The sequence below is a fragment of the Parabacteroides sp. Y3-G-102 genome (genome assembly GCF_023656845.1).
GTDB lineage: Bacteria > Bacteroidota > Bacteroidia > Bacteroidales > Tannerellaceae > Parabacteroides > Parabacteroides distasonis.
The window spans coordinates 1-54,643 of record NZ_JAMOKU010000036.1; the positions used below are offsets into that span (position 1 = coordinate 1).

Consider the following 54,643-nt stretch of genomic DNA (forward strand, 5'->3'; position numbering starts at 1 on the left):
TGTGAACCGGTTCAGGAAACAACTTTCAACCCTGTGAAGTTTTTCAGGAGAAGCTTCTCTAAGATGTGAAGTACCTTAGAAAATAACAGTAAAATCTGTGAAGTAAATTTAGGCATAGTCAGATGGCTCTTGTTAGTAAAAAAGTAAGTATGCTTCAATAGCCAATGAAGTTAACTTACTTGACGAAGTCAGTTAACTTCGATGCCAAGGTAAGTTAACTTACTTTGAGAGTGCTTACCGGACACAGGATTCTAAGTCATCTGCGCCCGGTTTAATTAGAATGGACTATTTCCCGAGTCGTTTTTCTATATCACCGACCAGACTGCTCGCTCCTATACGGAACAAATCCTTGTTCAGCCATTCGTTGCCCAGTATTTCCTTTACGATCGTATAATATCGAACTGCGTCTTCCGCCGTGCGTACGCCTCCGGAGATCTTGATGCCAACCTTGTTTCCGGTGATGGAATGGTAGGTTTTGATGGCTTTGCACATGGTATAGGCGGCCTCGAAAGTGGCTCCCGGGTATCCTTTACCCGTGGAGGTCTTGATGAAGTCCGCACCGGAATACATGGCTAGGATGGATGCCTTTTGGATGTTCTCCGCTGTGACTAAAGCTCCGGTCTCTAGGATTACCTTTAAATGGGCGTGGCGACAGCTCTCTTTGATCTCTTGTAATTCTTCCGTCAGTTCCTCGAAATTGTCTTCCATGAAATAGCCTAGGTTCATGACAACGTCGATTTCATCGGCTCCTTGCATGACGGCCATGGCCGTTTCGGCGATCTTGACTTCCGTAAATGTCTGTGAGGATGGAAAACCTCCGGCAACCGACGCGATCTTAACCTCTTGTGCAGTAAGTGCCTGCTTAACCGTTTCCACGAATAGGGGATAGACGCAAATAGCGGCTACGTTCGGGACATCCGGACGAGTTCCCTCGAAATCATTTACCGTGTCTACCATCTTCCAGATACTTTCTTTGGTATCCAGGCTGGTTAATGAGGTCAAGTCGATGCAACCATGAATCGTTTTCAATACTTCCGGTGTAAAGTTCTCTTGGAAATGTTTCTCTAAAAGAGCGTTTACAGCCTCGGTGGTCTGGGTATCCGGCAGGGCCGGCTCAAACTTATTGAAAGCTTCATGATAACGGTCTATCTGTACGGAATTTGATTCGTGTTCATGTTCATGATGATGATCATGTCCACATTCGCAATCGTGATGATGTGCCATATGCTTATAGTTTTTGATTGTTTATATGTCGTTCTTTATCTCGGTCTGTTTTCTTTTGGAGATTCTTCTCGAAAGCGGCGGTAAGATCTACTCCGGTCTGGTTGGCCAGACAGAGCAATACCCATAACACATCCGCCATTTCATCGCCTAAATCCCGGTGTTTGTCACTTTCCTTGAAAGACTGCTCACCGTAGGTACGTGCCATGATCCGGGCTAGCTCGCCCACTTCCTCGGTGAGGATGGTCATATTGGTAAGCTCATTGAAATAACGGACCCCATAGGTCTTGATCCAAGAGTCTACCATTTGCTGGGCTTGTTGTAAGGTTATATCTGCCATACTTATTCTTTATTTTGAGAGTCGATAATAATAGTAACCGGCCCGTCGTTTAAAAGTTCAATTTTCATATCAGCTCCGAATGTTCCGGTTTGTACAGGTTTTCCGAGTTGAAGCCCTACCTCTTCGCAAAAAGCTTTATACATCGGAATGGCGATATCCGGTTTAGACGCTTTTAAGTAGGAGGGGCGGTTCCCTTTTTTCGTAGAGGCGTGTAAGGTAAATTGGCTGACAACCATGATCTCGCCTCCCGCTTCGATAACCGAGCGGTTCATGACCCCGTTTTCATCGTCAAATATGCGTAGGTTGGTGATCTTTTTTGCCAACCATTCAATGTCTTCTTGCGTATCCTTGTCCTCGATACCGACTAATACCAATAGCCCCTTTCCAATTTTGGACTTAAGCTGTCCGTCTATCGTGACGGAAGCGTGCTGCACACGTTGTGTAACTGTTCTCATCTTGTTCGCTTTTTGTTCGCTTTTGCTCTATTTTTGTTCGCTTTCTGTTCGCTTTCCATCCAGTCCCTCTTGTAGTGCCTTGGCTTTCGCCTCGCCAATCACGGATTTCAGTTCCTCGAAGCTTGCTTCCTTGATTCGTTTTACGCTTTTAAAGTGACGTAAAAGTAATACTTTTGTCTTTTCACCGATACCCTTAATGGTGTCTAATTCGGATTTTGTCTGGGTCTTACTTCGTTTATCCTTGTGGAAAGTGATGGCGAAACGGTGTACCTCGTCTTGTATCCGGGTAAGCAGATGGAATAGCGGACTGTCCAAACGCATGCCAACGGTTACGGGTGGGAACCCGAATAATAACTCCGAGGTCCGGTGCTTACCATCTTTCGCTAGTCCGGCGATTGGAATGGACAAGCCTAATTCATCTTCTACCACCGAGCGAACCACTTCCATTTGCCCCTTTCCACCGTCTGTTATAATCAAGTCGGGTAGGGGAGATCGCTCCTCGATCGCCCGCCCGTAACGCCTACGGACGACTTCTTTCATGGAGGCGTAATCATCCGGACCGACTACGGTCTTTATATTGTATTTACGATACTCCTGCTTGGACGGTTTCCCCATCTTGAATACCACGCAAGCCGCTACCGCATCGCTCCCCTGTATGTTTGAATTATCGAAACATTCGATATGAGCAGGCAATTTCTCCAAATGCAAGGCTTCTTGGATCTCTTTCAAGATACGGGTATTCCGCTGTTCCGGATTCAACTTTTCCGCTTGTTTCAAGCGGTCAACCTTAAACTGCTTGACGTTCATCTCGGATAAATCGAGCAGTTTCTTTTTATCCCCTCTTTGGGGAATGGTGAAAGTGACATTCTCTAGCTGCATGTCCAGCTTGAAGGGTACGATAATCTCCCGGGCGGTGCTTTTAAAACGATTCCGCATCTCGATAATACCGAGGCTTAACAATTCCTCCTTGGTCTCGTCCAATCGTTTTTTATACTCGAATGTATAGGCTTGTACGATCGCCCCGTTTCCGATATGCATAAAGTTCACATAAGCGGAATGGTCATTCTCTATGATCGTGAATACATCTATATTATGTAGCATCGGGGTTACGACCGTAGATTTAGAACGGTAGTTCTCGATGACTTCGTATTTTTCCTTGATCTTTTGCGCTTCCTCGAACTTGAGCTCGGCAGCGAGCGATTGCATCTCCTCATAGAGGTGTTTGCTAATTTGCGAGATGTTGCCTCGCAGAATCTCTTTGATCTCGGAAATATTTTGCTGGTATTCTTCCAATGATTGCAAGCCTTCACAAGGCCCTTTACAACGCTTGATATGGTATTCCAGACAAACCTTATAGCGTCCTTGTGCGATGGATTCGGGAGTGAGGGGATATTTGCAAGTGCGTAAAGGGTAAAGTTCCTTTAGCATCTGTAGCATCACTTTCGCCGTGAACAAAGAGGGATAAGGACCGTAATATTGCGATCCGTCCCGAACGATGTTCCGGGTTTGGAAAACCCGGGGAAAGTACTCGTTCTTTACCACGATGGAAGGGTAGGTTTTGTCGTCCTTCAATAATACGTTATAGCGGGGACGATACTGTTTGATGAGGTTGTTTTCCAGTAGTAACGCGTCTTCTTCCGTATCGACGACTATATATTTGATATCCCGGATTTGTTTGACTAACACACGTGTCTTATTGCTGTCATGTACCTTGTTGAAATAAGAGGATACCCGTCGTTTTAGGTTCTTCGCCTTGCCGACGTATATAATCGTTCCGTTTTCATCGAAATACTGGTAGCATCCCGGCTTTTCCGGAATGACCGATAGGATCGTCTTGATATGTTCGTCTTTATCGGCTATCATACGAATAGGGGAGTAAATTGGAATGTCTCGCTATTGAACAAACCTTTGTTGCTAAGTTTCAAGGATGGGATCACCAGCAATCCCATAAAAGAAAGCGTCATTTGTAATGAATCCATCGGGGTCTTTAACCGTTTGATCTTTTCCTCGATCTCTTCGTAACGGCGGCTCGTCTCTTCCAATGATTCGTCGCTCATCAATCCCGCTACCGGCAAGGGCAGGAGAGTGACTTCGTCCATACTGCTTACTGCGATTCCACCTTTAGCCTTTATTACCGCATTGATCGCTTGCATAAGCTCGAAATCGGTTACGCCTATAGCGATGATGTTATGGCTATCGTGGGAAATACTTTGAGCGATGGCACCGAGCTTGAGCCCTGTTCCTTTTATAAAGGCAATAGCCGGAGGAGCCGTTTGATAGCGATTTAGAATGACGAGTTTTAAAATGTCTCGTTCTGTATCCGATTCTACAAATCCATCGAATGTATGTACAGGATATAGTTCTTCTTTCGTGATTAATTCGCAGTCTTCGCAAACAATGACACGCATCTGTTTTCCTTTCGCTTTTACCGTTAGCTTTTCTAATGGGATCGGTTTCGTGTGGAAATTATTGCGGAGTATAGGTTTGTGGAAAGGAAGCGTGCATTTCTCTCCATCGTATACACAGGTTCCTTGTATATAGGTTGCCTGTATGGTTAGATTCTTTAAATTGTTTACTTGGATAAAATCGGCGGAGTCTCCCTCTCGTAAGAAACCTGCGGGAATTTTATAGTGCATGGCCGGATTATAGGAAGCGGCCCGTAATACATCATATAGATCATATCCTAAATCCAGCGATTTTTTTACCATCCTATTTATGTGTCCTTTGTTTAAAAAGGAAGGATGTGCGTCATCCGTACAGAACATGATTTGTTCGGGATACTCTTTCAATAGCGGATGAAGTGAGTCAAAGTTTTTTGCCGCGCTTCCTTCCCGAATAAGGACATGCATCCCAAGCTCACATTTCTCACGGCCTTTTTCTAGATAGATGGTTTCATGATCGGTGGAAATGCCAGACTCGATATATGCCTTTAGCTTGGGGCCTGTTGCTAGGGGATAATGTCCGTCGATGGGTTTCCCTGCTTTTTTTGCGGCTTCTATTTTGCGCATAACTTCCGGATCTTTATTTAAGACTCCGGGGTAATTCATCATCTCTGCCAAGAAGTGTAGATCCTCTCGTTCCAACAAACGAGCGGTTTCGTCTGCGTCTATGATCGCACCGGAGGTTTCCATAATCGTAGCCGGTACGCAAGATGGGACACCGAACCATGTGTAGAAAGGAATCCCTTTCGCGTTGTCGAGCATATATTCGACTCCTTCGGTACCCATTACATTCGCTATCTCATGAGGGTCCGCCACGGCACCGATACTGCCATGGCGTACGGCTGCGTGAATGAATGCCGCAGGGGTTACCATGCTACTCTCTATATGGACATGCGCGTCAATAAAGCCGGGGAGGAGGTAAGATCCCTCATCTTGTCCGGTAGGGATTACCTTTCCGATATGCCCGTTTAGGATTGAAATCTCTGCCCCGAAGGTGCGCCTGTTGATTATATCTACCAGATTTCCTCGTATAACCAGTGTTTTAGCTTCATTCATTTGAATATCTCCTTTAATATGTTTCACGTGGAACATTTCGTGTTTTATCTTCCGAGCAGTACCAAAAGGATGTTGATGTCGCTAGGGGAAATACCCGGGATGCGGCTCGCTTGAGCGATCGTGTCGGGGTCTATCCGGGTCAATTTCTGGCGGGCTTCCGTAGATAAAGACTGGATAGAATTGTAATCGAATTTACCCTTGATCCGGATATTCTCTAAGCGGTTTATCTTGTCCGCTATGATTTGCTCTCGTTTGATGTAGCCGCTATACTTAATCAATATCTCGGCGGCCTCGATGATCTCTTCCTTACGAGAGGCCGGGACTTTGTCCAGCTCCGCACGAAGGGCCGGAACTAGATCCGCTAGGTTCTCCAAGGTAGTCTGCGGACGGAGTACGACATCGAATAATTTGCAACCATGGGATAGGGGGGCTGTGCCCAGTTTCTCCAAACCGCTATTTATATATTGAGGCTTTACGGAGTAGGTCTCCGCAAAACGGATGATAGCGTCACGGCTCTCTTTTTTCTCTCGCAGTAAATCGTAGCGGTCTTGTTTGGCCAATCCCATTTGGTAGGATTTCTCGGTGAGTCGCATATCCGCGTCGTCTTGGCGCAGTAAGATGCGGTACTCCGCACGAGAGGTAAACATACGGTAAGGCTCGTCTACGCCTTTTGTTACCAAATCATCGATAAGGACACCGATATAAGCCTCATCCCTTCCGAGGATAAAAGGTTGTCCGCCGTGGCAATTGATGTGGGCGTTGATACCCGCTACCAAACCTTGTCCGCCGGCTTCCTCGTATCCGGTAGTCCCGTTGATCTGTCCGGCGAAGAAAAGATTTCGGATTTGTTTGGTCTCCAAATTGTGTCTTAGCTGAGTCGGGTCGAAGAAATCGTATTCAATCGCATATCCGGGACGATAGATTTGCACGTCACGGAAAGCGGGGATCGCTTGGAGCGCACGAAGCTGGATATCCAAGGGTAGGGAAGAGGAGAAGCCATTTAGGTAGTATTCCTGCGTGGTCTCGCCTTCCGGCTCTAGGAATAGTTGATGCTGCGTCTTGTCGGCGAACGTCACGATTTTCGTTTCGATACTAGGACAATAACGGGGACCGATACTTTTGATCTGTCCATTATAAAGAGGAGAGTCGGGGAGACCTTCCCGTAATATATCGTGGCAAGTCTCGTTCGTAAAGGTAGTCCAGCAACTCAATTGTTTTAATTTACGATGACTGGTATCCATGTAGGAGAACTTATGGAAATCGTTCTCCCCCGGTTGTTCCTCCATTTCATCGAAGTGAACGCTCCGGCCATCGATACGGACCGGTGTTCCGGTTTTCATGCGATCTGTTTGGATACCTAAAGAGATAAGTTGCTCGGTAAGTCCGGTCGCCGCAGGCTCGGCGATACGTCCGCCCCGTATCTGGGTTCTTCCGATATGAAGCAGGCCGTTTAGGAAGGTCCCGTTCGTAAGCACCACCGCTCCGGCACGGAATACGACATTCATTCCCGTACGAACGCCGCAGACTTGTCCATGCTCGATAATCAGTTCTTGAACCATGTCCTGCCAGATGGATAGATTCGGCATATTCTCCAGTATGCCCCGCCAGCAATCGATAAAACGGGCACGGTCGCTTTGGGCACGCGGGCTCCACATGGCCGGTCCTTTGCTACGGTTTAACATACGGAATTGGATAGCGGTCTGGTCGGTCACGATTCCCATATATCCGCCTAGCGCGTCGATCTCTCGTACGATCTGTCCTTTGGCGATTCCCCCGACTGCCGGGTTACAACTCATCTGGGCGATCTTGTTCATGTCCATCGTGATCAAAAGCGTCTTTGATCCTAGATTCGCCGCGGCGGCGGCGGCTTCACAGCCGGCATGTCCTGCGCCTACTACTATTACGTCGTAATTGAAAGTCATTTTTATTCCCTTTTATTTTACGCGAAGATAGTGAGTGTTCGTGAAAGAATTCGTTTATATTTGTATAATAAATACATACATTGTTTTCAGGTTTAACGAACTAAAGATTTAAGCTGCTATGAATTCTATTCAATGCCGTATCCTTGTTTTCTTTGTTTTACTGACCTCTTGCTTCAGTCCGGTTTGTGGGAAAGATAAGAAACCTCGTCAAGCGATCGAGAAGTTATCGATCGATGGTCCCTATCTATTGAAAGCGGATGATGGTAGTATGCGTGCGATATTTGTAGATGGGAAGGGCCGGTTATTGGATAAGCATTATAAAAGTATACCTACCACCTTTTCATTCGAGGTGTTTTCCGATAACGGAGAGAGATTGTTTCCGGTAACCATACACTCCGTCTCTCGTCCGAAATGGAAAGATGTGCAACCAGAGAAGACGTTTGTTCTTTCAGATCCACATGCGAACTGGTCTTGTTTCGCCTCCTTGTTAAAGGCGGGAAAAGTGATCGATGCGGACTATAATTGGATTTTCGGGACTAACCAATTGGTAATAATCGGTGACGTCTTTGACCGGGGCGTGGATGTACTCCCTATCTATTGGTTGATCTACAAATTGGAGAAAGAAGCGGAGGATGCCGGTGGAAAAGTGACTTTCTTAATCGGAAATCATGAGACCATGGTTCTGGGAAATGATTTGCGATATACGAAGAAGAAATATACTCAATTGGCGGATACTTTAGGAATGACCTATCCGGAGCTTTGGCAGAAAAGCGAGTTGGGACATTGGTTGAAAACTCGTAACTCTATACAAGTGGTCGGAGATAACCTGTTTGTCCATGCTGGGTTGAGCAAGGAGTTTTTAGACCGGAATTACGATATCCCTACCGTGAATGAGATCGTGAGCGATGGTCTCTTCTTGACGAAAAAAGAACGTAATATAGATAAAGGCTCCGATCTTTCTTTTATGTTCGCTACGTATGGACCGATCTGGTATCGGGGTATGGTACGTAGCGCGGATAAGTATCATCCGCTAGACCGGGATGATTTGCGGAAAATATTAGAGAAATATAATGTGAACCGCATCTTTGTAGGTCATACCATTTTCGATGATATCACGACTTTCTATCATTATAAAGTGATTGCCGTGAATGTCGATAATCAAGAAAACAAGGAGAAGGAACGAGGCCGTGGCGTCATGATCGAGAAAGACGGCTCTATGTTTGTCGTATATGATTCGGGAAAACAGGAACCGTTGTTGATCGAGTAATATTTGGTGCTTGAGCTGTCAAGGCTGCTACCATCATGGTGGAGGAAGAAGTGCCTCCCCTAATGTGAAGTAATGAGATAGGGAGTGCAACTTTTATGTATCTTAAATCATCTATAAATATAGATATGTTTTAAATGTAGGAGTTATGAAAAAAGTTGTATTACTGTTTATCTTGTTTGTTTTCTCTTTGTCGCGAGCCGATGCTCAAGAGTTCCATTTTATTCCTAGGATTGGCTTGAATTTGGCAAATACTTATCCCGAAAGTTTTGCGGACATGCGTCCGGGGTTAAATATTGGTGTGGCGGAGGAAATACGTTTTAGTAAACTGTTTGCTTTAGAACCGGGTGTTTATTATTCTATGCAAGGTTATCAAAAAGAAAACGCTAAAGGCGAGACAGCCCGGCTAAAGGCAGATTATTTAAATATTCCTATTTACGCTAAATTTTATTTGTATCGAGGATTCCATCTTTTCGCGGGCCCACAAGTTGGCTTTAATGTAAGGGCGAAAGCTTCGAATTATATTTTCGTCTCGGGTCCTACTCCGGTGCACCAGAGCGAGTACGATTTCTCCGGTGATAAAAAAGAAGAGATCCGGAATTGTGATTTCTCCGTTTCAATGGGGTTTGGCTATACCTTTGACATGGGATTAGTCATCTCCGCCAATTATAATTTAGGATGTACTCATTTCTTTAAGGAGCCGGAATACTCATTAGGTGGAAGCAATCATTTTAGGGGAAAAGATCATAATGGGGTTATTCAATTCAATCTAGGATGGCGTTTCTGATCTCCAGTAAATCGTGAATTAAGAGAGATCGCTTGTTCCTCGTTCAGCCTTGCGGCATGGCTACGTAGGCAATGAACTGCTTTCGGGCATTGCTCGTCCGTGGCGTAGCAATACGTGTAATCGTAAGGTATGTCTTCTGTTTTCATATTTGTGTTTTTGGGATTGATCGATGTTTTATCCCCGACATTCCTCCGGCAAGATCGCTAACGCTCTGTTCTCGTTCTCCTCCATGATCTCCCGCTCGCCGGGGCCTTTGTCGTTGATACCGCAAAGATGCAGGATGCCGTGGATGATGGTACGGTGGAGTTCCTCGTTATAATCCGTGTGGAATGTCTCGGCGTTTGTCCTGACCGTATCGAGGCTGATAAACAGGTCACCCGAGATCTTATTTCCTTCCGTATAATCGAAGGTGATGATATCCGTGTAATAATCGTGTTGGAGATATTGGCGGTTTACCTCCAATATCTTCTCGTCGGAACAGAAGATATAGCTGATATCTCCCGTTTTCTTTCCGTATGTCTCGGCCACTGCCTTGACCCAGCCGCTAACCGCTCTTTTCTTGATTGCCGGAAGCTCGATATCTTCGGCGTAATATGCTATTGCCATAAGGTCTATTTATCGTATTGAAATTTCGTTACAAATGTAATCATTCGATTTTAAATAGATTCATTTCAAATCTATTGATTGCATAGAATGTTAAAAGAACAGATAAGCCATCGCTATCGCCGCTATCGCCCCGGCCAGATCCGCTAACAAGGCGCATTGTACTGTATAGCGGGTATTACGGATACCTACGCTACCGTAGTAAAGAGCAACTACATAGAATGTCGTATCGCAAGAGCCCTGAACGATGGATGACAGGCGACCGACGAAAGAGTCCGCTCCATACGTGTTCATGGCGTCCAGCATCATGCCCCTAGCCCCGCTCCCGCTTAACGGTTTCATCAACATGGTAGGCAGCGCTTCCACGAAATCCGTGTTGAGCCCTATCGAAGCAATGCCGAAACGAACGCCTTGTATGATGAAATCCATCGCTCCGGAAGCCCGGAAGACACCGATACCTACTAGGATAGCTACCAGATAAGGAATAATCGTTATAGCAGTCTGGAAACCTTCTTTCGCCCCTTCTATAAAAGCATCATATACATTGATCTTTTTACGCATGCCGCTGATGATAAATCCGCAGATAATGGTAAAAAGAAGCGTGTTGGCGAATAAAGTCGAATACAAGGAAACTTGCTCCTGTTCCATCGAGTTGAATAACCATACCAGGCCTCCGATAAATAACCCCAGTCCCCCGAAAAACAGGATTAGGTTCCGTTGGAGGATATTGATCTTCTGCCGTACGCAAACCGCTAAAATAGCGACTAGGGTTGATGTGAATGTAGCAAGCATGATCGGCAGGAATACGTCTGATGGATTCGCCGCTCCTAACTGCGCCCGGTACATCATGATGGTGATCGGGATCAAGGTCAGTCCCGAGGCATTGATGCATAAGAACATCACCATGGAGTTGCTGGCGGATTCTTTATTCGGGTTTAATTCCTGTAACTGTTGCATGGCTTTCAATCCCATTGGCGTGGCGGCATTATCCAGTCCCAGTAAATTTGCCGATAGGTTCATGAAGATAGAACCGGTCACGGGATGGTCTCTTGGGATATCCGGGAAAAGCTTGCTGAATACGGGAGCCGCCAATCGTGCGAACGCTTGTATCACCCCCCCCTTCTCTCCGATCTTCATGATGCCCAGCCAAAGCGACAAGATCCCCGTTAATCCTAACGAAATCTCGAAACCCGTCTTGGCCGAGGCGAAAGAAGCGTTGATAATCTCGGTAAAAACAGCGGTATCCCCACCTATGACCAATTTACCGATAGCCACTACAAAAGCGATTAAGAAAAAAGCGATCCAAATATAGTTTAGTACCATAATAAATATATATTGGTCACAAATTTAGGAATTAATTGCCAATTGATTTGTATTTTTGCTTTTTGAATAACAAATAGATCCAAGATGAAGATATTAGTGACATACGACATGTTCCGCGAGGGATTTACCGAGTTGGAAAGTAAGTACGAGGTAACCTTTCCCGAAGGAAGAGATTTTACGTATGAGGAGGTTTTCGAGATGATACCGGAGTACGATGTGCTCTGCTCCATGTTCGATTTCCCGGTAAACAAAGAGTTGATCGACCATGCGTCGAAATTGCGGCTGATCGCTAACTACGCCGTTGGTTATAATAATATCGATGTGGCCTACGCCCTCGAGAAAGGCTTGACGGTGGCGAATACGCCTGATCCTGTCACGGCCCCTACCGCCAATATCGCTTTAGGCTTGATGCTGGATACCGCCCGGCGTATCACGGAATGTGATCGTAAGCTGCGTACGCTTGGTAAGGATATGAAGGTCGGTGTACTGGAGAACCTCGGTATGCCGGTTACCGGACAGACCTTGGGCATTATCGGTATGGGACGTATCGGCAAGGCCTTGGCGAAACGGGCGAATGCTTTGGGCATGGATGTGATCTACCACAATCGCCGTCAGCTTTGCATCGAGGACGAGACCAAATTGAATGTTACCTACGTCTCCAAGGAAGAGCTTCTGGCGAAAGCCGATTTCGTATCCTTGAACGCCCCTTACACCCCCGATACCTATCACATCATCGGCGAGGAGGAGTTCAAGCAGATGAAACCTTCCGCTATCTTGATCAACACGGCCCGCGGTCCGTTGGTAGACGAGCATGCCTTGGTAAAAGCCTTGCGGGAAGGTACGATTCATGGTGCCGGTCTGGATGTATTCGAGTTTGGAGACTATCCTCTCCCCGAGTTATTGGAAATGGACAACGTGGTATTAACCCCTCATATCGGCACCCAGACGATGGAAACCCGTATCATTATGGCACGCACGGTATGCAACAACGTGATCGGGTTCTTGGAGGGCGATCGTCCCGTATCACGGGTACTCCGGCCATGACGGCGGCGTTTATCCTATCCGAGCTACAGTCGGTCGGTACACCCGAGAAGGCGGTTCATTTGAGCCGTTTTTTCAAGACTGGTCCCGGTCAATATGGCGAGGGCGATCAGTTTCTCGGGGTGGTTGTCCCGCAAACCCGCAGCATAGCGAAGGCTAATAAGGCGACTCCTTTCGATGAGCTGCAGCTGTTGCTGGATAGTCCGTGGCATGAGGCACGTCTATGTGCCTTGCTGATTTTGGTCTATCGTTTCCAGGATCGGAAAGTGATGCCGGAAGAGCGGGAAGCCATCTTCCGATTCTATCTGAAGAATATGCGGCGTTGCAATAACTGGGATTTGGTAGACTTGACCTGTCGGGATATCGTCGGCGAGTATTTGGTGGACAAAGATCGTTCCCTCCTCTACCGTTTGGCGGAAAGCGAGAATTTATGGGAACAACGGATCTCGATCGTCTCTACGTGGGCATTTATCCGTCGGAATGATTTTGGGGATACCTTGGAGTTATCCGAACGGTTGATCGGTCATAAACACGATTTGATGCATAAGGCGGTTGGGTGGATGCTGCGTGAGGTCGGCAAAAAGGAGCGGCAGACGCTTACCGATTTCTTGGAACGCAACGCTACTCGTCTTCCTCGTACGGCGCTTCGTTACGCTATCGAGCATTATCCGGAACCCGAGCGGCAATATTTTCTAAAGAAGAAATAACATGGATACAAAGACCATCTCTTTACTTCGTGAATGGGCGAAAACGTACAATACGGAATCGTTTATCAAGGATGATCCGGTTCGATTCCCCCATCGGTTTACGGAGAAACGGGATATTGAGATATCGGCTTTCCTGACGGCGTGGATCTCTTACGGTCGCAGGGCGCATATTCTCCAAAAAGCGGAAGAGCTACACCGGCTGATGGGCGAAAGTCCTTACGAGTTTATCCGTACCGGAGAGACTTCTTTCGCTCCCCTACGGAACCGCCCGGTTCGCGGGCGGGATACCTTTTACCGTTTTTATACCTATCATGATCTGCATCTCCTTTGTTGTCGCCTAAAGGATATATACGATACCTACGACTGTATGGAAGACGCTATGGCCGCCGCCGGTCCTTGCGAAGATCCTATCTTGCGGTTGCGACAACTTTTTGCTGATCTCAATGGCATTCCGGTCTTGCACGGGACTTCCGCTTGTAAGCGTCTGGCGATGTTCTTGCGTTGGATGGTGCGTACGGATGGTACCGTCGATCTCGGTATCTGGAGAACAGCCGTGCATCCCCGCCAATTAATCATCCCGTTGGATACGCATGTGCACCAGATCTCCTTGCGCTTGGGCTTGACAGGCCAAAAAACCGCTACCCTTCGTACGGCCCGTGAGATAACGGACGCATTGGCGAAAGTCTTCCCCGATGATCCTTGTCTGGGGGATTTCGCCTTATTTGGCTACGATATAAATCAAGAATAAAAAGATATGGAAGAAAAGAAGATAAATAACATCTCGTCTGTTTGCGTGTATTGCGCGTCCAGCACGAAGATTCCCTTGGTTTATTTTGACGCCGCCAAGGAATTGGGGCGTCTTTTGGGGGAGCGAAAACTACGGGTAGTCAATGGTGCTGGGAATATCGGTTTGATGTGCGCTGTCTCCGACGCTGCGTTAGCGGCTGGTGGAACGGTAACGGGCGTTATCCCCCATTTTATGGTGGAGCAGGATTGGTATCATAAAGGCTTGACCGAGTTGATTGAGGTCGAGACGATGCACGAGCGTAAACAGCTCATGGCAAACCTCTCGGATGCGGTGATCGCCCTTCCCGGTGGATGCGGTACATTAGAGGAACTTCTGGAGATCATCACTTGGAAACAACTCGGTCTCTACCTCAATCCGATCGTAATCCTCAATATTAATCATTACTATGATCCCTTGTTGGAACTTTTGAGGAACGCCATGAACGAGAATTTCATGCGTCCCCAGCACGCCAAGATGTGGGCGGTAGCCGACACGCCGGAAGAAGCTATCCGTCTCATCCACGCCGAGCCGAAATGGGACGCAAGCCTTCGGAAGATCGCGGCGATTTAATACTATTAGGCGAAAGGAGACGCAGCACGCTACGTCTCTACAATTAAAAATGAATATGATAATGAAAAAACTAGGTTTATTAATGATGTTGTTGCTCCTGTCAAGGATCGCTTTGTTCTGCCAGGCACAGACGGCGGGTATCGAGGAGAAGGAAGTGCTTAGGAATGAAGATGTGATTTTCCATCAGATTGATGAGCATACATGGTTTGGAACAGGTCATTTAATGGCGAACGAGAGCCTGTATCTGGTCGAGGGAGAAACGAAAGCGATCTTGATTGATGCCGGAACAAAGATCAAGGATTTGGATAAGCTCGTGGCTTCCATCACGGATAAGCCGGTTACGCTGGTCGCCACGCATGTGCATCCGGACCATACAGGCTCGGCTATCGATTATTTCCCGGAGATTTATATCAATCCGGCTGATACAATAGGTATACCGGAATTTATGCCGAATTATAAAGGCAAAGTTTGTTTCCTTGAAGACGGTGAAATCCTAGATTTAGGTGGGCGTATCCTAGAGATAGTCTTTACTCCCGGGCATACTCCCGGCTCAACCACTTTTGTGGATAAGGATGCCGCTTATGGTTTTAGCGGCGATTCGTTCGGCTCCGGTAATCTATTGCTGGGAGTTGACTTCTCTACGCTCATATCTACTTGTAAGAAGATGAGTGCGGTGATCGAGAAATATGATATCAAATACCTCTACCCCGGACATTATTTCGGAATGAGCAAGGAAACCCCTCAACGGGTAAAGGATCTAATCACGATGAGCGAGGAGATCTTATCCGGTAAAGCGCAAAGCGAGCCTAACCCCAGCGGCCTGATGGGGTTAGACCGAATATACACGAAGTATGGTGTCCGTATAAATTATAAAGAAGAAAGTATGAAATGAGGGGACCTTTAGATTCTGAACCCGATTTCACTGATAATCTTCAATTCAAGCAATTTCTCCAATATTAATCTATCCATATGAGAGTAAGCGGTTTTTCCGTGTGCTAACTTATATACACGGAAGCCGCTGACATTGAATTCTTTCCCTAATTGATCATACAAGCTTTTCTTGTTTGTCTTAAACCAGTAATTAAATAAGTTCTTCATAATCCGACTTTTGTAATTATCTTTCATTGTACGTTGTTAAAGAGCGTATTTTTACCTACCAGAATTGTAAGTGATGAAAACGAATAGCTAAAACGATCGTTTATATTAGCCAAAAAGTTTGTTTGATGAAGTATTGGTAAAAGATGAATCTCTTATTTTGTGAAAGTGCTGAATAACTTTTAGTTGAATCGCATTTTTGGTCTCAAAAGAATTTCATATATTTGCGGCATGAAAGGGTAAAAAAACGACTAGTTGAAACGATGGTTTAAGCTAGTCGTTTTAAAGAAGCACTTAGGAATGAAGATGTGCTTTTCCATCAGATTGATGAGCGTACATGATTTGGAACAGGAAATTTAATAGCAAACGAGAGCCCGTATCTAGCCGAGGGAGAAACGAAAACGATCTTGACTGATGCAGGCCAATAGTAGCCTATATATTTATTATAGGTAAAGGTGGAATAGCCCCCTCCTTCATGCATGCATCCCCACTGTCACCCTCTTGGCATTCGTAATCGGTTTGGGTAAGCCCTTTATAGAGAGGAGTGCATATCTATGATTGCGATATCTTCTTTTCCCATCATGGCCAATAATGTGCTGCAATTTGAGGCGTATCCGGATGTGTAGGTTATCGTATACTTATTTTTAAGGTAGGCTTATTGTATATTTCCATATACGCTCTTGTTTCCTGTCGTGTGATTCAGTAAAAACATGTACGTGTTTCCCGAAAAACATGTACGACTTTTTCCAAAAACACGTACGTGTTTTTGGAAAGTATAATTGTCTTTTTAAGGTGTTTATGTTCAATGATTTATATAAGAACATTATTTACGTGCTTATTGTCTAGGATTTGCCTTGGGATACGTATGCTCTAAATAGACTCCGGATACTGAAAATCGGGTGGGAAAAGTAAACAGGGATCGTTGGCAAACTTACCAGCGATCCCACTAAATCCCTATTATAATTTCGCTTGATTCACTTGCGGCGTGCGGATACCCGGTTTCAATTCTCCGTTGATGATAGTTAACCGGCCATCTTGGATAACCGCTCCCGCTCCGGCACGGGCCAACTGCTCATATTCGCCCAGATCGCTCCATGCTTTCGTGGATAGGTCGTATTGAAGTAAGGTGGTATTGAATTGGTACCATTCTACCGGATGGTGCATATAGGCCTTGGCTTCCGCTTGCAGGCGGGTAATGGCCGCTGAATCTCGCATCGCCTCCGCTTTCGCTAAATGGATCGGGCGGGCGATGGCGGCTAGGAAACAATCGTAGTTCACACCTCCCATAAATAAGATTTTATCCGTTTGGAAAGTCACGGCACAGCCTCCTGTTAGGGTACGGTTCGTTCCGTCCTTAAACGGGGGAAGAACGGTCTCTTGTTGCCAGGTAAAAGTTGCCGGGTCGAATACCAATACATCCGTTGGGACGATCGGTTCCTCTTCGTTTAGGATGGGCTGGAAGCCTCCGGCTAGATAGATACGTGTGCCGTTGGGACTTTCTCCGGTCGCTAATACCGGCTGTACACGGGCTGCTCCCGGGAAGTCCGGTAGTTGTTCCCATCCCTTTTCGATATTCGCTAGGTTGAGGCGTAAGAAGGTATGGCAGGGCTGTCCGTTCTCATTTCCCCCTGCTACGTAAATCTCCTGTCCGGTAAAAGCGGCCGAGAGATTATCCATTGGAGACGGTAAGGAGGGTAAGGCGCAAACCGCTACCTCTCCTTTCGTGGGGTTATAGGAGATGCGGGAGACCTCTACCAAGGAAGAATCACTGTTGTTTCCTCCGATGCAAACGATACCTTCCGGGGTGGAAACCGTAGCGCCGTAGGCGACGGGACGAGGCAGTCGGCCGATCTCTTTCCAGCCTTCAGGAAGAAGGACGAATATCTCGCTATAATATCGCTTGGCTCCTCCCTCGGTGACGGGTTTGTCCGGAAAGTTGCAACCTCCGGCAACGATCAATACGCCGTTATGGATGCCGGCGAACGGGGCGGAAACGCCAAGGGAAGCCGTATCGGCTGCTCCCGGTAGATCCGGTAATTTTGTCCAGTTTATCATGGTGTTCTGTTTTTTAGATACAGGCTGGCCGCATCCCGCTACGCAGAGTAGCAGGAGGAACAGCCAACCGGTGATTTGTTGTTTATTATGCATAGCTTATTCTTTTATTGCCCGGAACGTAGAGGCCGGCATGCCCGCCTCGTTTACAAGATTCGCTCTCGTGAAGGGTTGCCAGCCGTAGCGTACCAGCTTCGGGTGAGTCACTTGATCGTTCCACACCTTTACTTTCCCGTTCTCTACCACGGCTTGCGCCGGATAGTAAAGTCCTTCCTGCTCGGCGATCTCGAATGTACGGATGGGGTCCCCATCGGAAGTTCTCAAGCCCTTTGCGTAATCGAAAGTGATATAGGCGGCGTTATCGGTAAACGTTGCGTTGCGGAACAAAGGGCCGGATGGGATTACGTTATGTCCGTAAGTCTTGTTCAAGGCCCAATGTGCCAGTCGTTCGCCAATCTCTTTTTTTCGGGTAGGGTGAACGTTTAAAGAATCCCCGCGATCGCTACTAACAGCCATACCCGTATTCGATATGGTTTGCGCTAGGCGGCGTTGGCTGTCCCTGAACCAAGTCCAACTCGGGCGGTCTATGCTGGATAGTTGGACATAGTAGAAAGGCAGGTCTGCGTTCCAATTCTGGCGCCAGCTGTTCACCAATAACGGGAATAATCGTTCGTGTACTTCCATATTATGGGCGTTCGATTCTCCTTGGTACCAAATAATCCCTTTGATGGGATATCGATGAAGGGGTTGGATACCCGCCTCGAACAGATAACAAGGCTCATACGGATGGCGTTGGAGCGGGTTGGACGCTTGTTTGATGTTTAAGGCCGCCCGTTCACGTACCCAATCTTGGATAAAGTCGTTCTTCGTCCAATCCTGTAAGATATCCGGAAACTCGAATTCCAGTGTTTTCCGGTCGATCCATGCCTCCGTAGGCGAGCCGCCAACAGCGTTCAATATCAATCCTACGGGTACTTGTAAGCTATCGGCCAGCATACGCCCGAAGGCAAATCCTATGGCCGAGAAGCGTGCGGTATTCTGCGTGTCGCATACTTCCCATTGGGCGTCGTGGTAATATTGCAGGCGGTTCAATGAATCCAGTACGGAAGCGTCCCATTCCACGGCGTAGGTCTCCCAGCGGGGCTTTAGGTCGAATAAACGGATTTGCGAGTGTTGTTTCGCGTAATCCAATTGTTGCTGTTGTTCTTCCTTTACGCTCTCGTTTACCCGGAACGCCATGTTGGATTGTCCGGAGCATAGCCAGACTTCCCCGGCTACTACATCCCGATAGTTCAGCGTGCGGCTGGGGGTAGAAACCGTTAAGGTATAGGATTTCCCGCTTACCCGCAAGGGATCGAGCGTGACAGTCCATTTCCCGTTCGTACCGGCTACGGTCTCCTTCCTTTGTCCGGCGAGGGTAACGGTTACTTTCTCCCCTTGGTTGGCGATGCCAGATATAGGAAGCGGTTGATCCCGTTGCAAGACCATCCGGTCCGAATAGATGGCAGGAAGCTGTAATCCTCCGTAATCGCCGGTTAGCGCCCCATAAACGGTGCGGGCCAAGATACCGGCACCTTCAGCGTTGGGATGCAATGCGTCGGGCAATAGATCCGGACGGTCATATAATCCTTCCTGCAAATCGACCAAGGTCGCGCCGGCTATCCGGGCGATTTCTTCGATAAGCGCTTGCTCCATCCAGTACCAGTCTCTTGTACCGGATTTAAAACGAGGATGGCGGTGAGATATCGGAGTCATACGGCAAACCCATACCTTGCATTTCGGATTGGCTTTCCGGAAGGATTCGATCAAGGAAAGATAATCCCGAACGAAGTCGTCCCGGTAATTCGGCCATGCCCGAGGGTCCGTATCGTTCAATCCCAGATGGATGATCACGTAATCCCCGGCAAACCTCAGTGCCTTTTGATACGCCTCTTGTTGGGTATAAGGACGATATCCCTTGTTTAATAAAGTAGCCCCGCTATGCCCGAAGTTCTCCACTTCGTAGGCATCTCCAAGCATCTGTTGCAATTGGGCCGGGTAGCAGTTTGTTTCCCTGTTCTCGATTCCGTAGCCGTAGGTCACGCTATTACCTACGCAAGCCACCTTGATTCTTTGCGCTTGCCCCATGAGAGCGAAAGCGAGGAAGATGGATAAGATTCCTATTATTTTTCTCATTTCATTCAACCGAATTAGACGTTATTTAAGTTGTTTATCCGGAGAGTAAACCAGTCCTTCCACCGCTTTCTCTCCATCCGGGGTGACGCAAACGAACGTAAACATCCATTTCACCAGACGGACCTCGGGGGTATTGAACGTACCGACCGGAAGCTTCATGAACACCTTGTTCCAGCCTTTTCCCAGATGGACCGGGGTTGGTTTACGGCTTACGCAGTTCTCGTTCCCCAGTGGGATCTCATTGGACTTCTCCCGGTGGGTAGCGGTCCATACGGGGGGCGTTATCTCTTGATCATTTACCCAGATACGGCTCTCTTTATAATCCCATTTCCCTTGTGAGGGAGGAAGATCCATCTCCGAGCGCCCGTAATTCTGGAATTCGATCCACGCCCCTACGTCTTGCGTCTTGGGCGAATAGATCCAAGTCCATGCGTAAGCGGTATGATTCGGCTGCGGGTCCTTATAGACACCGGGAACCAGCGGTCCCCAGACATGGCGCAGGTAGATTCCGGCACCGATGGCGTCGTGCGTACCGTAATTTTTCCCTTCATAGGTATATTGCGCTTGAAGCGACTTTTCCGGAGGGAAAGAACGGGTCAGTTCCCCATCATTCGGGAAAGGGTCGGTGATACGCCATCTCACGTTGGTTTGCTTGACGTAGGCGAACGGGTATCCTTGGAAATGATGTTCTTTATGCCATAACATCCGCCGCTCAAAATCGACAAATGCCTTATGCTCCTCGTTATCGGGATCGATAGGCAGCATCGTTCCGTTCTTATCGAAATATTGATAGCCGCCGCCCAACCAAGAACGTTCGGCGATCGCTAATAGATTCGGATACAAATTATTCTCCCGGATCAATTTGTCCTCCGGCTGTACGACCCGGTCGTGCCATACGGCAAGGATCGTACCCGCCAAATCATGGCTTCCTTGCGGTTCATTGTAAATACGGCTGGTGTATAAGCCGATCAAGTCGGCGAACGTATCAAAATGGTTGATATAATGGAAACGGGAGTCGATCGCAGGAATGCCCGGTCGCGCTTTTCCCCGGTAACTCCACATTTGCTCCATGTCGATCTCACCCGGTTTGTACTTCCATCCCGGGTTCCAAGAGATCACTTGTTTCCCTTTCGCACGGATATAAGCGACCATCTCGGGTACGAACTTCGGATTGGTAAACTTTACCTCGTCCGTACCGATATGTAAGTAAGGAACCTCCTCGAATACCTCGCAAACCTCATCCATCAATAGTTTTAAGATCGCCATACCCTCCTTGCTCTGCATATCATGACGGAACGCCCGGATGAAAGCGTCGCTATGCCCCGGCATATCGATCTCCGGGATCAATAGTACGTTATGCTCCTTGCAAAAGCGAACCAGCTCCTTTGCCTCCTCGATCGTGTAATATTTTCCGGGCATACGGCTCATATTGCAGCTGTCGTTCAGCATCGGAAAGATCTTGCTCTCCAGACGCCAAGCTTGGTTCTCCGTGAGATGCCAATGAAATACGTTCATCTTGTAGCGGGAAAGTACCTCGATCTCCCGTTTCAGTTCTTCCATGGAGATATAGCTCCGCCCCACGTCTTGCATGAATCCTCGTGTGCGGAAAGCGGGCCAGTCGGTGATCTCGCAGCCTTGGATGGAATATCGCTTCCCTTGCCGCTCGGTCAGTTGGCGCAAGGTTTGTATCGCCCAATAAGCTCCTTGCTCGGATACCGCCCGGATGGTTATCCCCCGGGAAGAGACGCTTAGTTGATAAGCCTCCTCGGAGTTGAGGGGGATTCCGTCCAATTTGTCAACCAAGGAAACCTCTATCTTGTATCGGCTGTCCGGTTGGACGCTTACCGGCAGCTCCTCCAAGAATTCCATTAGGATGGAACGGAGTTTCCCTTCGGAAGAAACCGCGATTTCCTTCGGATGGAACGAAGCGTTTGTCCGGACGTATTTTTGGGGCAAGGGCAATAAAACAGGATTCCGGGCCTGTAAAGACCCGGAAATGCCTATATATACAATAAGAATAAGATTCAGTATTGATCTCATAGATTGTTTCTCTAAGGAATAAGATCTGTTAGCTTAATGGCTTGGAAGGTCATATGCGCCACGCTTGACTCGTAGAAGATTCCAACCGTTTCCTTATCGATCATGGAGAGACAGGAATATCCCCAGCCTTCGGCCTCGTCTAATAAGACTTGATGCTCCGTAGGCCAAGTAAGTCCGCCGTCCAGACTCGCCTTGATCGTGATATGATTACGCCCTTTTGTCGTATTCGGGTTGGAGAAGAGTAAAAGGTCTTTGCCGGTGATGTTGTCTTTGGCGTTTACCTTGATCAAGCTGGCCATACAAACGGGTTCCTGCAAGGCACTGCGGCTGGAAGGATGCTCTGTCCATGTCTTGCCTAAATCTTTTGTCGTGGCTACGGCACGGCTACCGCCCCGGTTATCGCGCATATTTAGCATCAATACGCCCGGCTCTACCTCGGCAACTTGTGCCTCCGTGGTATTCGTGCGGGCTAAGTTATGCAGGTGCCATGTTTTCCCGCGGTCTTTGCTATACATAATGCCGGCGTTGGGCACACGGGTAGCGTCGATAAACTGGATCGGGAAGACCAAGGTACCGTCTTGCATCGTGATGCCTCGTCCCGGGCCTTGCAATAGGAAATACCAAGACGGGTCTTTTACTTGAGACGTGATGTTGATCGGTTCGCTCCACGTCTTACCATCGTCTTCGCTTTTCACGAGCATAAGTTGGGCGGTCTCGTCCGGTGTCATTCCCGGCATGGAGTTCCACCAAGCCCGTTCGTTACCCATACCATGCGTCCATGCGGCTACTACCCAGATCGTATTGGTCTTTTCGTCTACCAAGATCGATGGGTCTCCCACGCCGTTTTGTCCGTGGGGCAGGCCATCCGTTTGTTTGAAAGTCATGGCTACTCGCATCGGTTCCCAAGTTTGTCCCTTATCGGTACTGCGGCTTACTCCGATATCGATTTTCTCTTGCAGGTCCACGCTGCTATTATAGCGAATATCGTAGACTCCGAGTAATGTTCCGTTATTCGTCGTCACTAATCCCGGGATGCGGAAGGCCGCCGATCCGTCATCCCCGGCTTGGCGTACGCCGATACCTACATGGCGTTCGTCCACCTTTCCTTTCCAAGTGATGTCGATCGGTTTGTTGTTGATCTGGGCGTTAGGTATCGTGGTCGCTACTTTTGCCAATAAGGAAGTCTCAGGCTTCATCTGGATACTTACCCAGAAATAGTTGATGCCTTTAAGCATCGGTTGCTTAGAGGTTAGTTTTACCGTGCGCGACAAGGGGGCGGTAACCTCATCTTGCCGTACGGAATAAGATTCAAGAGCCTTACGGGTATTTCCCGGTATATGGCTGGATATGTACGTAACGGGACTGAAATGTTCCCCTTTACGGGATGGAGCTTCCACTCCGCTATAAAATAGACGTATCGCTTGGATGTCCGACAGATTGACATTGTCTCCGATCTGTATCGTGATCTCGTTTAATACATCCCCTTTTTGGGCCGGTATCCGCATCTCGTAAAGTACATTGTCGATCCGGTCTATCAAGATGGGGATTTGTTGCTCTCGCACATAAAGACTGTCTGCCGCAAAAGCCGTTTGTACGATGAAAAGAAGGCAGAAATACAGGAAAGTTTTTTTCATGATGTTTTTTGTTTGTAGGTTGAAATTAATAGATATGTGAATTCCAAAGGTAGCGATATTCATTCATATGAACAAAGCCCCTTTGGAATTCGTGCCAAAAACCTAGTTATATCCAATCGCCTTAAACCTATGTACGATTAGTATCCGGGAGTCTGTTTCAATGCGGGATTGTTTGTCAATGCATCCTCGTTGATCGGCCACAAAAGACGAGACTCTTGTGCGGTCGTGTATTTCAAGACATATTGATTACCGAAACGTCTCAAGTCATACCAACGCTTGCCCTCGAAGAAGAACTCGCGCAGCCGTTCTTTCAATATAGCTTCCATCACGTTCTCATCGCCCCCCTCAAATGGGTTATCGTTATAGAAACTTCCCTTGTCATTCGGATAAGCGACCTCGTTTTTATGTGCGTTGAAATATTCAGAACCGTAAGCACGCTCGCGTACGGCATTGATCTCCGTGGAAGGATCTTCTCCTAAGAGAGCTTTAGCCTCGGCTAGTAGTAACAGGGCATCGGCATAACGGTAAATAGGATAATCATCCAGCCAGTTACGTTCGTTGCTACCCTCCAATGTTGTTCCTTGGAATTTGTATGCGAATGGAGCGATGTACTTTATGCTTCCGTCTTCCTGTTTTTGATAAACAGCTTTCAAGGTTCCTGTCAGACGGGAATCATTTTCGCGGAAAGTTTTCCAGTAATGATCTTTCTTAACTTGGTAACGCATTAAACCGTGGAAATTATAACCCGGAATTTCCATGAATGGGGTTCCTGATTCATCGCAATAGTTTGCCATGTATTCACGTTGCGGAACCATGTTGTTTCGCCAATTATAATCTTTCCACATGGTGAATTCATCTTTGATACTCTTGAAAGCGAAGATGATCTCGCTATTCTCCTTATTCCCATAGGCGAATACATCAGTAAACTTATCCTGTAGCTTTAGGTTGCCGTTTTGTTGAAGATCTTGCAAAGCAGCCTTGGCGGTAGAATAATCTCCTGTACCTCCACCCATTTGGCGACCACTCCATAAATAAACTTCACCTTTTAGTATCAATGTGGCTGATTTAGACCAGTAGCCTTTTCCATATTTGTAAGAATAATCACTACCGAAAGCATTGACGGAAGCGTCAATGTCTTTCTTGATCTGGTCCATGACCTCACTTGCTGGAGATGCCGCTTTTTCCAAATGAGAGATATCCAGTTCGTTACCTAGAGTAGGTTCGGTTACCAAAATTACATCTCCCCATGAACGTAATAGATGGAAATAAATATACGCACGCATACCATATGCTTCACCTAAGAAGTAGTTCTTCTCATTTTCATCTAATAAGGTAGTCTCGTTGGTCTTACGGATCATGAGGTTTAATTGGTTGATTGTCTCATAGAAATCTCCAAAATTGCTGATGCCCGTAAATTCAGCGTTGATCGTATTATACGGATATCGTTCTACGCCTTGAGTGGCTTCACCTCCGAAAGGCTGGTCGCCATAAATATCGGCACGTGGTTCACCCAGTACGAATATATTATAGCTACGTAAGCGAAGCAAGGAATGCAGACCTGTATTGAATGCCTTGAATTGGTCCGATGATTTCCAATAGTTAGCATCGGAAATACTGCTGACTGGCTCCATGTCCAACGAGGTGCATCGATTGAATGTCAACAAGGACACAGCCACCATAAAGGTTATAAATATCTTTTTCATATGATGTTTAATTTTTATGCGTTAATTAGAAAGTTACAGATACACCCATAAGGACAGTCTTAGGAGTCGGATATCTACCATTGTCGATGCCTTGACCATAATAGGTATCTACGGCTGGTTCTGGTGATACTCCGGAATAACCGGTAAAGTAGCACAGATTTTGTCCGGTGACATAAACAGAGGCGTTTGACATAAACGCTTTATTGATCCATCTTTTCGGTAAGTTCCATGTCAATGTGATCTCGCGAAGTGCCAAGTAATCACCCTTTTCATAGAATCGTGAGCTGTTGTTATCTACAGCCGTAAGTCCGTTGTTGGAGCGGGTGATATTCTTTTTGCTCAATTGATCCGCATAGTAGAATTTCGGGATATCCGTATTCGTGTTCTCTTCAGACCAGCTTTGTTTAACCATGTCGATGATGTTAAATGAACCTTGGTATTGTCCGATAGAGCGTGCGGCCAAGTCGTTATACAATGTATGGCCTAATGCGTAGTCGAAACGGGCGTATAAAGAGAAATCCTTGTAAGAAACGGTGGTAGAGAAACCTCCTGTTACGTTCGGGAAGATATTGCCTACCTTCACACGGTCTAGATTGTTGATGACACCGTCACCATTCAAATCGGCCCAACATACGTCACCCGGCTCGATTTGTTGTTTTCCGGTTTTGTCTTTCAGGGCTTCCCATGCCGCTGGACCATATAATTCACCAATGGCGTCATAACGATTATTTGCGTTTGCTTTTACGTCATCCCAATCTTTGAAAATGTGATCTTGCTTGAATGCGAACAAGTCACCCAGCTTTCCTCCTTCTTGTTTTCCGCCAACCCAAACGACTTCGCCTTTTTTCGGATCCCATACTTGGTATCCACCTTGGCGGTTGTTCTCGTTTCCGTTTGCCGGAAGCTTGATGATCTTGTTGGCTACCGTAGATAAGTTAGCTGTTACGTCCCAACTGAAACCTCCTACATTATTTAAGATGTTAGCTTTTACCTCCATCTCAAAACCTTGGTTACGCAGTGTTCCTAAGTTGGTTTTGATACTTTTGAATCCCGTGTAATTAGGCAAATCCAGATCAGTCAACAAATCGGAAGTCGTACGGTTATAATAGTCTAAGATAAAGCTTAAGCGGTTATTGAAGAAACCTATATCCAGACCTACTTCGAAAGACTTACTTTGCTCCCAACGTAAACCGCTATTAACCAATTGGTCATTGTAAAAACCAACGGAATTGTTGTAGTTTGTTATGATGTTTCCGTCTTTGTCCTTCTGTCCGTAACTACCGTATACGTCATAATAGCCTAATCCGTTTACATTACCGTTTACACCATAGCTGACACGTGGTTTCAGGTTCGAGATAATATCCGCTAATTTGGAGTCCTTGAAGAAATCTTCCTCCATGATGTTCCAACCTGCGGAGACACCCGGGAAGAAACCCCAACGGTGGTCGCTCAGTTTGGAGATACCATCATAACGAGCTACAACAGACAACAGATATTTGAGGTTGTAGTTATAGTTTACACGAGCGAAGCCGGAAAGGATACGATAGCCTTGTTTGTAACTGTATGAATACGTACGGTTACTTCCTGCGTTCAAGGTTGGGATATCATCCGAAGGTGAATTTTGAGTCTTGGCGTTTAACGTATATTGATGCCAATTGAAATACTCACCGCCGACCATGGCTTCCAAATTGTGCTTGTCCTTGAAACTATCAGAATATGTCAAGGTCACACTATGTTGCTGTTGATTTTCCTTTACATATTTCGCTTCAGCCTGGCGCGTTAGGTTCGGTGTGCTAGAGTTCTGTTGTTGATAGGCTTTATCAAATTTATCCGTTTGATTATCTACGTGATACAAAGCGCTATTAGCCTTTAATACTAATTTCTCGGGAATGATTTGCAAATCGAAACCTATGTTGTATGTTGAACGACGGATTCCATTTGTATTCGTTAGCTTGTCCTTGTAGTAAAGAGGATTACCATCACCGGTACCGAAACCGGAAGCGGGAGATCCATCTTCCATATAGGGGTTCCAAGTTGGGCGTTGGCTCATCGTACGATAGAAGAACTCGTATTGACCGATCCATAATCCCGGCGTACGAGACCAAGTGTAAGTCGCCCCGCCGTTTACAGTTAAGATCGGGAATATTTTATAGGAACCGTTTAACGTTCCGGAGAAGCGTTCGTAACTAGTACCTTTGATCAAACCATCTTCTTTGTAATAACCTAAACTAGCAGCGAAAGTACCCTTATCGTTACCGCCTGTAATGTTCAAATAATGATCTTGCGTGAATGAGGGGTCTTTGAAAGCTGCATCTTTCAATTGGCCTGAATAATCCTTAAATAAAAGTTGCTTTGTAGGATCATTGGGATCTGTCATTTGTTGCCAACCTTCGTTTAACAGACCTTTCGTCGTGTCATCTAGATAGCGAATGTCGAATAAATCGTTACCAACTCCATAGCCCATTTGGTTATCGATACCCGAACGTCCGGTTCGCTTGTATCCTAAGCGATTATAATAGATATAGTCCTCTGCGTTCAAGTAATCATATCCTGTACGGGCGAAGTTTGCTCCTCCTTTAAATTTATAGGAAACGGAAGCTACGCCTTCTTTTCCCCGTTTGGTCGTGACAAGGATTACACCGCCATTCGCACGTGCTCCATAAATGGCCGTTGAGGCAGCATCTTTTAATACTTGGATGGACTCGATATCTGAAGGGTTGATATCTGCCAAAGAGTTACGAACGATACCGTCTACCACTACCAAAGCTCCATTGTCTTTTCCGGTCATGGTAGCTCCACCACGAAGTACGATATTGGGGTCTTTACCCGGCTGGCCACTTATGTTTACTACGCGTAAACCGGAAACCGTACCTTGTAAAGATTGTCCGGCATTGGCCATAGCTGCATTTTCCAGTACGGCGTTATCCAATTTAGAGATAGAGGTTGTCAAGGTCGCTCTCTTTTGTGAGCCACCGTAACCGGTTACCACTACTTCGTCTAGCTGTTCGGCGTTTTCTTGTAGGATCACGTCTACTTTGGCCTTTCCGGCTACTGGAACTTCTTGTGTCTTGTACCCAATGAAAGAAAATACTAATGTGGCGTTCTTGTTGGATACGGTGAGAGTGTAATTACCGTCGAAATCGGTAATCGTTCCATTTGTCGTGCCTTTTTCAACGATAGACGCACCGGGGACACCCATTTTATAGGTATCCAGCACTGTTCCGGAGACTGTCTGCTCTTGTCCGTACATAAATGCCGGAAGTAGGAGCGCAAGCATTAAGAGCAGTAGATTCTTCTTCATAATGAATTACTTTTTTGTTGTTTATTTAGTTTATTGGATGAGATTAATTAGCATTCGTCGGTCATATTAGCGACTTTCGGACGTAAGAAGATCACTTGGATTAAAAGTGCGATGAGTACCAATCCGGCTAGCATGGCGAAGTCATGGCCAAGGTTACCAGCATCGGTAGATTTTCCTAGTATATCCGTGATGGCGGCTCCGGCGAATACACCGGTCATATTCATAATTCCATAGGCTGTAGCCCGATAACGGGGGGAGATGAATTGGCAAAGGATAGGCATATTATTGGCGTCGAATATACCATAACCGATACCGAAGCAAAGACCACCGCCGATAATCATCGGGAAGTTGTGCCCAAATCCTAGTAATAGGAGAGAGGGTATCGTTAATGCCAAACCAATGGCGCCTGTGTATACACGTCCCCGGACATTCCGCTGGATCCATTTATCGGATAAAATACCTCCGGCGATTACCCCTATAAAGGAAGAGATAGCGATCGTGAATGTAGATAACGGACCGGCCTCGGACATATCCAACGAGAGATTTTCAGCGAATAGGGTAGGGAGCCAGTTCTTTGTCGCCCAACCCGGTAAGCTCGGCGTGGCGAAATAAAGAAGAATGATCCAAAAAGCGATGTTCGTGAATAACATCCCTAATCCTTTAAACGCACCGGAAATCGGATTCTCTTTCGGATAATTTTCCAGTTTTACGGCTTGTTCCACATGATCTTTCTTATCGTGTAAGAAGATGATCAAGACCACGCTATAAGCGATGCCGATGATACCAAACCAATGGAAAGTCGTTTCCCACGTATAAGCGCTGGCCACCGTAGCTCCGAATCCTCCCAAGGCTTGGCCTACGTATAGACCTGTCATATGGATACCTACGGCTAATGACCGTGTTTTCTCTTGGTGATAATCTGTGATAAGCGATAATCCGGCAGGAATATACAGGGCCTCACTAACCCCCATCAAGGCACGTAGGTAATAGATCTGATTGAAATCCGTGCAATACCCCATCATCAAAGTCACGAAGGACCAGACAAATAAGCTACCCACGATTAGCCACTTCCTGTTTACCCTGTCTGCCACCATACCGGCTACAGGGCTCATGAATCCGTAGATCCAGAGGAAGACCGCCATCAAACGTCCGAAGTTCGCCGCAGACTCTAGTTCCACGATATCCACCATCATAGCTGATTTCATGGTTGATAGCATCTGGCGATCCATATAGTTCAGTAAGGCGACAACCCATAGTAAACCGACTACGATCCAAGGATATAATTTCTTATTTTTCATTTGATTGAGGAAAATAAAAAGGAAAACAAAGCCTTAGAAACATCAGGAGCCACGGTTGTGACCCCTGATGTCAATTGACCAATTTTCAGTATTTTAGATAAAGTTATTTAGAAAGAATTTCGTCGCAGAGTAAACTACATTTGAGAAGCATTCTAGGAATGTGGAACGGACCTTTGAATAGATTGCCTTTGGCAGATTGAGAGACACTACCATCGAAGTGTAGGTAGCCATACCATTCCCCATATTCTTTGTCGGGGAGATGATTAAATGTGTAATCGTTTATTAGTTTGTGCATTTCGAGATATTTGGCGTCGCCAGTCGCTTGGTAGGCGTAAAGCGTAGCGATAACCGCCTCGCATTGTGGCCACCAAAACTTCATGTCGTGCCAATACTCTTGGGGAGGGAAGTTTTTGCAATCCTTGAAATAGTTGATTCCGCCGTACGTCTTATCCCAGCCCCAGTCCCAAGACCAGTTGAGGATTTGTAAACCCATCTCTTTCAGTTGGGGGTCCCATCCTCGGTATTTGGCCTCTTCCAAGATAAACCATGCGGTCTCGATGGAGTGGCCGGGATTGATGGTACGCCCGGCGATAGAGTCGATAAACTCACCGTTGGGTCCTACTGTCTCCAAGATAGCCTTGAATTCGGGATGCATGAAATCACGGCGTAACTCGGCTATGGAATCATCGATTTGTTGTGTAAGTATGGGATCGTTTATGGCCTCACGGATGCGTGCCGCCGTATCGATCAGTATCATGCAGAAAGAATGGCCTTTCGCCACGAGACCTTCACGAAATTTAGGCTCCAATAATCCCGGGGTATTCTTATAGTGCAATACTTGCTTGAATAAGTTCACGGCCTTCTCGGCATAGCCTTTGTCACCTGATGCCAATGCATAGTGGGCCATAGCGATCGCCGCGAAAGTCTCGGAGAATACGTAACGGCGTTTACGTACAGGGATGCCTGTCGCTGTCACCTCGAAGAACATACGTCCGTCCGTATCAAAACAATGTTTCTCGATGAAATCGATACCGTTTTTACAGGCTCTCAGCCATTCTTCGTTCTTCTCAATGTGATTATAGGCATATGCCAAGATAAAGGCGAATCGTCCTTGGAACCAAACGGATTTAGTGGAGTCCATCAGAGTACCATCCCGGTCTACGCAAGTAAAGTAACCGCCGTTCTCTTTGTCCAGTCCGTATTTCATCCAAAAAGGAAGAATATTGGAAAGAAGCTCATTCCGATAGGTCTTGCCCCAATAAGCTAGATATTCCGATGGATTAGATAAATTGTCAAACGCTGCCATACCTTAGAATTTATTACATCTTTCAAAGAAATTGATAGCCTCTAATTCCGCTTTCATCGCGGCCTCTTCTTCGTCCGTCATATTCCGGAACGGGGTACGGTTCTTGCCGAGATCTAATCCGATCAATTTCATGATGCGTTTTCCTCCGACGATATTACCACGGTAATTGCAGATAACGTTAATAACCTCCTGAGAGAAGTTTTGTCTCTCGCGAGCTGTCTCTAAGTCACCGGCTGCCCAAGCCTCTAGGATACCGGTTAATTCTTTTCCGTTATAGTTTGTGGTACCACCGATACCTCCTTGCGCTCCACCCATCGCAAGGCAAGGAAGAATCGTTTCATCCTGTCCGTGCAACATGTCGAATTTACCATCCTTGTATAAACGACATTGATTGTATTCGTATAAGCTCTCGTATGTATATTTGATACCGGCGAAATTAGGGATATGCCCGTCTACTGCTTTTAAGAAATCCAGCATAGGGAGGAAAGCGTTGTTAAACGCAGGGATATGATAGTAGTAAAACGGTAAGGCAGGAGCGCCGCAAGCGATCTCCTCGCAGTACTTTACCAATTCCTCAATTCGACCGATACGAGGGAAAGGAGTAGCCATAGCGCCAATACCCCAAGCGCCGATCTTTTGAGCATGTTCCGCCAAATTACGACTAGACTTAACGCATGTGCTACCTACGTGCACAATTACCTTAAAGCCTTCCGGAGCTGCTTCCATCCATTTCTCGGCCAATTTCATGCGTTCTTCCTCTGTCAGCATATAACCTTCTCCGGAAGAACCATTGATGAACACGCCTTTCAGTCCGTTTTTCACAAGAAGTTTCGCATAAGCTTCAATTGGCTCGTAATTAACTTCCCCGTTCTCATGGAACGGAGTGAAGGGAGCATCGATCAGTCCTTTAATTTTATCCATACCTGCGTTATTTTTATGAGTTTTAACCTCTGATTTTAATTACGATGCAAATATAAATAAAATATTTTAATAATAAACCAATATTTTATCAAGAAAATGAAATAATTATTTGATTTTTATTTAATTCCTTTGAAATGGTTGTTAAATCATACCTAGAATTTTAGATCGAGATAGCAGGCAGGCCCCTAATATGCCCGCTCTTTCACCTAATTTGGATACTTTGATCTGTGTATCACGGGTTACCAAGTTTAAAGAGTACTTCCTAACGGCACTTTTAATAGGTAGACTTAAATATTCTCCCGTTTGCGACAAGGGCCCACCCAGTACGACCAGTTCTGGATTGAAAATGTTCATCAATCCTGCTATTCCTTTACCTAGATTAAAACCGATCTCCTCCAGTATCTCAATAGATAGCATATCCTCTTTGTGAATAGCGTCGATCAAGTCAGAGAGTCCGATGTATTCCCCGGCATCGATTTTACTGGCCAATATGGTGTTGCTACCCTCTTTATACCGCTCAAGGAGGGTACGGTACAGGGCAGAACCGGAAGCTCCAGTCTCGAGGCATCCTTTTTTACCGCAATGGCAAAGAATCTCATTCTCGAAGAAGCTGAAGTGCCCAAATTCTCCGGAGAAGCCTGATTTCCCGAAATAAACCTTGCCGTCTATGATGATACCGATACCTAATCCCCAAGATATATTGATGAATAGGATATTTTTCTCTCCTTTTACGACTCCTTGAAGATATTCGCCGTAAGCCATGGAACGGGTGTCATTCTCTATATAGATCTTTATATGTAGTTTTTCCTCAAGGATTTGAGACAAGGGCTTCTCCTCAAAGTAAAAAATGCTATAGCTATATCCGGCGAAAGGATTTACCCGTCCGGATATATTAATGCCAATGCTTAATATCTTTTCCCTTGGGATCGGCAACGAGTTTATAAATTCATTGATACATTCGCAAAGATGGTCTAAAGCGGCTGGTGTGTTTTCGAGTGTATAAGGGATATTCTGCTCAATGCGGATCTTATCTCCTTTAAAATCTAATATGGCTAGATTCAGTTGATCTTTCAGTATATCTACGCCCACAAAATAGCCGGATACGGGATTGAGCCCGTAAATACTAGGTTTACGCCCTCCGCTAGTCTCTTGTTTTCCAAAGTCGAGTATATAACCGTCCTCTTGTAATTCGCTAATTAGCTTAGTGACGGTGGGGATACTGAGATTCATTTCTTTACATACCTCCGCTATAGTAGCGTCTCCATTGGCCATATAATAATGTATGATCTTCTTTTTCAGAAGGCCACTGCGAGTATTGTCATCGGACGAGAGCAAGAACTTAGTTGTCATGGTTATACCTTTATTGAGTGATTAGGGCAAAGGTACAATAAGTTTTTTCAAAAACTAAGCGTAATAAAATAAAATTTTTTCATAAGGAGCTATCTTAATTGTAAGAATTTGTAATAGAAGTTGAATGACATAGTCTGCGGCGAACTCTGTCACTCGTGACATCTGTGATAAACGCATAGGAAAGAAAGGATAATATTACACTAAAATCCTTCTTTCACGATCCGTTTGATCGGGAGGAAGAATCGTTCGATCAGGCGTAATTCTTCCGTTACGATCTCTGCGGAGGCTTGCGTCTCGGGCGAGACGGGCAGGTCGATACCGTAATTGGTTCTCAGACCCTCTGGAAAATCGATATCCGCCGTATAGTACTCGTCGGTGGGGACCAATGAGATATTCGATACCACGCCGTTTACCACTCCAAACTCCTGATCCGGGAAATTGGAGAAACGGACGATCGCCCGCTGGCCTCTCCGGACTTTTCCCGAGCGTGCTATCGGTATGCGCACCTTCCCCACCAGCCGGCCCTCGCCTTGCGGCACGACGGTGAAAGCCACCTCTCCGGATGGGATATACTGGTTCTCATTCCAGTACTTAGTGAAAGTCACGACACCCCCTACCGGAGCGATGAGGCAATAACGTAACCTCCACTCGTTCATGCTGTTCAGCAATTGTTCCCGGGCGGTCTGTAATTCCTGCCGTAGCGTAAATTCTTTCTCGCTCCGCTCCAGCGTCAGATCCAGCAAGGATTGCTCTTGCTCCCCGATCTGTATCCGGAGATTCTCGGCCGAGGCTGCCGCCCCTTCCAGCGAATAACGGCTTTGCAGCAGGGAAGCCCGTGCGGTCTCATGCTCGTAGGAGGAAATCACGGACCGGCTATACAATAATGAATCCCGGGCGTATTGCCGCCTTGTCAAGGCGAATTGCTCCGAGAGGGTCTTCCGCTGCCGTTCGGTCTCGTTATAGTAAGCCTTATACAACGCTATCTGTTTGCGGATGGAGGTCATTTTTTGCGGATAATAATCGATCTCCCTGTAATTGATGCAGGCATGGAGCGCCGAGAGTAGTCCCGAGTAAGCCGCTTGCATATCACCCAGCGATAGCTCCTTGTACTTTGATAATGCCTTGTCCAGGCTATCCACGTCGCTTCCGGATCGTTCCAACGCCTTATCCAGATAGATGGCATCGTCCGTGTCGGCGTGATTCTCTATGACCGCCAGCCAATCCCCCTGCCTTACCGGGCGATTATCCCTGACGAGCAGCTCCTGTATCTTTCCCGCTGCCCGTGTCACTACCGCCGTCGCGGGATGTTGCCCCGTCAATGTCATGTCTGCCGTGATCACGTCAGGATATTTGAAGAAACAGCTTCCCACCAGCAATGTCACGACCACGAGGAATAACAGCGTTATCCCCCACCGTACGATCCAGGCCGGCACTTGCCCCATCACCTCCTGTACCTCCTCGCTCCTCAGTTCTATGTCCTTATTTCTCTTCTCCAACTAATTTTCAATTTTCAATTCTCAATTCCCAAGCTCCAACTGATTCTTCACCAACTTATAATAAGTCCCCCGCAAGGCCGTGAGTTCCTGATGCGTCCCTTCCTCCACGATGCGTCCCTTGTCCAGCACCACGATCTTGTCCGCGTCACGTACCGTGCTTAGTCGATGCGCCACGACCACCACCGTCCGTCCTTTGTAGAAGGCGTGCAACTGCTCCATGATCTCCCGCTCGTTGTTTGCGTCCAAGGCGTTCGTGGCCTCGTCCAGGAAGATGAAGTCGGGATTCTTGTACACCGCCCGGGCGATCAGGATCCGTTGCCTCTGCCCTTGGCTCACTCCGTTTCCCTCCATGCCGATCTTCGTATTATAGCCCAACGGGAGAGAATCGATGAAATCCCGGATATTCGCCACCGTCACGGCATGCAGCAGGCGTTCCTTGTCCACCACCTCTTCGCCGGGGGCGATGTTGTTGGCGATCGTATCCGAGAAGATAAAACCATCCTGCATGACCGAACCGGTCTTGCTACGCCATACGTGGGGATTCAAGTTCCTGAGGGAGGTATCGCCGATCCTCACATCCCCCTTGTTGGGGTTGTAAAAACCGAGCAGAAGTTTCACGATCGTCGTCTTCCCGCTTCCGCTGGCCCCCACGATGGCGGTCACCCTGTTATGGGGTATCGACAGGTTGATATCCTCCAGCACGTAATCCCGGTCCGCCCCGTCATAGCTGAAGCTGAGGTTTTCCAGCCGTAGCGTCCTGTCATCGGGAAGAACATTCAGCCTTATCCCGCCTGCCTGTTCCTCGTCCTCCTTCCCGTGTATCTCGCCGAGCCGCTCCAAACTGATCTTCGCATCCTGCAAGGACCGTGAGAAATCGATCAATTGCTCGATCGGTGAGGAGAGCTGCCCCACGATGTAGGTCACCGACATCATCATACCCAGCGTCATATCCCCTTGCACGACGGCCCGTGCGGCGATGAAGGAGATGAGTATGTTCGTGGTCTGGTTGAAAAAGACCGCCCCGAGTTGCTGATATTGTTGTAACGCCAATCCCTTGATCCCTATCTTGAAAAGTTTTACCTGTATCCGTTCCCATTTCCAGCGCATCTTGGTCTCGCAATTATTGAGCTTGATCTCCTGCATTCCGGTGATAAGCTGGAATAGGTTGCTCTGCTCCCCGGCCGCCTGCGAGAAACGCTTTACGTCCAGCTCCCTCCTCCATCTCATGAAGGCGAGTACCCACGCCACGTATAACCCGTTACCTACCAAGAAGAGTCCCAGTATCGTCCAGTCGTAATAGGCCAGTACGAACCCGAACACGATGAAGTTAACGAAAGAGAAGAGCGTATTGATGGATGTCCCCGTCATGAAAGCCTCGATGCGGTCATGGTCTCCGATGCGCTGCATGATATCGCCCACCATCTTGGTATCGAAGAAATGCAGGGGCAGGCGCATCAGCTTGGCGAGGAAATCGGAGATCAAGGCGATATTGATCCTCGTGTTTACGTGCAGCAATATCCAGCTCCGTATGAAGTCCACGGATAGCTTGGCGATAAAGATCACCAATTGCGATATAAGGATCAAGGTTATGAAACCTAGGTTGTTGTCCCGTATACCGGTATCTACCAAGCTCTGCGTGAGGAAAGGCAGGATGAGTTGCAGTACGCTGGCTGTCACCATGCCCAGCACGAGCTGTGCCATCTCCCTTCTGTAGGGCGATATATATCGGAAAAAGAATCCGAGGTTACGTTTCCTGTCTCTCTCCTCGTCCTCCATCCCGTAGAACTCCGGCCCCGGTTCCAGCAAGAGCGCCGTCCCGGTATCCTGCCCGTCCACCTTGGTACTGACCCAGCACCGCTTGAACTCCTCCCTCGTATAGGTGATAAGTCCCGCCGCCGGGTCCGCTATGTAGAACTTCCCTTTCTTTATCTTGTTGCAAACCACGAAATGCCATTGGTTCCAGTGCAGTATGCAGGGTAGGGGACATTCCTTTTCCAATTCCTCCACCGTGATCCGCACGCCCTGTGTTCGGAACCCGATCGCTTCCGCCGCCTCGCTGATACCCAGCATGGAGACTCCTTCCCGGGTGATGAAGGCTTTCTCCCGTAAGTTCTGGATCGAGTACACACGACCATAGAACTTGGCGATCATACGGAGGCAGCTAGGACCACAGTCCATAGAATCCAATTGCTGATAATGTGGAAACGATCTTAGCATAAATTAAAACATTAGGATATAGACATGATTTAGTTCTTATTTCTTATACTTGATCAGCATTATGACGGGATTGGAATCCTCATTCAATTTCGCTGCGATTTCGTTTAGCCTGCCTTTGAGCTTCCCTTCTTTATAAGCCTCAATCAGTTCAGACGCATCAAAGGGATACCAGTTCGCAATATCTTGATTAATAGATGAAATCCAATAGATCGGTCTTTGATATAAAAAATCAGTATTATATATTTGATATTTGAATATAGAATCTTCCTGTTTGTCGTATACCAACTTACTCACCGGTATTTTTCTCGTTTTAATATCGAGTTTTTTTTCTACGGTTCTCATAAAATAATAACGGCTTGTCACCCCCTCTACAAAAAGAAATATTTCTGTATCCATGGAATATATAGAGGGTGTCCTCACGATAAAAGGCTTAATATGACCGTTTGGCGAATAGAAATATAGGGTATCGGATGAGAGATTCATAAGTATCCAATTATCGGAAGTGGCGGTTGTAGCAAAAAAAGTAGGAATTACTTTTTGATCATTATCTCCGAATATAACCAGTGTTTTCTGTTCTTTAGAAGGAATTGTAATTTTCTGGATAATACTTCCGTCATACTTTGAGATAATCAAATGATAAGGCTGTTGGTCTGCCACCATTCCATAGCCTTTGTTATCATAAGTGATCAGATTATCCTTGTCATAATTAAAAACCTTAAGGTAGTCACTCTCGGGGTCTAGGAAATTAAAGCTTCTTTTAAAGTCCCCGTTTAAATCATATACTGATATTTTCCCTGTATGTGTAACAAATAGCTCATTGTTTTCCTCATCTAGTGTAATTCCTGCAATCCCCGGATATTCCTCGACACCTTGTCCTAAACGGTTTATTTTCCGTATAGCTTTTCCCGTTTTCCGGTCAAAAATGAATATGTTCCCGTCGTTTGTGTTGTTTTTTACTATTATAAATTTTTTGCCGATATCCATGACATTACCATGTGTGATAAATTCGTCAGTCGTTTCCAGCGCAATATATTCCACATCCATAATATCCTGAAGGATTAGCTCCTTTTCTGGGTAATCTTTGTTAACATTGATCGTGACAAGCTCGTCTGTCGATTGCTTATCTTTTCCACATCCCGCTAAGGCAAAGAGGAGGACTGCTGAAATTAAATTTACTTTCATGCTAGTATTTATTTTTCTTATGTTTTATCAGCATAATCACCGGATTGGACTCTTCATCCAATGTAGTTGCGATCTCTTTCAGTTTGCCTTTCAATCGTCCTTTCCCGTAAGCCTCGACAAGTTCGTGGGCTTGCAATGACTGTCCGATTACGAACTCCTCATCTAAAGGTCTCGACGTCATATCCACTTCTCTTTTGCTGGTATAATCACCATTGTATATTTTAGGTATGAATAAAGAATTTTCCAGTCTATCGTACATCAATCCGGAAATTGGAAACCCTCTCCCTGTTTCAAAATTAAATTCCGCTTTCAACAGGCTCATGAAATAATAACGGTCGGTAAAAACGGTTGGCATAAGAAATACTTCAGGAGGATCCATGGTGTGTATGGAGGGGGTTCTTACGATAAGGGGGATTGTCGTATTAGCATCCGGCAAATAGTGGTATATGGTATCGGATGATGTCTCCATAAGTACCCAATTAGTATGATCTGGAACTATTTGGTACACAGCGGTTGGAACTGGAACAGCCCAAGCTTCCCCATTTCTTGCGACCGGGCTTTTAACTTCATCAAAAGGAATTGATATTTTCCGGGTGATACTTCCATCCTGCTTGGAAAAGATTAAATAATATGGAGGTATGGCGTTTGACGGGTTTTCCAGACTATTATCCGGTACATAAGAGATCAAATTATCCCGGTCGTAATTAAATGTATTTATATGAGATTCCGTACCTACGGCTTTGAAACTCCTTTTAAAATTTCCGTCTAGATCATATACTGAGATTTTACTTCCGGTATAGGCTATGACAAATATTTCCTTGTTTGCTTCATCCAGAACAACCTCCGTAATACCTACATATTCCTCGCCACCTTGCCCTTTCCTGTTTATCTTCTTCAAGGCTTTGCCGGTTTTTCTGTCAAAAACAAACAAATTCCCGTCGTTGGCCCAGTTGGTTATTAATATAACTTCTGCACCAATGGCCATTACTTTGCCTTGGGTAACAAACTCATCATTTGTTTCCAACGGGATGTATTCCACATCCATGAAATCCTGTAGTGTCAATTCCTTTTCAGGATAATTCTTTGTAACATCAACTGTGATGAGTTCATTTGTTGATTGTTTATCTTTTCCACATCCCGCTAACGTAAAGAGAAGGATCGCTGAAATTGTGATTATCCATTTCATTATTTTTACGATTTAAGGTTAAACACTTAGGGCGATACGTTCGCTCAATCATGCCTAATTACAAAAATAGGTTATTTTTTCTCGATATCTCTTCTTTTTGCTCAAAACTTATAGCGGTGAATGGAATTCTATCCGTTATTTACATAATTTAGGCAAAGGCTTAGCAATGGATGTTGTTTCCTCTCGCTATCTTGCTATCTTGTGGGTCACTTATCAAAAGGTCGAATAGTTCGTTTATTTCTGGGTCGTTGATTCCCGAATCATCCTTTTCGAACTCCAGATGCCAGCTGACCCATGTTTGTCCTTCCAACTTATCCAGTCTTCGCTATCTAAAAAAGCGATATACTCACCTTGGGCAATCTCCAAACCTGCGTTACGGGCAGCGGACGCTCCCTCGTTCTCTTGATGAATCACCTTGATACGATCCTCTTTCTTAGCGTATTCGTCAGCGATCTTTCTGGATAAGTCGGTCGAGCCATCATCCACCAAGACAATCTCCAAGTGCAGATCGCCTTGGTACATCAAGGAATCTATGCATGTGGTCAAATATTTTTTGCTTCTTGGAAGGCCCTTGTATAATCACCGTTACCGGCTATCAGCAAACGACTATTAGGATGAGCTTCTAAGACCATATGGAACGCTTTGATCAAAGAACTCACACCCTTTATTTCGTCAATCCGACCGGCAAAAAGAATAATTGTTTCTCAATTTTTGTATTATAAGAGACAGCCTCCATTGGATTCATAACCATTAGGGATTGGTTAGTTTTTTGTGTTTTATTAACATGATTACCGGATTGGATTCTTCATCTAAACTTGCGGCAATTTCTTTTAATCGTCCCTTCAACTTCCCTTTTTCATAATCCTCAATGAGCTGGGAAGCCTCGATACTTTGCCAAGATGCGATTTTATCGTCTACAGGAAGTGATTTCATATTCACCGCTCTTTTCTCAGAATAATCGTTGTTATATACAATATATTCAAAAATAGCCTTTTCTTGTTTGTCATATAATAAGTCTGTAGTGGGAAATCCCTCATGTGTCTCGAAGTTATATTCTTTTTTAACCGTTTCCATAAAATAATAGCGGTTAGTAAGAATCCCTAGGAAGAGGAATACTTCCGGATTCATGGATTGTACGGATGGGGTCCTTGCTATAATCGGTATCATTTTATGGTCTGATTGGTACTTATATACTGTATCGGATGATTGTTCTACAAGTACCCAACAATCAAAATAGGGAATTATAGGATTATAGTTATCAGGGATCACGTTGTAATATATATCCTTTGCTTTATCAGAATAGTTTACAGCCATTGATATTTTTTCTTTAAATGGAATCTGGATTTGTTTGGTTGTTCCATCCTGTTTAGATATAATAGTGAAAGCAGGCTTGTCTGTTACCCAATAATTATTAGTTATTAAACTTGTTTGGTTGAAATTGTATAAATGAAAGAAATAGAGTTCATCATCTCGTTTAAGGCTTCTTTTAAAATTCCCATCTAAATCATATACTGATATTTTCCTTGAAAAATGATCGAGTACAAATATTTCATTTTGTTTTTCATCAAGCACAATTCTTTGGATGAACGTATATTCTTCTCCACCTTGCCCTTCTCTATTTATTTTTTTTAATCCTTTTCCCGTTTTTCTGTCATAGATAAAGATATCTCCATCTCTGATTCGGTTTCTGGCAAGAATAATATCCTTTCCGATTGCTAGGACAAGACCTTGGCAAATAAAATCGTCCTTTGTTTCCAAAGGAATATATTCGACATCCATAAAATCTTGAAGAATTAGTTCTTTTTTAGGGTAACTTGCCGTAACATCAACAGTGATAAGCTCATTTGTCGATTGCTTATCTTTTCCACATCCCGCTAACGCAAAGAGGAGGATCGCTGGTATTGTGATTATCCATTTCATTATTCTTCCGATTTAAGGTTAAACACTTAGGGCGATACGTTCGCTCAATTATGCCTAATCACAAAAATAGGTTATTTTTTCTCGTGATCCCTTCTTTTTGCTCAAAACTTATAGCGGTGAATGGAATTCTATCCGTTATTTACATAATTTTGGCACAGTCTTAGCAATGGATGTTGTTCACCCTCGCTATCTTGTGGGTCACTTATCAAAAGGTCGAATAGTTCGCTTATTTCCGGGTCGTTGATTCCCGGATCATCCTTTTCGGACTCCAGATGCCAGCTGACCCATGTTTGTCCTTCCAGCTTATCCAGATCATTCTCTAGCTCATAATGCAATGTGGGAAGGTGGAAAACGACTGTATTCGCCTGTTGGAAATATTTCCTGTCGGTGGTTATCACCCAATCAACGGGTACATCCTCTATGTTCAACTGCAGATCTTCCCCATTTATCGTGTTGAATACGAGCATCACTTTTTTACCAGCTTTTATTTGGCAATCTACGCCTGCTACCCAATCAGAAACACGCCAATCCGTATATTCTTTCAGCCCGGCTTCTGCCTTGTAGTAATAATTTCTGCATCTTTGTATAGATTCCGGAATCATTTGCCCACAATTCCTCCAAAATCGATCCAGATGATGTTTGGGTAGGATGTATGAGGAATCTTTCACATTCGGGAGTAAGCTAAAAGCCAAGGTATAAAGTCTGAAAGTATTAACGTACCACCAGCTTCTCAAGTCATTGTCCGTATCGGGGGAAATGAATCGATCGGAGAAGTTCATCAACCCCTCAGTAACTTGAAATAATGATTTCAGCCTTCGGGCTAGGCTTGTCGTATGCATGACCGATTCTTCGTTCTGGCGGTAATAATAAAACTCAATGTTGGTGATAACCATCCTCTTCGCTTGGCAAAGGACGATGGGACACCATAACTCATCCTCATGCATGATGCCTTCCTCAAAACGAACCTGTATTTTATGCAGATATTTCCTATTGTATATGTATCTGACGGGTGTAGGCAAATAGAAACACGTTTTGACTAATTCTATGAAACCTTCTTTACCGGAAAGCAATTCTTTTATAGATCCGTTGGAAATACATTTAAAAGGTTTATCTATACTTCCGTCTTGATGACATAGCCACATATTTCCCATCACGACATCGGCATAATATTGGATCGCCTTATTATATAATAGGGGTAATGTCCCTTCTCTTATCCAGTCATCGCTATCCAGAAGAACGATATACTCACCTTGGGCGATATCCAATCCTGCGTTACGGGCGGCAGAAGCTCCCCCGTTTTCTTGATGGATCACCTTAATCCGTTTCTCTTTCTTTGCGTATTCATCGGCGATCTTTCCGGACAAATCGGTCGAACCGTCATCTACCAAGATGATTTCCATGCGCTGATCGCCTTGGCACATCACGGACTCTACGCAGACGGCCAGATATTTCTCCGAGTTATGTACAGGGATGATGACCGACACATCTATGTTATGTTCCAGCTTGCTCATGACCACAAAGAGTTATAGAACGCCAGCATATTCTTCCTGAATACCTCAGAGGAATATTTTTCCAAGTATCGCTTGCGCCCGTTTTTGCCGAGTCGTTTCGCTTCCTCCGGGTTTTGCAGCAGGTACACGATCTTTTCCGCCAACAAGGAGGTGTCTATCTCCACGCTATCAGAAGATACGATAAGTGGTATTTTTAATGCGCAAGATTCGTCTACTACCTCGTTTAATCCGGAGGTAGCGGTTGCTACGATGGGTAACTCATGCATCATCATCTCAACCGGAACATAACCGAATGGCTCGAACAAGGAGGGTACGACACCGACATCGGCTAAATGGTATAGCTCGAGTAACGAGGTTTGATCTAGGAAACCTGTGAAGGTTATCTGGGAAAAGATGAAATTAGCTTCAGAGAAAGAGTTCTGGTAGTCCCCATCGCCGACTATCCATAAGCGGCTATACGGAATTTTCCGTAAAACCGCATGAAAAGCCCGAATCAAGAAACGAACTCCCTTAATCCCGTCTAATCGCCCGACAAAGAGGATCATTCGCTCTTCCGGCCGTAGTTGCCATTTCTTTCGTAGGAGGTTCTGATCTATCCCTTTTTCAGCTTTATCGTTCATACCGTTTGGAATGACCACAATCCGATTGGGATTTAGTCCGTAATCTTGGCACAATAATTCCCGCATAAAGTTTGATAGGCTGATCACCCGATCCATTGCCGCATAACATGTCCGCTCTTCGTTGAACGATTCTCGAATCAGATCTTCCCACTCGTCTGTTTTCTTTTTTTGCAGGGTAGCCCGAAGTCGTTCCGGATTATCATGGATGACTGAACTCCAGTCTGAGAAATGGGAGACTGTGATCACTTTGCAATCAAATGCACCTTTCAGCTCTAATGCGAGCGATTCATCTTTGTATGAATTTAAATGGAAAACGATATCTTCTTGGTCTTTAATATAATACCGGAGCAGATAGACGATATTTCGAGAATAGACCTTCCGTTGTTCTTGATCCAAGGGGTGCCACTCTTTTGAAACCGGTTCTGGGAAATACCAATAGGAAATACCTTCTATTTCCTTTCTCTCTATTTGAGATTGGTTACATAGTAAGTGGACTACGTGGATACAGATTCCGCTACCTCGCAAGGCCGTGACCAATTCACGTACATAGGTGCCCACTCCATACAACCCACCTCGGCTTTTGTTATTAAAGATATACAGATTCATCTTTCCTTATATGCTTAAATGAGACTTATTCCTTACTTATAAAAGTCGCCGCCACGAATCGCTAATTGCCCCTATGGCTGTCAACATCGACAGGCCATTGCCCGCATAACCACTTGACAAGCCCATGCTGTCTGATATCAATTTTGGTTCTGAATCCGGTAATGGTAGGCTTGATTCTAGTTCTCCGGCATACGCTTGCAAAAAAAAGTATGTATCCCGTTCTTCATTCGCTGACAAATTCCGATTATTACTTTCGATTTGTTCTACGATCAACGATAAGCACTCTCCAGCCATCTGGCTTGCGGTACGATGGAGCCAATACCATCCATATCCGCTCAATCCCTCATCTCTACTGTAATTAGCGAAAGGATCGTACATCACCGCCCGATACATCCGCTCGTCGAAATCTTCAAATAGATCCTTCTCTGCCTCGATAAATCCGTGTCGAACTAGGTAGTCGATTCCTACTCCAATGCCCGCTATGCCTTTCTCATAGTCTGGACGATAATTAGCATGGATCTGCTCTTGGATTGCAGCAATTAGGTCCCAAGCGTATTCCTCAAACAAAACTTCTCCCGCATAACGGGCGTACTCGAAAAAAAAAATAGCTATCCCCAACTTGCCATGCATTAAGCCGGGACATTTCGTCAATGTCCCGTTCAATAGGAGCCTATCGACGATTTGAGATAACTCAATATGGGTGCTATTATAGATAATGATCTCTTTCATTTCTTATATTTTGCGATCATGATTACAGGGTTAGATTCTTCATGTAATCCTGCTGCAATCTCTTTTAACTTACCTTTTAATTTATTTTTTTGATAGGCCTCTACCAACTCGAATGCTTCTATTTTTTCAACAAAGGCGATTTCGTCATTATTTATCACAGTTAGTTCAAATGGTGCATCTGTCAAGTTTTTAAGAGGTCTTCTATATATATAATCATCATTATATACGATATATTCAAAGATTTTTTTCTTCTGCCTATCATATACCAAATTGTTTTTTTTCAACCCGCTTTGAGGATCCGTTGCGTCGTATTCTTTCTTAACGGTTTGGAGAAAATAGTAATGATTTGTAATGACACCAGGAAATATGAAAACCTCTGGATTTATAAGTTGAACAGACGGGGTTCGCACGATAAATGGTTCCATATCATGATTTGTTGAATAATTGTATATTGTATCAGAAGAAGGTTCTACAAGTAACCAATGGTTTTTATAAGGTATTAATCCAGGATTTAAAACAACGCCTATACCTGCATTTGAAAACAAGACTTGCAATATTTTTTTCTCAAAAGGAATTTTTATTTCTCTCGTAATTCTTCCATCTTGTTTAGAAATAATCCAAAATATATTTCTTGGTTCCACATCTACTTGTAAATTAGAGCCTTTTCCAACAAAGTTTCGCCCATTACTATTGTCATGGCAAATTAAATTATTCTGATCAAAATTGTATATGGGATCATAGAAAATCTCTGTTTTCCACCTACTAGAACTATCTTCACCTTCTATATATTTAAAACTCCGTCTAAAATTCCCATACAGATCATACACAAATACTCTTCTTAAATCAATACAACTGACAAATAATTCGTCATTATCTTCGTCTAGAACAATTCGTCCCGTGATATTTGTATATTCTTCATTACCTGGTCCTCTTCGATTTATTCTTCTTAATCCTTTTCCTTCTCTATCAAATATAAATATGTCACCGGAACCAGCTCGATTGGTATTTCTAATTAATATAATTTTTTTACCAATAGCTTGCACAATACCTGAAGTAAGAAATTCGTCTTTCGTTTCCAGAGGTATATATTCTACATCTAGGAAATCTTGAAGGATTAGTGCTTTCTTAGGATAGTTTTCTGATACATTGATTGTGATGCTGCCATTATCTTGATTGACGGAATGTTTACATCCTATACATCCAATGAACATGAATATTGTGATTGTTAGAATAATATTTATCATCTTCATCTTTTTCTGTTTTAATTCTTATACTGTTTTATAATTCAAGGTTGTTTATATGGCAAAGATTTGAATAGCCAATAGCTATTTCATAATCAGAAGGAGATGGACAAAGCCATTGATAAATACAACTCTTACATGGAACTTGATTACGAATACGTAACCAAGACTTACCTTCGTTTATTTCTTTTTGTACTATTTCATAAATACTAAAGGTATATATATCTCCTAATATTGGGTGATTTACATTGGCATAAATATCTCCATTCGACATGATATGGATTTTTCCAAAATCATTTATATTAATTGCTTGCTTAAGAAATAAATCTTTCATAGACATCTGTGTGGACAAAATATTTTCCTTTGTTAGGAAAATATACTCTTTGAAAAAATTGATATTATCTTTAGTATATACAGGATTCAAATGATATTTTTCGATTTGATCTTGCTCTATAAGTTTTTCTGCATCTAGACAATCTTTTAAAGAAGTTATATTAAAAATATATTCAAACGGCAAAGATTGATTAAGCAATAGTTGTTTAGATTTGTTCCATTGTTGTATATCTACAGGAAAATGGACTAAAATCTTGTATGAGAAATTATTTTTAAAAGTTGATTCTAGAAATTTGATATTATCTAATGAACATAAAATATTTTTCAAAGATGAATAGTTGTTTAAAAAAAATAGTAATTCGTTATCTTTAGCGAAGTTCCCAATGAGGTTAAAAGTCAAATCATCTGGTACCGATTGTAAAAAGGATGTTAACTTTGTTATGTTAGTAGAATGATCAACATGGATGTTGATTTCAGATAAAGTATGTAGAATATTCTCAAGCGTTGAAAAATCATATCTTTTATTCCGTATATTAGAAAAAATGATATAAGGCAATATCTGAATTGGTTTGCCGTTTGATAAGGATACATCTATGATATCACCCATATATTTCCCTCGTATGTCCTTTATGAAATCGTTTATTTCTTTTTTTATATATTGATCTTTTTTTAATAAAGTGACACCACAGTTTTCTTCTTGAAGTATCTCATGCAATAATTTTATAACCTCAATATTGTCCGATTCTATAGTTTTTCCGTCTAGAGTGTTATACAATAAAGCATGATTTTTAACCATGTTAATGTATACATATGGCTCTATTGTAAGCCAATAATTAGTTGAATTATTCATAATCGTTATTATATCATTTTATTATCTATTATTTGAAAATAGTCACTTGGATGTTTTTCTAAGAAAGAAAAAATTTTATTTAGTCTATTTTTAAAATATTCTTTATCTTGAAAGCCCGGACAAATGAATTCATCTGTACCTAATTTGTCTAGATTGTCTAAGCATAATAAACATATTTTGCAATTCTTTGAAGCGTAACAATGTTGACATATTTTTTTTATATTACTATAGTAAAAATTGTATTCATTTATTATGTTGGAAATATGAAAAGTTATATTGTTGTTTACTTTTCCCATGGCATATTTATAGTATACTTTTTCACATGGTAATATATCATGATTTGTATTTAGAAAAATTTTTCTATCAAAAGGCAAACATGTTCCTGTTGGATACGGTATTATATTGTTGTTCAATAGGTTGATTAAATTGGAAATATAAAAATTAACAGAATAATTATTTAAAAAATTGCTTAATTCTTTATATGATGTTAATTCCTTGCGTACTATAGGTAATAAAGCTGTTTCTTCTTTCTCGAATTCTTTTTCACTCATTATTTTATTACGAAAAATCTTATTGAAAAAAGATTTCTTATTGAGGGTTATATCAGTGGTATTTAGTTGGGATATTCTTGGTATTTTATGATATCTATTGTAAATAAAGTGATAGATTCCCTTTACTGAATTTCTATTGTTTAGAACAGCATTAAAACTTATATTTTTGTCAAAGTATTTAGGGTAATATTGCTGTATCATATCAATATTTTTTATAACATCATTGAATGAATTTTTATTATTTTTAATATAAGATCTATAGCTATGCCCTTTTTTGTTTCCATCTAGGCTAATCAGTAGAATGAAATTATTATCAATTAAAAATTTGATATGTTTATGTATTAAGGAAGCATTTGTTGTTATATTAAATTCTAATTCTAGTCCTTTTTCACGGTTTAATTGCTTCGTCTCTTCTATTACTTTTTTTATAAAATCAATGTTTATTAGTGGCTCGCCGCCAAAAAAACCTATTATTAACTTAGATTTGGAAGGCTTAATATTGAAAATGTATTTTAAAAAATTTATGGCAAAATCAGTATTTATGTTTTTATGGTTTGTTTTCCCTATTTTATATAACTCCCCTAAAGAGCAATAAGAGCAATGTAAATTGCAATGATCAGTAGTCTCGAATACTATTTGGCGGACTTGGCTAATATTTTTTTTTATTATTGATTCATCAAAGGAGGTTTCAAAATCAGTATTTTCAGCTTCTTTGAATAAGCCATATTTTTCTAAATATTCATATTTTTTTAAATAGTATGGATCTACATTTGCTGATTTATCATAAGCTTTTCTCAATTCAGGATGTATCAATAAAGATAATAGACTTTGAGCACTATATAAATATGAATTACTATTTTTAGTTAAAAAAACAACTGATTCTTTCATGATGAATTAATTAGATATAACGAAGAGTATATTAATGTAATAATAACATACCTATCTTGAATAATTTGTAGTACAAAGTTTATGCTATTTGTACTAGAATCTCCAAGTTTTTACTTGGAGATTCTAAATGTTAAAAAGCTTTTTAGCTTAATAATGTTCACTCTGATTAGCGCTGTAACTCACACTAGTCTCGGAGCAGGTACTACCACAAGTACATCCTCCTTTTAAAACCTTCATTGAACGCTTATCCAATGAGTTTTCGCTAAGCTTGTTCAGCTTTAATTTTCCAAGGATTTGTTTTTTGTCTTTTTCCATGACTATTCGTTATTAGATTGTTAATACTCTGTCCTCCATGGACTAATGTTACAAATGTATAGCATCCAATGCGCAATAGCAATAGCCTGCTTGAACCTTTTTCTATTTTCTTGCGCATAAATTTACTTTTTTAGTAGTTTCTTCGTGATCCAACTTCGAATTGTACTTTCTGCGATACCGATCATGGAAGCAATTGAGCGGACGCTTTTACCTTTATCTAATAATATTTGTATCTCGCACATCAACTTTTTTCCGATTTTTTTTGGGGGGGTATGCATTTTTTCATTAGGAAAATCGATTTTTTTTTCTTTGTATGGGTACAGAAGGTTACAATGGCTAGCTCTTTCGACGGCTTCTTGCATAGAATGAACATCCAATTTAACGAATAGGGACTTGATCTGATTTTGTATAGTATGTTTACTACGGCATAAAGTTTCTGCTATCCCATTCGTATTTAAGCCTTGTTGAGCAAGAACTGATATTACTCGTTCCCGCTCGTTAAGAAAAATCATTCTATGTGTGCTCCAAGATATGGTTTCCGATTCATATTTTTCATAAGTTAGCGAGTTTTTGTAGTGTAAGTAGAAGCCTTTTTTTTTATATGCGGCACTTTCTACAGAACAGATTAAATAACCCATTTTTTCATTCTTCCAAACAGGAATCATTCTTTGGTAGACCATTTGTGTTAGTGGACCTTTGGTAAAAGAGTTTTTGCGGATCAAACGGAATGTACATGAAATATGATCTATCTCATTTCTCTTTTCATGTAATGCCTGCAAGAGTTGTGGGATAATTTCCAAAAAGTTGTTCCATAGAGATAGATCTTCAGGATGGATAATCAGAGGATATAAATCGAAGTTAAGTTTCATTGCTTCCTCGACAGAATAACCACATAGGAATAAATCATCCGGTTTGACATAGATGAAACGTTTTTTTGATATATCTAATACGTAAAAGCTACCAGTAATGGCCGCAGAAAATATTCTGCAATATTGAATCAGAATAGGCTCCTGTTTATCTGAAATTTCCGTTATGTTATTTATGTCTTGGTAGATAGAATCTTCAAAGGGTTTCATGATGACATCGATTTTTAGGTTATTTTCTATTTATGCCAACTGCCGAAAAAGTAATGTATGGCAAATGACTTCTCAATCTTACTCTCTACATTCTTAGTTGTTTCAGTGTTTATGATTCTTTTTATATCTGTATGAGTTAGAGGTGTTATTAGTTCTGCTGGAATTAATGTCACACGCTTTTGATAATTGCTGTTTTTGTATACTTGAGTGGTCATGTAGGGGCCTGTTGTATTAAGAATCAACTCGCAAAGATCAGAGTACATGTTGCTATTCTTCTCAGTACAAAATACAGCATCGATCAACTCTTTGAAATAAGGATGCTCCGGAACTGTTGCCATAAAAGCATTTCCAACAATGTAAGGTACATGGATACGGACAGCGTGAGCTTCCGGTTCCAATCCCATGGCACATTCTGTATTACATAATATAGGGGTGATATTTTCCGTACATTCATAATCCATGTCTACATATAGACCACCAAACTTATAAAGTATTAAATACCGGATTGCGTCCCAACGTTGTACATTATGTGGAAAAGCATTATAGGCCGGAATAAATTCCGGATAATAGGTTTTCAAAAATGTCTCTATATCATTTTTATTCCAAAACCGATACTCCCAATCGGGATTTAGCTCTTTCCATGATTGAGAAATCTCGACTAAAGAAGGAGGTGGTCCCGCTAAATCCTCATAGATCTGATGAATGATCTGTGGAATTTTAGGATGTATATGATTATTTCGGATTGCGGCGACAAAGTGCTCTTTTAAGTAAAAGTATTCTTTAGGCATATACAGTTCCTCGAAAGATGTATTATATTCTTTGGTTTGTGAATATAAATCGGCTTCTATGTCCGGACAGATGAAAGATGGATGAACAATATGGTCGATTTCCTCGTTTTTGATGTTGGTAAATGGATGATTTTTTATAGCATGGGGCATTTTGTCATAATATGCGATCTTTGTTATTAAATTTTTGTTTGGAATGATCGATAATCGATTATTGATAAGGTTCGTGTATGCGTATTTTACCTCCCAAAAATGTTCATTACTGTGATTTGCTATATTGAAGAGCCTGTTCCAGCGATATTGGAATGGAGCGTGAGAAGGTAAATTTGATAAGTAATCCAGTTGGTTAAAAAGATCGTACTTGTTTTCGTTAAGGCAGTGCTCTTGCCAAACTCGTCTCCAACCAGCCCATCCGGATACGTGGGTTAGGTTAGAATAATAGTAAGTTCCGTCTCCCCTGTTTTTACCGAATTGATAATTACTTCCGGATATATGTCCGATGCGTTCGTCGTTTCTGAATTTTTTTAGTAATGTCGTACAAAAACCAAAGAATGAAAGAGAGGGTACACAGTCATCTTCTAGTATGATTCCTTCGGGCTCTTGCTCGAAGAACCAAGAAATCGAATGAAAACAGTGTTTGTCGTATCCTTGATTTTTTTCCTGATATAGTTTAAATACTTGGCATTCCCAATCAATGTGGGAAACAATGGACGTTGTTTCCTTACATATTTTACACTGTGTGTCATTAGTTGATTCATCTACTGCTATATATAGTCTTCTCGGTTTCACCACTTTGATACGATCAAATACTTGCTTTATATTTGACCGATTAAAGGCTATAAGGAGAATCGCTATTTTGGGGTCGTAGATTATCATAATATGTATTAGTTCTTGATTAATGACAAACTTAGTATTTCTGTAAGGTTACACTTAGAGTTCCTAATAACATAATTCAATGCAAGCATCCAGGAAAAACGTATCATTGGGGGCACTGTACAGTGATTATCACGATAGTGATGGATCAACTATATAATACTGTTTAATCCTGAAGCTTGCATATGATAAAGAATAATACCTAATTATTTTGTATGATGAATTCTCCCATAAGCTGCCCTAGGCGATGTTCTAACACTACATAAAAACATCCTGTGCCAGCCTGATCTAAAGAGATGGATACACATTCACCTGCTTCGCCGGAGACTACTTCGTTATACAGGATACCTCCTTGCTCATTTACAACTTGGACAGTCAAATCATCTAGAGCATCGATAAAATGTATGCTCAATAGATTTCCGTCGATGGATAGGGTAGGAGGATTGGGAACAATCATACGATAGTCTTCTTTACCCCATGTTCCTTCGGTTGGAATGGTATCTCCCAATACTACTTGAGGTAAAAATATACCTAAGCAGATAATTAATAAGGTCAACAAATGCTTATTCATAATATATGGTTTGAATTTTCTGCAATTTAAAAAGTTTAATGAAAGTAAGGCGAAAAATCCAGAACAAAGTTCAGAACATATTTTTGTTCTGGGTCTGTTCTGATTTGTATAGAGTTAAAAACCAGCAATAAACGAATTAAAATCCTGAACTCTTCCAGCTTCCTTAAAGATTTTTTTATAAAGACGAGAACGGAGTGGTGAACTATTGTATCGCAATATCTCTGTCATCCTTGTAGAGCTAAGTTTCATCTTTGTCAAGTAACAAACCTGTATTTCCTTATAGGAGATCTTCGGATAGCTCTCCTTTAATCGTGCCGTAAAGTTATTGAAGGTTTGATCTAATAGTTTTTCTAATGCTCTCCATTCATCATCGGTTAGTTTTACACAGTCTTCTGTATGGATTTTTTTATAAATATCAGAGTCCTCCATTTGAGCAATCCGTAAAGATTGTCTCTTTTCATCAGCATCTATACTTTCATTATGAATTTCCAGTACTCTCTTCTCTTGCAAGAGCTGTTGACCTTCCCATCCTTCTTGTCGCTCTTTTTCCATGGCTATTAGTTGTTCTTGCAATTTCTCAATCTGTTGTCTGTTTTCTTCTTTTATCCGGAGATTGTTTTGACGTTGTTTCTCGATAGTCTGCTCCAATATCTTTTTTTGGTTTTTTATTTCTTTCTCTCTTCTTCGCCAATAAGAATAAATCCCTAAGCTTATAAAAACACATGCACAGATAATCAAAGCATACAGATAGCGTTCCTTATCTTTTTTCATTACTTTTATTTGAGACAGGTATAGTGCTTCTTGAATTTTCTGATAGTTGTAAAAATAATCCATTCTCCGGATTGACTCTGTTTCCACGATTCTATCGATAGAGTCTCTGCATGCTTCATATCTTTTATTTAAAGCGATACTCTCTATCCATGCGGATTGTTTTTCTTTTACATATGATAGATATTTCAATGCTCCCGCATGAGTTTGTATAGAAGGGCTACTTAATGCCTTTTGCAGATAATATTCCGAGGAATCGAGTTGCGCTGTCTCTAAATAATATCTGCCTAGTACCAAATAGGCAGGAAAGCGTGACTCTTCTGTTCGAAAAAGCTGTAGGGCTTGATGTATATATTTCGCGGCAGCCTTATACTCTCTCTCTTCTAAATAAATATTTGCCAATTCATTGGGTATAGTTCCGTTACCCGTAGATGGGGCATAAGGTAATGCTTCACGGTAAACCTCAATTGCTTTCGAGAGTTGTTGAGTCACGGTATATGCCCTTCCGAGGTTTCTTAAAACGTAGGCTTCTCCTATCGTATCATGAATCATTTTGAAATAATTGTTGGCTTGTTCTAGATAAGGGATCGCTTTTTCATATACATGTTGATAGATATAGAGCATCCCTATATGATTGTTAATCCGTGCTAGTAATGCGTAATCCTTCATTTGTTTTTCATCCCGTAAGGATTTCAGATAATATTCTTGTGCTTTTAAAGGACGGTTTAAGTCTTGATTGATTCTTCCTTTACAATACCAAGCTTTCGCTTTTCGTTCCAGATCGTCTGTTTCCTCATAATAATCCGTTGCGATCGTGATCAGCGAGTCGGTTTCATGCTTAACAAAAGTTTTGTCTTGCGCTTCCGTCAGCAATAAATAATAATGTGCCTTATCTTTTCGGGATAGGTTTTCTTTGTTCTCTATTTGCTCAAGGAGCATTAAGGCGCTATCCGGATGTTGGGGCATAAGGTTCTCTATTTTTCGGAAGTCTATGGTTTGATGGCCCATTCCGTCGCAAGAGATCCATATAATAGGTATTAGAATTAACAGGAAAACAATGTTTTTCTTCATCTGCGTATTATTTGTTGGCGATAAAGATAATACAAAAAGGCGAGGATATTCCGGCTGGAAAGTCCGACTTTTTTGAACGGTTTTTATTAATGTTGTAAATGCATTGAATAACAGATTGTTACGCTAGGTGTAAACTGTCTGTTTATGGCTTGTCAAATGAATAACTTACGGTTTGTCAAGTGAATAACTTACGAGTAGGGGTAGCCGTAAGCTTACGAGTTGGGAAATGATTAGTTATTCACTTGAGGAGCCTTTTGGGGGAGAAATATACTTCGATGCCACTTGAAGTATATCTTCTCCGGGCATAGGATATATACTGTATCGGCAAAGTAAGTATATCTGTGACTATGCCTAAATTTACTTCACAGATTTTACTGTTATTTTCTAAGGTACTTCACATCTTAGAGAAGCTTCTCCTGAAAAACTTCACAGGGTTGAAAGTTGTTTCCTGAACCGGTTCAC

The 54,643-nt window shown here is 43.4% G+C and carries 45 protein-coding genes; 7 read left to right on the plus strand and 38 right to left on the minus strand.

Annotated features, from left to right (window positions below):
- Positions 1–285: 285 nt before the first annotated feature.
- From deoC to mnmG, 6 genes are read right to left on the minus strand one after another with little or no spacing between them, the layout of a single operon-like run.
- Positions 286–1,224 carry a deoxyribose-phosphate aldolase gene (deoC, locus tag NBH16_RS16665; RefSeq protein WP_057327042.1) on the minus strand — a complete coding sequence of 313 codons (939 nt, stop codon included), beginning with the start codon at positions 1,222–1,224 and terminating at the stop codon, positions 286–288.
- 4 nt (positions 1,225–1,228) lie between these two features.
- The gene (locus NBH16_RS16670) at positions 1,229–1,561 is read right to left on the minus strand and encodes a nucleotide pyrophosphohydrolase (protein ID WP_005860438.1); all 333 of its coding nucleotides are present in this window, start codon (positions 1,559–1,561) and stop codon (positions 1,229–1,231) included.
- Between the two features lie 2 nt (positions 1,562–1,563).
- The gene (gene dtd / locus NBH16_RS16675; protein WP_005860440.1) at positions 1,564–2,016 is read right to left on the minus strand and encodes a D-aminoacyl-tRNA deacylase; all 453 of its coding nucleotides are present in this window, start codon (positions 2,014–2,016) and stop codon (positions 1,564–1,566) included.
- 27 nt (positions 2,017–2,043) lie between these two features.
- On the minus strand, positions 2,044–3,879 hold the full coding sequence (gene uvrC / locus NBH16_RS16680) for an excinuclease ABC subunit UvrC (protein ID WP_005863805.1): 1,836 nt from the start codon (positions 3,877–3,879) through the stop codon (positions 2,044–2,046).
- A complete protein-coding gene (ade, locus tag NBH16_RS16685) occupies positions 3,876–5,513 on the minus strand; it encodes an adenine deaminase (RefSeq protein ID WP_250788889.1) in 1,638 nt (545 codons plus the stop codon). Before ade ends, uvrC begins: the two co-directional genes overlap by 4 nt.
- Positions 5,514–5,557: 44 nt before the next feature.
- Positions 5,558–7,435, minus strand: coding sequence for a tRNA uridine-5-carboxymethylaminomethyl(34) synthesis enzyme MnmG (gene mnmG, locus NBH16_RS16690; protein ID WP_005863809.1), 1,878 nt, complete (start codon positions 7,433–7,435; stop codon positions 5,558–5,560).
- Between the two features lie 118 nt (positions 7,436–7,553).
- On the opposite strand from mnmG, the gene NBH16_RS16695 reads away from it, so the two are divergent.
- The gene (locus NBH16_RS16695) at positions 7,554–8,702 is read left to right on the plus strand and encodes a metallophosphoesterase (protein WP_250788890.1); all 1,149 of its coding nucleotides are present in this window, start codon (positions 7,554–7,556) and stop codon (positions 8,700–8,702) included.
- 145 nt (positions 8,703–8,847) lie between these two features.
- The gene (locus NBH16_RS16700; protein WP_034531788.1) at positions 8,848–9,486 is read left to right on the plus strand and encodes a porin family protein; all 639 of its coding nucleotides are present in this window, start codon (positions 8,848–8,850) and stop codon (positions 9,484–9,486) included.
- On the opposite strand, the gene NBH16_RS16705 is transcribed toward NBH16_RS16700, so the two are convergent.
- The 3 genes from NBH16_RS16705 to NBH16_RS16715 form a co-directional block, all read right to left on the minus strand.
- Positions 9,459–9,632 (minus strand): hypothetical protein, encoded by a 174-nt coding sequence (locus NBH16_RS16705; RefSeq protein ID WP_005863815.1) that lies wholly within the window; start codon positions 9,630–9,632, stop codon positions 9,459–9,461. The genes NBH16_RS16700 and NBH16_RS16705 overlap by 28 nt on opposite strands.
- Before the next feature lie 28 nt (positions 9,633–9,660).
- Positions 9,661–10,092 (minus strand): rRNA maturation RNase YbeY, encoded by a 432-nt coding sequence (gene ybeY / locus NBH16_RS16710; RefSeq protein ID WP_005863817.1) that lies wholly within the window; start codon positions 10,090–10,092, stop codon positions 9,661–9,663.
- A gap of 90 nt (positions 10,093–10,182) precedes the next feature.
- Positions 10,183–11,412 (minus strand): spore maturation protein, encoded by a 1,230-nt coding sequence (locus tag NBH16_RS16715; RefSeq protein WP_005863819.1) that lies wholly within the window; start codon positions 11,410–11,412, stop codon positions 10,183–10,185.
- An 84-nt stretch (positions 11,413–11,496) separates the two neighbouring features.
- On the opposite strand from NBH16_RS16715, the gene NBH16_RS16720 reads away from it, so the two are divergent.
- From NBH16_RS16720 to NBH16_RS16740, 5 genes are all read left to right on the plus strand, one after another.
- A complete protein-coding gene (locus tag NBH16_RS16720; protein WP_122370332.1) occupies positions 11,497–12,456 on the plus strand; it encodes a 2-hydroxyacid dehydrogenase family protein in 960 nt (319 codons plus the stop codon).
- On the plus strand, positions 12,453–13,160 hold the full coding sequence (locus NBH16_RS16725) for a DNA alkylation repair protein (protein ID WP_048926921.1): 708 nt from the start codon (positions 12,453–12,455) through the stop codon (positions 13,158–13,160). The genes NBH16_RS16720 and NBH16_RS16725 overlap by 4 nt, the downstream gene beginning before the upstream one ends.
- A gap of 1 nt (position 13,161) precedes the next feature.
- Entirely contained in the window at positions 13,162–13,908 is a 747-nt protein-coding gene (locus tag NBH16_RS16730) for a TIGR02757 family protein (RefSeq protein WP_057327043.1), read from the plus strand.
- A gap of 6 nt (positions 13,909–13,914) precedes the next feature.
- Positions 13,915–14,517 carry an LOG family protein gene (locus NBH16_RS16735; RefSeq protein ID WP_196009362.1) on the plus strand — a complete coding sequence of 201 codons (603 nt, stop codon included), beginning with the start codon at positions 13,915–13,917 and terminating at the stop codon, positions 14,515–14,517.
- Between the two features lie 61 nt (positions 14,518–14,578).
- A complete protein-coding gene (locus tag NBH16_RS16740; RefSeq protein ID WP_250788891.1) occupies positions 14,579–15,409 on the plus strand; it encodes an MBL fold metallo-hydrolase in 831 nt (276 codons plus the stop codon).
- A gap of 8 nt (positions 15,410–15,417) precedes the next feature.
- On the opposite strand, the gene NBH16_RS16745 is transcribed toward NBH16_RS16740, so the two are convergent.
- From NBH16_RS16745 to NBH16_RS16885, 29 genes are all read right to left on the minus strand, one after another.
- Positions 15,418–15,615, minus strand: coding sequence for a hypothetical protein (locus tag NBH16_RS16745; protein ID WP_227154305.1), 198 nt, complete (start codon positions 15,613–15,615; stop codon positions 15,418–15,420).
- Between the two features lie 954 nt (positions 15,616–16,569).
- Positions 16,570–17,760 carry a cyclically-permuted mutarotase family protein gene (locus NBH16_RS16750; RefSeq protein ID WP_250788892.1) on the minus strand — a complete coding sequence of 397 codons (1,191 nt, stop codon included), beginning with the start codon at positions 17,758–17,760 and terminating at the stop codon, positions 16,570–16,572.
- 3 nt (positions 17,761–17,763) lie between these two features.
- Positions 17,764–19,839: a GDSL-type esterase/lipase family protein gene (locus NBH16_RS16755; protein WP_250788893.1), complete on the minus strand. Its 2,076-nt coding sequence runs from the start codon at positions 19,837–19,839 to the stop codon at positions 17,764–17,766.
- Between the two features lie 21 nt (positions 19,840–19,860).
- Positions 19,861–21,879, minus strand: a complete 2,019-nt coding sequence (locus NBH16_RS16760; RefSeq protein ID WP_250788894.1) for a family 20 glycosylhydrolase — start codon at positions 21,877–21,879, stop codon at positions 19,861–19,863.
- An 11-nt stretch (positions 21,880–21,890) separates the two neighbouring features.
- On the minus strand, positions 21,891–23,513 hold the full coding sequence (locus NBH16_RS16765; RefSeq protein ID WP_005863836.1) for a sialidase family protein: 1,623 nt from the start codon (positions 23,511–23,513) through the stop codon (positions 21,891–21,893).
- A gap of 137 nt (positions 23,514–23,650) precedes the next feature.
- Positions 23,651–25,216 carry a SusD family outer membrane lipoprotein NanU gene (gene nanU, locus NBH16_RS16770; protein WP_005863837.1) on the minus strand — a complete coding sequence of 522 codons (1,566 nt, stop codon included), beginning with the start codon at positions 25,214–25,216 and terminating at the stop codon, positions 23,651–23,653.
- 25 nt (positions 25,217–25,241) lie between these two features.
- Positions 25,242–28,517, minus strand: a complete 3,276-nt coding sequence (locus NBH16_RS16775; protein ID WP_250788895.1) for a SusC/RagA family TonB-linked outer membrane protein — start codon at positions 28,515–28,517, stop codon at positions 25,242–25,244.
- A gap of 47 nt (positions 28,518–28,564) precedes the next feature.
- Positions 28,565–29,815 carry an MFS transporter gene (locus NBH16_RS16780; RefSeq protein WP_005860494.1) on the minus strand — a complete coding sequence of 417 codons (1,251 nt, stop codon included), beginning with the start codon at positions 29,813–29,815 and terminating at the stop codon, positions 28,565–28,567.
- Between the two features lie 103 nt (positions 29,816–29,918).
- Complete coding sequence (locus tag NBH16_RS16785; protein ID WP_005863839.1) at positions 29,919–31,121, minus strand: AGE family epimerase/isomerase; 1,203 nt, start codon at positions 31,119–31,121, stop codon at positions 29,919–29,921.
- Positions 31,122–31,124: 3 nt separating this feature from the next.
- On the minus strand, positions 31,125–32,042 hold the full coding sequence (locus NBH16_RS16790; RefSeq protein ID WP_005863840.1) for a dihydrodipicolinate synthase family protein: 918 nt from the start codon (positions 32,040–32,042) through the stop codon (positions 31,125–31,127).
- Positions 32,043–32,183: 141 nt separating this feature from the next.
- Positions 32,184–33,392: an ROK family transcriptional regulator gene (locus NBH16_RS16795; RefSeq protein ID WP_005860500.1), complete on the minus strand. Its 1,209-nt coding sequence runs from the start codon at positions 33,390–33,392 to the stop codon at positions 32,184–32,186.
- Positions 33,393–33,592: 200 nt separating this feature from the next.
- Positions 33,593–34,888, minus strand: coding sequence for an HlyD family secretion protein (locus NBH16_RS16800; RefSeq protein WP_044547477.1), 1,296 nt, complete (start codon positions 34,886–34,888; stop codon positions 33,593–33,595).
- Positions 34,889–34,909: 21 nt separating this feature from the next.
- Positions 34,910–37,105, minus strand: coding sequence for a peptidase domain-containing ABC transporter (locus tag NBH16_RS16805; protein ID WP_250788896.1), 2,196 nt, complete (start codon positions 37,103–37,105; stop codon positions 34,910–34,912).
- 36 nt (positions 37,106–37,141) lie between these two features.
- Positions 37,142–38,287, minus strand: coding sequence for a 6-bladed beta-propeller (locus NBH16_RS16810; protein ID WP_250788897.1), 1,146 nt, complete (start codon positions 38,285–38,287; stop codon positions 37,142–37,144).
- A 1-nt stretch (position 38,288) separates the two neighbouring features.
- A complete protein-coding gene (locus NBH16_RS16815) occupies positions 38,289–39,473 on the minus strand; it encodes a 6-bladed beta-propeller (RefSeq protein ID WP_122145570.1) in 1,185 nt (394 codons plus the stop codon).
- A 234-nt stretch (positions 39,474–39,707) separates the two neighbouring features.
- The gene (locus tag NBH16_RS16820) at positions 39,708–40,019 is read right to left on the minus strand and encodes a glycosyltransferase family 2 protein (RefSeq protein ID WP_057328963.1); all 312 of its coding nucleotides are present in this window, start codon (positions 40,017–40,019) and stop codon (positions 39,708–39,710) included.
- On the minus strand, positions 40,016–40,171 hold the full coding sequence (locus NBH16_RS16825) for a glycosyltransferase (protein WP_122145569.1): 156 nt from the start codon (positions 40,169–40,171) through the stop codon (positions 40,016–40,018). The genes NBH16_RS16820 and NBH16_RS16825 overlap by 4 nt, the downstream gene beginning before the upstream one ends.
- A 52-nt stretch (positions 40,172–40,223) precedes the next feature.
- Positions 40,224–41,393: a 6-bladed beta-propeller gene (locus tag NBH16_RS16830; protein ID WP_221735129.1), complete on the minus strand. Its 1,170-nt coding sequence runs from the start codon at positions 41,391–41,393 to the stop codon at positions 40,224–40,226.
- A 128-nt stretch (positions 41,394–41,521) separates the two neighbouring features.
- Positions 41,522–42,904 (minus strand): glycosyltransferase, encoded by a 1,383-nt coding sequence (locus NBH16_RS16835; protein WP_250788898.1) that lies wholly within the window; start codon positions 42,902–42,904, stop codon positions 41,522–41,524.
- Positions 42,901–44,130 (minus strand): TIGR04157 family glycosyltransferase, encoded by a 1,230-nt coding sequence (locus tag NBH16_RS16840; RefSeq protein WP_129984299.1) that lies wholly within the window; start codon positions 44,128–44,130, stop codon positions 42,901–42,903. Before NBH16_RS16840 ends, NBH16_RS16835 begins: the two co-directional genes overlap by 4 nt.
- A 36-nt stretch (positions 44,131–44,166) precedes the next feature.
- Positions 44,167–44,859, minus strand: a complete 693-nt coding sequence (locus NBH16_RS16845; protein ID WP_154396190.1) for a glycoside hydrolase family protein — start codon at positions 44,857–44,859, stop codon at positions 44,167–44,169.
- Positions 44,856–46,109, minus strand: a complete 1,254-nt coding sequence (locus tag NBH16_RS16850; protein WP_250788899.1) for a DUF4934 domain-containing protein — start codon at positions 46,107–46,109, stop codon at positions 44,856–44,858. Before NBH16_RS16850 ends, NBH16_RS16845 begins: the two co-directional genes overlap by 4 nt.
- Positions 46,110–46,137: 28 nt before the next feature.
- The gene (locus NBH16_RS16855) at positions 46,138–47,283 is read right to left on the minus strand and encodes a TIGR04150 pseudo-rSAM protein (RefSeq protein ID WP_129984298.1); all 1,146 of its coding nucleotides are present in this window, start codon (positions 47,281–47,283) and stop codon (positions 46,138–46,140) included.
- Between the two features lie 8 nt (positions 47,284–47,291).
- The gene (locus NBH16_RS16860) at positions 47,292–48,722 is read right to left on the minus strand and encodes a radical SAM peptide maturase (protein ID WP_129984297.1); all 1,431 of its coding nucleotides are present in this window, start codon (positions 48,720–48,722) and stop codon (positions 47,292–47,294) included.
- 147 nt (positions 48,723–48,869) lie between these two features.
- Positions 48,870–49,037 (minus strand): TIGR04149 family rSAM-modified RiPP, encoded by a 168-nt coding sequence (locus tag NBH16_RS16865; RefSeq protein ID WP_129984296.1) that lies wholly within the window; start codon positions 49,035–49,037, stop codon positions 48,870–48,872.
- A 122-nt stretch (positions 49,038–49,159) separates the two neighbouring features.
- A complete protein-coding gene (locus NBH16_RS16870) occupies positions 49,160–50,113 on the minus strand; it encodes a LuxR C-terminal-related transcriptional regulator (protein WP_129984295.1) in 954 nt (317 codons plus the stop codon).
- A gap of 26 nt (positions 50,114–50,139) precedes the next feature.
- Positions 50,140–51,774 carry a glycosyltransferase family 32 protein gene (locus NBH16_RS16875; protein ID WP_250788900.1) on the minus strand — a complete coding sequence of 545 codons (1,635 nt, stop codon included), beginning with the start codon at positions 51,772–51,774 and terminating at the stop codon, positions 50,140–50,142.
- 199 nt (positions 51,775–51,973) lie between these two features.
- A complete protein-coding gene (locus NBH16_RS16880; RefSeq protein ID WP_250788901.1) occupies positions 51,974–52,342 on the minus strand; it encodes a DUF3244 domain-containing protein in 369 nt (122 codons plus the stop codon).
- A 114-nt stretch (positions 52,343–52,456) separates the two neighbouring features.
- Positions 52,457–54,181, minus strand: a complete 1,725-nt coding sequence (locus tag NBH16_RS16885; protein ID WP_129984292.1) for a tetratricopeptide repeat protein — start codon at positions 54,179–54,181, stop codon at positions 52,457–52,459.
- Positions 54,182–54,643: the final 462 nt, after the last annotated feature.

Bases quoted from the DNA above. Each gene is read 5' to 3' on its own strand.
- NBH16_RS16765 (WP_005863836.1), bottom strand. From the start codon at position 23,513: ATGAAAAAAACTTTCCTGTATTTCTGCCTTCTTTTCATCGTACAAACG.
- NBH16_RS16845 (WP_154396190.1), bottom strand. From the start codon at position 44,859: ATGAAAGAGATCATTATCTATAATAGCACCCATATTGAGTTATCTCAA.
- NBH16_RS16745 (WP_227154305.1), bottom strand. From the start codon at position 15,615: ATGAAGAACTTATTTAATTACTGGTTTAAGACAAACAAGAAAAGCTTG.
- NBH16_RS16725 (WP_048926921.1), top strand. From the start codon at position 12,453: ATGACGGCGGCGTTTATCCTATCCGAGCTACAGTCGGTCGGTACACCC.
- NBH16_RS16795 (WP_005860500.1), bottom strand. From the start codon at position 33,392: ATGACAACTAAGTTCTTGCTCTCGTCCGATGACAATACTCGCAGTGGC.
- deoC (WP_057327042.1), bottom strand. From the start codon at position 1,224: ATGGCACATCATCACGATTGCGAATGTGGACATGATCATCATCATGAA.
- NBH16_RS16715 (WP_005863819.1), bottom strand. From the start codon at position 11,412: ATGGTACTAAACTATATTTGGATCGCTTTTTTCTTAATCGCTTTTGTA.
- NBH16_RS16840 (WP_129984299.1), bottom strand. From the start codon at position 44,130: ATGAATCTGTATATCTTTAATAACAAAAGCCGAGGTGGGTTGTATGGA.
- ybeY (WP_005863817.1), bottom strand. From the start codon at position 10,092: ATGGCAATAGCATATTACGCCGAAGATATCGAGCTTCCGGCAATCAAG.
- NBH16_RS16830 (WP_221735129.1), bottom strand. From the start codon at position 41,393: ATGAAATGGATAATCACAATACCAGCGATCCTCCTCTTTGCGTTAGCG.
- NBH16_RS16735 (WP_196009362.1), top strand. From the start codon at position 13,915: ATGGAAGAAAAGAAGATAAATAACATCTCGTCTGTTTGCGTGTATTGC.
- NBH16_RS16875 (WP_250788900.1), bottom strand. From the start codon at position 51,774: ATGATAATCTACGACCCCAAAATAGCGATTCTCCTTATAGCCTTTAAT.
- ade (WP_250788889.1), bottom strand. From the start codon at position 5,513: ATGAATGAAGCTAAAACACTGGTTATACGAGGAAATCTGGTAGATATA.
- NBH16_RS16740 (WP_250788891.1), top strand. From the start codon at position 14,579: ATGAAAAAACTAGGTTTATTAATGATGTTGTTGCTCCTGTCAAGGATC.
- NBH16_RS16750 (WP_250788892.1), bottom strand. From the start codon at position 17,760: ATGCATAATAAACAACAAATCACCGGTTGGCTGTTCCTCCTGCTACTC.
- NBH16_RS16860 (WP_129984297.1), bottom strand. From the start codon at position 48,722: ATGAAAGAATCAGTTGTTTTTTTAACTAAAAATAGTAATTCATATTTA.
- NBH16_RS16670 (WP_005860438.1), bottom strand. From the start codon at position 1,561: ATGGCAGATATAACCTTACAACAAGCCCAGCAAATGGTAGACTCTTGG.
- NBH16_RS16850 (WP_250788899.1), bottom strand. From the start codon at position 46,109: ATGAAGATGATAAATATTATTCTAACAATCACAATATTCATGTTCATT.
- NBH16_RS16700 (WP_034531788.1), top strand. From the start codon at position 8,848: ATGAAAAAAGTTGTATTACTGTTTATCTTGTTTGTTTTCTCTTTGTCG.
- NBH16_RS16695 (WP_250788890.1), top strand. From the start codon at position 7,554: ATGAATTCTATTCAATGCCGTATCCTTGTTTTCTTTGTTTTACTGACC.
- NBH16_RS16870 (WP_129984295.1), bottom strand. From the start codon at position 50,113: ATGAAACCCTTTGAAGATTCTATCTACCAAGACATAAATAACATAACG.
- NBH16_RS16815 (WP_122145570.1), bottom strand. From the start codon at position 39,473: ATGAAATGGATAATCACAATTTCAGCGATCCTTCTCTTTACGTTAGCG.
- NBH16_RS16755 (WP_250788893.1), bottom strand. From the start codon at position 19,839: ATGAGAAAAATAATAGGAATCTTATCCATCTTCCTCGCTTTCGCTCTC.
- uvrC (WP_005863805.1), bottom strand. From the start codon at position 3,879: ATGATAGCCGATAAAGACGAACATATCAAGACGATCCTATCGGTCATT.
- NBH16_RS16885 (WP_129984292.1), bottom strand. From the start codon at position 54,181: ATGAAGAAAAACATTGTTTTCCTGTTAATTCTAATACCTATTATATGG.
- mnmG (WP_005863809.1), bottom strand. From the start codon at position 7,435: ATGACTTTCAATTACGACGTAATAGTAGTAGGCGCAGGACATGCCGGC.
- NBH16_RS16705 (WP_005863815.1), bottom strand. From the start codon at position 9,632: ATGAAAACAGAAGACATACCTTACGATTACACGTATTGCTACGCCACG.
- NBH16_RS16790 (WP_005863840.1), bottom strand. From the start codon at position 32,042: ATGGATAAAATTAAAGGACTGATCGATGCTCCCTTCACTCCGTTCCAT.
- NBH16_RS16760 (WP_250788894.1), bottom strand. From the start codon at position 21,879: ATGAGATCAATACTGAATCTTATTCTTATTGTATATATAGGCATTTCC.
- NBH16_RS16785 (WP_005863839.1), bottom strand. From the start codon at position 31,121: ATGGCAGCGTTTGACAATTTATCTAATCCATCGGAATATCTAGCTTAT.
- NBH16_RS16780 (WP_005860494.1), bottom strand. From the start codon at position 29,815: ATGAAAAATAAGAAATTATATCCTTGGATCGTAGTCGGTTTACTATGG.
- NBH16_RS16775 (WP_250788895.1), bottom strand. From the start codon at position 28,517: ATGAAGAAGAATCTACTGCTCTTAATGCTTGCGCTCCTACTTCCGGCA.
- NBH16_RS16720 (WP_122370332.1), top strand. From the start codon at position 11,497: ATGAAGATATTAGTGACATACGACATGTTCCGCGAGGGATTTACCGAG.
- NBH16_RS16855 (WP_129984298.1), bottom strand. From the start codon at position 47,283: ATGAATAATTCAACTAATTATTGGCTTACAATAGAGCCATATGTATAC.
- dtd (WP_005860440.1), bottom strand. From the start codon at position 2,016: ATGAGAACAGTTACACAACGTGTGCAGCACGCTTCCGTCACGATAGAC.
- NBH16_RS16805 (WP_250788896.1), bottom strand. From the start codon at position 37,105: ATGCTAAGATCGTTTCCACATTATCAGCAATTGGATTCTATGGACTGT.
- NBH16_RS16730 (WP_057327043.1), top strand. From the start codon at position 13,162: ATGGATACAAAGACCATCTCTTTACTTCGTGAATGGGCGAAAACGTAC.
- NBH16_RS16835 (WP_250788898.1), bottom strand. From the start codon at position 42,904: ATGAGCAAGCTGGAACATAACATAGATGTGTCGGTCATCATCCCTGTA.
- nanU (WP_005863837.1), bottom strand. From the start codon at position 25,216: ATGAAAAAGATATTTATAACCTTTATGGTGGCTGTGTCCTTGTTGACA.
- NBH16_RS16810 (WP_250788897.1), bottom strand. From the start codon at position 38,287: ATGAAAGTAAATTTAATTTCAGCAGTCCTCCTCTTTGCCTTAGCGGGA.
- NBH16_RS16865 (WP_129984296.1), bottom strand. From the start codon at position 49,037: ATGGAAAAAGACAAAAAACAAATCCTTGGAAAATTAAAGCTGAACAAG.
- NBH16_RS16880 (WP_250788901.1), bottom strand. From the start codon at position 52,342: ATGAATAAGCATTTGTTGACCTTATTAATTATCTGCTTAGGTATATTT.